The organism is Vibrio sp. YIC-376 (genome assembly GCF_052353105.1).
Lineage (GTDB): Bacteria > Pseudomonadota > Gammaproteobacteria > Enterobacterales > Vibrionaceae > Vibrio.
In genome coordinates this window covers 57,672-115,342 of sequence record NZ_JBBWFK010000010.1, presented here as the reverse complement: position 1 = coordinate 115,342, position 57,671 = coordinate 57,672, and the positions used below count along the sequence as shown (strand labels likewise).

Here is a 57,671-nt window from a genome sequence, read left to right as displayed (position 1 = left end):
CGACTTTTTGGTCACAAGGTACTTGCTTTCACTGGCCACCACCACACCATGTTTGAGGAAGTTTTTACCCAAAATCATGCTGTACTTAAAACGTTCTCGGTCCTGAAGATTAACCTCGATTTTCTTCTCCAGATCACCCAACTTGACGCGCATTTCCACCACAGGTCGGACGTTGATTTTCTCGCCTTTCCTGGCAGTAATGTTCATGATATTCACTACCTCGCGGGTAAACTCTTTCTTTACTCCATGCTCGTTTTCGTAAGTAAAGCTCACCATCTCTTTGCCATCTTTCTGAAATTCCTTGATATCGGTTGCACTTATCGAGCTGACATCAGCTCCGGTATCCAGTTTGACAGGAATTGACATGCCTTCGACTTCCGCCACTTCAATGTGTCCCGCCCGGAATAATGGTTTCGCATCCAATAGATGATCAGCGCGGGTATTCAGCAACACACCACCTTTAGCCATATTATGGCCGAAAACAAAAAATGGCTGGGTTTCGTTGTTCTCCAGAACATCTATTGCAAATTCCAACGTTTTCTCTTGAGTGCCAAAAGAAAAATCACCCTCAACCACAGGGCGTACCATCTCGCCCACTTTTAGTTTCTTCAGCACTGGTTTGGTAATTTTTTCTTCTTTACCCTTTTCATTGGTTAAGTAGTACGTCGCGACTTCCTCTTTGCCTTTTTCACTCAACTCAAAGCCATTAACGCGCAACAACGGGGTTTTGACGGTGAAAGTCGGGTAAGCTGGTAAAACATAACCATCAATACTGACCGTTTCTTCCGGTGAGATAACTAACGGTTTCTTTTTCAATGCGCTTTTGAAGGTCTTTTCTACACCACCGAGCAAATTTTCTTTGTCGGTATCCACCACAAAATGCTGGCTAACGACGTCATTACCTACGTGAAGTTGAGAGCTGAACTGACTGCGATCTCGCAGATAGACTAACCAATGCTGTGTTTCGTTTTCTGCTACTTTCACAGGTAAGTACACCAGCGGTCGCTCACCTTTGGTCGTTTTCAGCATACGAATCAACGGCAATGTCATTGGATGGCGCTTACCGTTATCACCTTCTAAAGTAAACGAAACTTGCTTGGCTTTTTTATCCACTTTGATATCCAGCGCATGCGCGTTGGTGTAACGACTGGTGGTCGAAATGCTGACCTTGTACGGAACATCCTCGACAGTAACCAGCTCGCTTTTGCCAATCATTGTCGCCTTGGGTTGTTGTTGCAGATAGTCGTATCCGGCAAATACCCAAGCATGATTATTCAGATAGGTCTTACCAATCAGAATCGGTGAGGAAAACTGCTTGCGCGCGGTTAAATTCACGATGGTATCCACCGTATGGCCCGCAATCGTCATTGGCATTTTGACGGTTGGGCGCAATATCGGTTTTTTACTGGTGCGGCTACGAATAGCACTGATGCGATCAAGGTCATCGATGACCGTTATCTGTTTGCCTGTGTATGGATGCTGAATTGTGAAGCTCACCTTGACCTGATACGGTTCGAAAGTACCGTCATCCCATTTGGCTTTGGTGCCACCAAGATCATCGATTATCGCCCAAAGTAACTCGTTATCTTTCAGACTGCTGAAGTCTGGGTGAGTACTGGTGACATGAATATTTTCGGCATGCATGGACGTCGTATCCGCACCCGTATCAATCTTGCCCATAAACGGCACATCACTCAGCTCTGGAATCTCACTGTAATACACATTTTCCACCCGGCCTAAAACCAGTTTGTCATCAAGCTGGTAGATGGGTTCTTGCGTGGTTGCAGAAAGAGGTTGCGCCCAGCTAAACGGGGCAACAAGTAAGGCACTCGCGAGCGCCAGAGCCAAAGGCATTTTTTTCATCATGATTATCCCTATGAGCTAAGGTACGTACTTTAGTCGATCTTCGAGGGTATAAGTTCTCAATTTAATTAAAGTTTTGACACAAACCTGACTGATGTCCACCAGCTCTCGGTAAATTTTCGACATCCTAGTTTAAAACATTGCAAATTGATTGAACGACCCCAATGTTTATATGACTAATGAAACTCAACTGAATAAAAAGAGAATACACGGATGAGCCAAGCTATCTGTCGCATGATTGCTCAAGAGCTGAATGTTCGCCCTGAGCAAGTCAACGCTGCTGTCACTCTGATTGATGACGGTAACACGGTCCCCTTTATTGCACGTTACCGTAAAGAGGTGACCGGTGGCCTTGATGATACCCAATTGCGTACGCTGGACAGTCGCCTGTCTTATCTGCGTGAATTGGACGACCGTCGTCAGACCATTCTGAAATCTATCCAGGAACAGGGCAAACTGACCCCAGAACTGGAACGAGAAATCACTCAGGCAGACAGCAAAACTCGTCTTGAAGATCTTTACCTGCCATACAAACCTAAGCGCCGTACCAAAGGCCAGATTGCGATTGAAGCGGGCCTAGAACCGCTCGCCGACGCGCTTTGGAATCATCCGCAAACAGATCCAGAAAGCGAAGCAACCAAATACCTTGATGCAAACAAAGGCATCGCAGACACCAAGGCGGCATTGGATGGTGCACGAGCGATCATCATGGAACGCATCGCCGAAGATGCCAACCTGCTAGAAAAGATTCGTACGCATCTGAACCGTAACGCGGAGCTGGTTGCTCGCGTTGTCGAAGGTAAAGAAAACGAAGGTGAGAAGTTTAAAGATTACTTCAGCCACAACGAACCACTAAACAAAGTGCCATCGCACCGTGCACTGGCGATGTTGCGCGGCCGCAATGAAGGCTTCCTCACGTTGGCAATGAATGCCGACCCTGAGCAGGAAGAAGGCGCACGTCAGTCTTACTGCGAAACTATCATTGCTGACCATTATGGCGTGACGTTAAGCAGCGCCCCTGCGGATACATGGCGTAAGCAAGTAATCAGTTGGGCATGGCGCATCAAAGTATCGATGCACATGGAAACCGAGCTGATGGGCGCGATGAAAGAGCGTGCTGAGATCGAAGCGATCGAAGTGTTCGCCACTAACCTGAAAGACTTGTTAATGGCGGCTCCGGCTGGCCCGCGTGCCACTTTGGGTCTGGATCCGGGTCTGCGTACCGGTTCAAAAATTGCTGTTGTTGATTCCACCGGTAAAGTACTGACGACCGAGACCATCTACCCGCACCCGCCGCAAAACCAATACGATAAGGCAGCTCAGGTTGTGGACCAGTTAGTACGCAAATACAACGTTGATCTGATTGCGATTGGTAACGGCACCGCTTCTCGCGAGACAGACAGTTTTGTGGCAGACGTGATCAAACGTGGCAACCTGAAAGTTCAAAAGATCATGGTTAGCGAAGCCGGAGCTTCAGTTTACTCAGCATCAGAGCTGGCAGCGAAAGAGTTCCCGAATATGGACGTATCACTGCGTGGTGCCGTATCGATTGCACGTCGTCTGCAAGACCCTCTGGCTGAACTGGTGAAAATCGATCCTAAATCAATCGGTGTGGGCCAATACCAGCATGACGTCAGCCAATCTATGCTGGCGAAACGTCTGGACGCGGTGGTTGAAGACTGTGTAAACGCGGTAGGTGTGGACGTAAACACTGCATCAGCGGCACTGCTAACTCGCGTAGCTGGTCTTTCAAGCACCATCGCGCAGAACATTGTCGATTTCCGTGATGAAAACGGCCGCTTTGATGCGCGTACCACACTGAAAAAAGTTCCTCGCCTGGGGCCTAAAGCTTTTGAACAGTGTGCGGGCTTCCTGCGTATTATGGATGGTAAAAACCCACTGGATGCCTCTTCGGTTCACCCGGAAGCGTATCCTGTCGTCAAAACCATTGCCGAGAAAAACAACAAAGACATCAAAGTTCTGATTGGCGACACAGCGTTCCTGAAAGGACTGCATGCCGTTGATTACACTGACGATAACTTTGGTGTCCCAACCGTCACTGACATCATTAAAGAGCTGGATAAACCGGGCCGAGATCCTCGTCCTGAGTTCAAAACCGCAACCTTTGCTGAAGGCGTGAATACCGTAGCCGATCTCGAACCAGGCATGATTCTGGAGGGTGTGGTATCAAACGTGGCGAACTTCGGTGCGTTCGTCGATATCGGTGTTCACCAAGATGGCCTGGTACACATTTCAGCGCTGACTGACCGCTTTATCTCTGACCCGCGTGAAGTGGTGAAGGCGGGCGATATCGTCAAAGTAAAAGTGATGGAAGTGGATGTACAGCGTAAACGTATCGCTCTGTCGATGCGTCTGAACGACGAACCGGGTCAGGATAACCGTAGCCAGCGCTCAGCAACGCCACGTCGCAATGACCAGCAACGTCGTCAGCCACGCCGTGATGATGCTTCATCAAACCATGCAGTAGGAAACAATGCGATGGGTGGTGCTCTTGCGGCGGCTTTTGCCAAAGCGAAGAAGTAACGCTGCTCTAAAGCCCCAAACTTGAAAAGAAAACGCTCCATTCAGAAGCTCTGATTGGAGCGTTTTTATTTGAGTTGTCACAATACTGCTATCACGTCTGACGGTGTATGGGGCGCGACCGAGTGACCATAATGAAATTTGATTACTTTCCTGCGCCTTTCCATCAATCCTTGATTGATCACAGCATCCAGAATGCGCTTTGGTAAGCGAAAGCGTATCGTATAGCCTTTGCCCTGCTCTTCACTGTACGATTTGAGTGCCAACAAACCGAAAAGCCGCTCTAATGTATCGGCGGGCTCTTCGGAGTAATGAGCGTCGACTTCTGGCTCCACGTCATAACCGGGATGCTCTGAAGGATCCCAAGCCGACTGACGCCGCCGTTTGTCATCACCTTTTACTCTACGTTCTGCGTTCGTTTTCACCAATGCTGCCATCGAAGTAACAGGTTCTCGCACTTTGTTGTCTCGAGCCGCTTGCTCCGTTTGCACATTCACGGATGGGGCGATCAGTGGCACACTTACATTGCTTGGTGACACAATCATTGCGAACCCTCCTCAGAGTCGCCCAACACGTCAATCTGGCTAGCGAATAAAGCCTGACTTACACTCTGTATCGCTACATCGCTTTATCGACCACTTTTTAAACAACTTTAGCTTTTTTACTTCACGGCTCGTTAGCGGTAAGCAAATTCTCGCACTTGAGCACAAAACGCATCATGTTCGGTCATGAATGGGGCGTGAGAAGATTGGCTGAAAATAACATGCTCGGTATGCGGCAGCTGTTCGTTCAGATCGTTGGCAACTTTAATCGGTACCAGACCGTCTAGCCGTCCATACAAACGCAGCATCGGCATGGTGAGTGAAGAAAGCGCTTCGCGTAGATCAACTTCCGCCAAAATAGTTAAACCCACCAGCAGTGATTCTGGATTCGGCTGAGGACGAGAGAGCACCGCTTGCTTAAGCAGTTTTACGTCTTTACGTGCTGACGGACTGCCCATCGCTTGCAGAGCCATAAAACGTTCAATCGTAAGTGAGAAATCCTCAAGAAGCTGAGCGGTAAAAGCACTCAGTACCGTCGGCTGGATACCACGCCACGGTTTTTCAGCTGCAAATTTGGGAGAGCTGGCAACGGTGATCAATTTGCTCACCCGCTCCGGAGCGTTAAGTGCAATTTGCGTTGCAACCAAACCACCTAACGACCAGCCAAGCCATACCGCTTTTTCTGGCGCACTTTCAAGCACCATCTGTGCGATGTGGGCTAAATCTTCACCATGATGCTCAGCACTGTGACCATACCCGGGAAGGTCAACCACATGCACCCGAAAACAGGACTGGAGGGACTCGACCGTTTGCTGCCAAACCGCACCATTCATTCCCCAGCCATGCAGCAACACCAAGTCCGGTCCCTGACCAAACGACTGCCAGTGTAAATTCGTGCTCATGCTCTCAATCTCTCCCACTTAACTTAGTCCTTACGGTTTCACTCAAGCGTTAATCTGTGCAAAATCTAACCTTGAATAAGCGGTATGTTATCTCATCACTGGCAAAACATCATGCATCACGTGCTCGGCAGCCAATGCGGTTTGTGTCGACTGCCACTGACTACGCCTTCACAACCCAATGCGCTGCGTTGGTGTAACCATTGTTTTCAGTACCTTACCCCAATAACAAGGTGTCCAAGCTGCGGTTTAGCCATGACGAAAGAAGAAACCAGTCATACCCAGTGCGGCAACTGTTTGGCCGATCCGCCGCCATGGAAACGCCTCTTCACTCTTGGCGATTACGGCTTTCCACTTTCGCACGAAGTGCAGCGTTTTAAAGATCATGGCGAGCTCTGGCACATCGACGCTCTGACTCAATTGCTCGCAGAACGTATTCCGACGCCCGCCCCCCTCATTACCAGCGTTCCATTACATTGGCGGCGTTACTTATCTCGTGGTTTCAACCAAAGCGACCTACTCGCCAGACATTTGGCAACGCATCTGCAAAGCGATTGTGATTGCCAAATATTTCGCCGTGTCAGACATGCCGATTCACAGCGAGGCCATACACGGTCTCATCGGGAGCAAAACTTAAAAGGGGCGTTTGTACTCAATAGAAAGCCGATGTGTAAACACGTTGCGATTGTTGACGATGTGGTCACCACAGGCAGTACGGTACGGCAATTATGCGAATTATTACTTGAAGTTGGTGTAGAAAGCATCGATATTTACTGCATCTGCAGAACACCTGCTCCTAGTTCTCTCTAGATCGCTTCACTATGACTTAGCATCAAAAAAGCTAGACCCATACGTCAACAAGAGTAGAATAGCAGCAGTAACCTACAATTTTACTCGGGTATTCGTCGTGTCAAATATTACTATTACAGAAACTGCGCAAACGCATTTCGCTAATCTTCTCGGCCAACAGCCGGAAGGTACAAACATTCGTATTTTCGTTGTGAACCCAGGTACACAAAACGCTGAGTGTGGTGTGTCTTACTGCCCACCTGAAGCAGTGGAAGGAACTGACACAGAGCTCTCTTACAGCGGCTTTTCAGCATTTATTGATGAGCTAAGCCTGCCATTTCTTGACGATGCTGAAATCGACTTCGTGACCGATAAAATGGGTTCTCAACTAACGCTAAAAGCGCCAAACGCTAAAATGCGTAAAGTGTCAGATGATGCGTCACTTGTTGAGCGTGTTGAATACGCTATCCAAACTCAGGTAAACCCACAACTTGCAGGCCATGGCGGTCACGTAAGCCTGGTTGAAATTACTGAGCAAGGCGTCGCTATCGTTGCATTCGGTGGCGGTTGTAACGGCTGTTCAATGGTCGACGTTACACTTAAAGAAGGCATCGAAAAAGAGCTGCTAAACCAGTTTTCTGGTGAGCTAACAGCGGTTCGTGATGCAACAGAACATGACCGTGGTGATCACTCTTACTATTAAGGTGAGTGCAGTCAATTAAAGTGGGAGGCTCGGGTCTCCCATTTTTGTATCTGGCAGTTACAGCGATAAATTCCAGCTAGAAACTCACGCAGAGTTCTCATATATTAAGAACCTTACTCACACAACATGAGTCAACGACACCAAGGAGCCAGCGCTATGTCGAAAAGGACCCCACCAGAGATTCTCTCTTGCCAGACGGTCGCGAAATCAAAACTGTTTGCAGTGGAAGCCCTCGACCTTCGCTTTTCTAATGGCGAACATCGTACGTATGAACGAATGAAACCAAGTGGTCGAGACGCCGTCATGGTTGTGCCTGTCACCGAACAAGGTGACCTGTTGTTGGTACGTGAATACGCCGCTGGTACCGAGCGCTATGAACTGGGCTTTCCCAAGGGTCTTATCGATCCGGGCGAAACGCCACATCAGGCTGCAAACCGCGAGTTGAAGGAAGAAATTGGCTTTGGTTGCAATCATCTGATCCCACTCAAGCAAGTGATCCTCGCTCCTTCTTACTTTTCGAGCAAAATGACCCTGTTTTTAGGTCAGGCGCTGTATCCGGAAAAGCAAGATGGCGACGAGCCTGAGCCACTGGAAGTAGTACGTTGGCCACTGGCGCAAGCGGAAGAACTATTAACGCACTTGGATTTTAGTGAAGCTCGCAGCATCACCGCCTTGATGTTAGCGCTGAGACATTTACCCAATACCACTCACAACAACCGATAACAACAACATAAGAGCCGAATCTTCGTTGTGAGTAAGGACAATCACTTATGCCTATGACAAAAGATCTATCTCACCTGCTTCCTCAAGTTATCGAGATCGCTCGCAGCGCCGGACAGCTGATCCTCGATATTTATCAAAAAAAACAATACGAAGAATACACCAAAAGTGATGAAACCCCTGTCACCAGCGCTGATATTGCCGCGCACAAACTCATCACTGAACGCTTAAGCGAGCTAACACCAGACATTCCTGTTTTGTCTGAAGAGGCCGCAGACATCAGCCTTGAGAAAAGAGCGCAATGGCAACGTTACTGGCTGGTCGACCCTCTTGATGGTACGCAGGAATTCATCGCACGCAGTGGCGACTTTGCCACTATTATCGCCTTAGTAGATGGTAATAAGCCGACCATGGGTGTGGTGTACGGGCCTGTATCTGGAGTGACATATTACGCGTACAGTGGTAAGGGTGCCTGGAAAATTCCGGATATGTCAGAGAGCGTAAGAATACATACCCACAAACACGAACATCCCGGACAGAACATTGCGATTGCGATCAGTCGCCGTCAGGACATCAACCGTATCACCAACCGTATGAGCAGCGCCTGGAATTACGAACTGATTCCGTTGGGTTCTGCGGCATTGAAGGCTTGTTTAGTGGCCGAGGGGGCTGTGGATTGTTATCTGCGTTTAGGCCCTACCGGCGAATGGGACACTGCCGCAACACAATGCATTGTTGAAGAGGCTGGTGGCCGTATTCTGAGTACTCAGTTAGAACCACTGTCTTACAACGAACGAGAAACTTTGGAAAATCCGAACTTCATCGTACTCGGTGATGAAGGGTTACCTTGGGATGACATTCTTCAGCGGAAAGATTAATTTCACAGCAGTCACCGAACAAAAAATCCATAAGGCCACGAATCCAATTCGTGGCCTTTCTTTTTGTGCCGTACAGCGTTACGGGTATTTGGTCTACTATGATCCAAAAGCTAACCAAGCTGTACAAAAACAAACTAACTTAATACTAATCAATAGGTTAATGTTACAACCTTTAAATGGACAGTTATCTTGTACAGCAATCAAAGGGTTTGGCCTACCATGATCCAAAAACAAAAAGAGCTGCACACTGGCAGCTCTTTTTCTATTTTTGCTTAAGACAGTAGCCTAAAATCGTCCTTTATAGTCGAACTCATATTGGCCTTGTGCGTTTGGCTTACCCAGCCACTGCAGTTGCTCGCTCATGTTTGGAGGAAATTCAGCGCCCGGTTTAAACCACGCTTTAGTGGAATAACGCTGATTTGGCATTAACTCTGCAGAGAAAGCCGCAGAAACCTGCTTGCTGTTTTGCTCACCAGATGCCTTCAACAAGCTGTCTTGGCAATTCAAGTTCGCAACCACTGGACCAAGTTCAAGGTTTCCTAATGGGCTTTTAATACCGCTGGCGCTCCATACCAAAGTACCTTCACCCGTTTCGCACCATGGTTCAGCGTAAGTCGCATGGCTAATGTTGAGCTCTAACTGACCATCAACACCGACTGGAATTGGTAGCCGTGCCTGCTCAACCACTTTGATTGCAGGAAGCGATGCCACCAAGTTCTTCACATAAGCACCGCCAAAACCATAACCGACAAAACCACGCCCTCGGACATCCATATCGCTACCACGACCAAAACGTACTGAGAATTCTGCTTTTCCGGTAAACAGTGCTGACCATTGGAAATCCCAACTTACTTCCCCCAGGTTTTGACTCTGCCAACGAACATTGGATGCCTGACCTTGCCAAACCGTGCCCTGAGCCCCCTGAATATCTAAGCCTCGCACATTTGGGCTTTGCTTGAGAGCCCAGGAAACTGGTAATCCCATCAGTAAACTGACAGAGAAGAAGGCGATAAAGATTACAACGTAAAGTACAACTCGCTTCACTTTATCCTCTCTTAAACTGCAGACGGTTCACATCAATCATGCCCGCTTGATCCGTTCGGTCAATATCCAGGAATTCCACTTCAATACCTTGTTGATCCTTCAAGTAACGTAGCCAATCAACTAACTGATTAAAAGCCAATGGCTGTATCCATACCTGAACGCTCTCATTGCGGGGCTGAACACGTATCAGCTCGACTTGATAACGGCGCGCCGAAGAAGATATCAGTTGGTTGAGCGGCTGATTAGAGTAACTCACACCTCCACTCTTGCGCAGTGCTGTGATCTCATCCGCCTTATCTTGCACCCACGCAAGAAGCTGTATCTCACTTTGAATTCGAGATTGAGCCAATTCCGCTCGTTGGCCGATCGGTTGGAGAATTCCCCAATAGATGAGACCAACTATCGCAATAGCACCACACCCCATCATCATACGCTGTTCACGCTGCGAGATGGCACTCCACCAAGTTTGTACTTGAGCGATTAAATTCTTCATCATCACCTCACAAACGCTTCAGAACAAAACTGCCTATCACAATCTTATCGTTGCGATTAAGCTGTCCTTGCTCAACGTTAAATTTCTCAGCCAGCTTTACGCGTGCCTGTTCAAACGGCTGGAAATCGGAACTGCGGGCTTGAATTCTGACTTCACCACGCTGGCCATCATATTTAAAGCTAGTGATCTCCAAATCTTTGACCTGACCAAGCGTTGAAGGCAGGGCTGCCAGCCACGACAACATAGCTTCATCACTAGAACCACCAGACAAACGACGCTCTTCATCCGTCATCTGACGTTTAAGGTAGCTCACAGTCGGAATGCGATTTCTATCAGGGAATACCTGGCGGAAAATTCGTTCACTTTCATCACGATAGGCCTGAGCTTGTGTCTCGTACTTATGCACCATCAACAATTGCTGAGCCACCACAACCACCAGCAACACAGCCGCAGTAATTGCCGCTTTTTGCCAGATTTTCCAATACTTACCCCAGGATGATTTTGGTTTAAACTCGCCGGTCAATAAGTTTATTTTGCTATCAGCAGCACCTTTAGCTAACAGACCCATAGTCATTTCTTCTGGCTGGGGTACCCAGACTTCACTGACAGCAGACTCAGGCACTGAGCTATAACAGTCCAGTCTCCAGCCTTCATGGTTTTGTAGATAAGAGGAAAGGTAGAGGTCTAACCATGATGCATCGACCACCGCGCCTTCTGTCTGAGAGTGACGAATCAGCCACTGATGGCCAATGACGGCCGCGCTACTGTTTTCATTGACTGGTAATGCCAAGACGTCCGGTAAGATGCGCTTAATGAGCATCCCGTGGCTAGAAAAGCGCTGTAATACAGCCTGAATCCAGGCACGTTCGACCGCACAAACTTGTGCTTTGCCAGGTTGCTTGCTTAAGATTGTAAAGTGAAGATTATCGACATCCTGTGCGACCTCATCTTCCACAAGATAGGGCAGCATGGTATCAAGCCGGCGTTCTGCACCGGCAGGGATATCCACTTGAGTGAGCACCACATCGTTACTCGCCAGTAAAGCAAACACCGGACGCTGGTTGGCATAAGAAACCAACTCATCCAATCGTTCCCACCCGGCAATTTCGCCGCTGGCAATCACTTCCTGCTGCTCTGTCGACCACACCACCCAAGGAATGGTACTTTGTTGTTCGCTACTCAGCCGAACGGTCAGAAACTCGCTCACTGATCCCTCCAAAACGACGGCGTACTACCGTCACCGTATCTCTGTTTTTACTTTGCAAAAGGCTTTGGATACGCACGCGTGAATCATCCACCAGCACTTGTGCATCTAATTCGAAGAAAGCACTATCGACACTTAAATACGCCTTTGCCTCTTTCGTTACCTCTTCGCTCAAGCCAGCTAACTCTGACTCAGCTAAAAATGCTTCAATATTGCTCCATCCATCAAATGGACGTTTTTCAATCAACTGTACCGCATCACTACTGCCTAAGCCCGGAGAGAACATCGCAACTAAAATTGGGGCTTGTTCAACCTCGATGGTATTTACATTTAGACGCCAGTCATCACTTGGAAGCGCACACACTAAAGGTGCTAACTTTTCATAGTACTCGCCACTCACTTGATACACGGAGCGTAATTCCGTTTTATCTGCCATCCAGCTATTTGCCGCAAGGTAACTTGGTTTCATCGCTTCATACGTGCTGTCTTCCACACCTGACATCGTGCGAACCACTGAGTCACTGTCAATGTATTCCCAGGTAGAGTCTGCAATGACTTCGGCCTGATATGACTCAATGTCCAACTCTTCAAGTAAGCGCCGCAAAACCTGAACCAAATAGGGCCGAACGGTTTGATCGCCTGTGGACTCAACGCTGCTCAATACGTTGAGATTAAAGCAAGCTTGTTTGTCCCATATACGCCCGGTTGCCTGCCCATAGTCGAGAGGATAAACTTGATCCTTAATCGCCCAAGGCTGGCTCATGTTAATCGTATCGGTATCCTTAAAACTCTGCTCAATACCGACTATTGCCAGCGCTTCTACCCCTACGCTATACCAATACGCTTGTTGATAATTAATCTGGTTACCACCACGCTGAAACTGGACAAACAGACGCTCCGACATGCTTGCTGCCACTGTCGTCATAATCGCCAACAGCATAAGAACAATAAGTAAAGCGACGCCGCGCTGACGATTAACCATTATCGTCTCCCTCCGACTCACTTAGCGTTCCATCGGGAGTCAGATAAGTTCTGGTGATTTTGCCGTAGTCTTTTAGCGTCAGTACCACAGATACCGCTTTAGGCAAGGAATCACTGCTATCCCAATCACTTTGCCATTGCGAACCGTCGTAAAAGCGTAAATCGAAAGATTCGACTTGAGTCAGCAGTGGAGTGACGATAGCTTCCTGCCCCACAGGCGTGTCTGGATAACGCCACCAGATACGTTGCAAAGCGCCACCTTTTAGGCGGTAACCAACTTTAGTGACCTCTCCGCGAGGAAACTGTTGTTGAGGGTTATGCCACCCCAAACGTGCGAACATCACCCCTTTAGCGTCTGAATCCAACAGATAATCCGACCAAAAAATCAGTTGGTCTGCAGGATCTTCACCTTCAGTTCGTGTACGGCGCAATGCAATTTGGCGAAAATCATTGTCCATCATCACCATCGTGCGCTGAAGTTCATTCAAACGCTCTGTGCGTTCTTGAGACAACTGATTGCTACGCTGTATCTGTGACACCACTTGGTACGCCGCAACACTCAGGCTGGCAAAGATAGCAATCGACACCAGCACTTCGATAAGTGTAAAACCTTTTTGCTTATGCTGCTTGGACACGAACTGCAATCTACTTCGCCACATAGCTTCTTACCGTCACAACTGGACTTGCCTCTTTTTCTGTCGCGACACTCACATCAAATGCTTTCAGCAATGGCTGCGTTGTGGCGATTGGAGACACTTTCCAGTACCAGGTGCGTCCCGCGAGCTCCTCAGTGCCGTTTTTGGCTTTCAGCTCACCAGTATCCAACATCACATTGGCCATCTGATTATCCACAACCATAGCTGCAAACATTTTTTCTTCTAAGTAGCTAACTGTATTGATGTTCTGACTCACAGAACGAATGACACTGATAGCCGCCGTTGCAAATATCGCCAGAGCAACCAGCACCTCAAGTAACGTCATGCCTCTTACACGACGAAGACTTAAATTAGGGCGAGTTTGCTTAAAATCGTGCATTCTCATCCCCTTCAACTTCCTCACCCGGCGCTAACAATAAAATTTGCCCAGATTCTTTACCTACCACGCGCCAGCCATCATTTAAAACATCACCACCCTTAGGAAAGAATGACAGCGTAAACGGTGTCAGCTCTGCACTAGAAAAGACAAAAACTTGCGGGGGCTTAATTCTCTCCTTTGCTTTATGTTCCGCGAACATTTCTTCATCGAACAGAGAACCAGGCTCAAACAAGCGGTCGTCGTCTTCCCAAGCACCGCCCCCCAACTCCAATTGCAAAGCAATACCTTCATCAAGTGAAGTTTTACTTGGTATCTGCCTCATTTTAAGTGGTTTCCAACCTTCGGTAGTTAAACTTAACAACTCATACGACGCGGCAACGTCGTCGACTTGAACACCAAAATCTTTACCACTAAGTACAGCTTCTTCATTAAGCAATTGTAAGCGCTGGAAGAAACTTTGAGCGTATTGTTTTGAAAGGTCTTTTTGACTGGTAGGTAATGTAGAGATCACTGCTACGGCGGTCAGTGATAATAAAACCAGCACCAATAGAATTTCTATTAATGTAAAACCTTTATGTTTTCGCATTCGCTTCATTGGTGCTGGCTTAGGATCAGTTTTATTGGAAATCTTGCATGTTCCAGTTGCCAATATCGGCTGCTGGTCCTTCACCGCCCTCTTGACCATCTGCACCTAGTGTGAAGATATCAATCGTGCCATTGTCACCTGGGCTTAGGTACTGATACTCATAACCCCAAGGATCGTTTGGAAGACGCTTGATGTAACCACCGTCACGGTAGTTACGTGGCTCTGGGTTTGAAGGTTTGTTTACCAATGCATCCAGACCCTGATCCGTAGTTGGATAAACGTTGTTATCTAGCTTGTACATGTCCAGTGCATTTTCCAAAGCAACAATATCTGTGATCGCTTTTTGCTGATCCGCCTTCTCTTTGTTACCAAGTAGGTTTGGCACGACAAAACTTGCCAGAATACCCAAGATAACGACAACCACCATTACTTCTAACAGTGTGAAGCCGTGTTGTTTACTGCGCTTAAATTTCATTTTTTTCTCCGAAAGTTAGATTCAAGGGATACCTTTAGTAGACATCCCTTAACCCGAATATTATCCGCTCATCAAGTTATTCATTTCTAGCATTGGCATCAAGGTCGCCATAACAATAAAGAGCACAAGACCAGCCATCAATGCGATTAAGACTGGAGTAAAAATACCCAGAGCAATGTTGACTGTCGATTCAAAATTTTGGTCTTGGTTATCCGCAGCACGCGTCAGCATGCTTTCCAGCTCACCACTCTGCTCACCACTGGCAATCATATGCAGCATCATTGGCGGAAATAACTGCGTTTGATCAAGAGCTTTACGCAAACTGGAGCCTTCGCGCACGTTTTCCGCAGCCACCAACACTTGCTGTTTCACGTATCGGTTCGACATAACATCAACCGCGACACGCATCCCTTCAAGGATCGGGATAGCACTTGAAGTACATATTGAAAGCGTTCGCGCAAAACGCGCAGTATTCAGACCTTTAGAGATCTTGCCTAATAGCGGCAGCTTAAGGATTTTCTTATCCCATGAAAGTCGAAAGTCGGGCTGTTGCAATGCAAGCTTGAGACCGTAGAAACACACGACCACCACGGCAAAGATAATTAATCCCCACTCTTGCACAAACTCACTGGCAGCAAGAAGGACTCGTGTAGACTGAGGCAGTTCTTGCCCCATCTGTATGATAGGTTCGATAATTTTCGGTACAACGGTCGCCAGCAAAAATGAAACGATAGCAACGGCAAAAACCACCAGAACCACAGGATAAATCATCGCCTGTAGCAGCTTAGAACGCATCTTCTGACGGTTTTCGACGTAGTCTGCCAAACGCTCCAGCACTGAATCTAAATGACCAGACTTTTCACCCGCAGCAACCATTGAACGATACAATTCATCAAACACATGAGGATAATCCCCTAAGCTGTCGGCCAGAGGGTAACCTTCCGTCACTTTTGAACGCACAGAAGCAATCATGGAACGAATCCGCGGCTTGTCCGCTTGTTCAGACACGGCTCTCAAACATTCTTCCAGTGGCATGCCCGATTGCACCAATGTCGAAAGCTGACGGGTGATCAAAGCCAATTCGGCAGTTTTAATTCCTCGCTTGAACCCGACCGACCCAGAAGCTTTGGCTGCTTTTTCTTTGGTTTCAATCACCTCAACAGGGAGCATCCCTTGGTCTTTAAGACGTTGGCGCACCTGACGAGCGTTATCCCCTTCTATGGTGCCTTTCTTTTGTTTACCTTTTGCATCCAGCGCTTTGTAATCAAATGCCGCCATTACGCTTCCTTCGTCACTCGCATCACTTCTTCCAGTGACGTAATACCACGACGTACTTTGCTTAGACCATCACTACGAATGCATGGAGTATGTTTCCGAACCACTCTCTCGATTTCGAGCTCACCCGCTTCTTTATGAATCAACTCTTGGACTTTCTCATCAACCAAAACCAGCTCGTGAATACCAGTTCGACCTCGGTAACCTTTTTGATTACATGATTCACAGCCTTTAGCACGATGCAGAACCAAGGATTCATGCTCAGACATATCAAACAGTTTCTTCTGCTCGGAATCCGCTTCATAAGGCTCTTTACAATCCGGGCAAAGAGTACGCACCAAGCGCTGAGCTAACACACCAAGCAATGAGGATGAAATCAAGAAAGGCTCGATACCCATGTCACGCAGACGGGTGATCGCACCGACGGCAGTGTTGGTGTGGAGAGTCGACATCACTAAGTGACCGGTCAACGACGCCTGAACCGCAATTTGTGCCGTCTCCAGGTCACGGATCTCACCGACCATCACGACATCCGGATCCTGACGCAAAATCGCACGCAAACCACGCGCAAAGGTCATGTCCACTTTGGTATTAACCTGGGTCTGACCAATGCCATCGATATCAAATTCGATCGGATCTTCAACCGTTAGGATATTACGCTCATTACTGTTTATTTCTTGCAGGCCAGCATAGAGGGTCGTCGACTTACCAGAACCAGTCGGGCCAGTAACCAAGATAATTCCGTGTGGACGTTGGATAAGGTGACGGAAGTTATCGTGCACAGAAGAGGTCATCCCCAAGCTGTGTAAGTCAAGACGGGTGGCATTTTTGTCGAGTAGACGCATTACCACACGCTCTCCGTGTGAAGACGGCATTGTCGAGACACGAACATCGACTGCGCGACCACCGATACGTAGGGAAATACGACCATCCTGCGGGACACGTTTTTCCGCAATATCCAGCTTGGCCATGACTTTGACACGGGAGACTAAAAGCGGTGATAGTTTGCGGCTAGGTGTGAGCACTTCACGAAGCACACCATCAACACGGAAACGAATAGAAAGTTTTTTCTCAAACGTTTCAATATGAATATCGGATGCGCCTTCTTTGATCGCCTCACCCAACATCGCATTAATCAGTTTAATGATTGGCGCATCATCTTCTGACTCCAGCAAGTCCTCATCATGAGGCAATTCTTCCGCAAGTGAGAAGAAGTCATCACTGTCTGCACCGATGTCCTCCATCAACTGACGAGCTTCAGAAGAGTCTCGTTGATAGGCTTCCGTCAGCTTTTTATCGAACGATTCTTGATCGATGGACTGCGGCACGAAACTTTGTTTCAGGACACGGCGAACCTCCACAAGAGCCGCCGGGTTCAGCGGCTCAACGTAGTACAGAATAGGAGGGCGTTCTGGATGCTCTGTCTCCAGCACCAGTTTAAAGCGATTGGCAAAACTGAATGGCAGACGACGCATGCTTGGCGTTGTGTCTAACATATCTACCATTAGTTCACACTCATTTGATCAATAAAAGCTTGGATTTCAGCAGGATGCTGACGGTCTTTACCGTACTCTGGCATCAACGGAATCTTATCATCAGACATCAGCTTCAAACCCTGCTCCGCTTTGTACAATTGTTCTGCACGAATGAAATTGTATTTACGCTGAGTAATGCCGTCTGCAGTCATACCATCACGAATGATGGTTGGCTTAATGAACACCATTAGATTACGTTTTTCCGTTTGGGTACTGGTTGACTTAAACAAGTGACCCAAAATTGGAATATCACCCAGAAGCGGAACTTTAGCCTCACTCTCTAAAGCGCGCTCATCCACCAATCCACCCAGCACCAGCATTTGACCATCTTGAATCATCACAGAAGTATTGAGCTGACGCTTAGCAAAGCGAACATCAACCGCGCCATTCGCGCCCAACACGTTCGATACTTCTTGCTCTATAGTCAGCTGCACTGAGTCGCCTTCGTTGATTTGCGGTACGACCTTAAGCTTGATTCCCACTTCTTTACGATCAACCGTCTGGAATGGGTTATCGTTGTTTGACCCCGCTGTCGAGCCTGTAATAACCGGCACTTCCTCACCAACAATGAATGACGCTTCACCGTTATCCATTACCGTGATACTCGGAGAAGAAAGAATGTTTGAGTTAGAGTCCGTCGCCACAGCATTAATTAATGCTGTCCAGTCCCCCAAAATGATACTCACTGCAGCACCGTTGACACCGCTAAGCGCTGACGCGAGTGTTGAATAATCGCCAGAATCAGTCACGTCATACGGAACACGATTACCATCCGAGTTGTAATAATACTCGGTGCTTGTAGTGTTTTTCGCTTCTTCCAGACCGATCATTACTTCGCCGATTTGTGCACCTGATCCGTACTGAATGACAGTACCCGATTCTAGTGAACCCCACTGAACGCCCAGATTAATACCATCGCCTTCAGACATTTCGACAATCAACGCTTCGATCAGAACCTGTGCACGACGAATATCAAGCTGAGCGATGACATCTTGTAACGCTAGCATGATGTCTGGCGGCGCAGTCAGAACAAGCGCATTGGTTGCTGGATGCGCAGCAATCACGACCTCACCACGCTGAGAAGATGCTTTTTGCCCCTGACCGGCTTGCTTTTCCGCTTGCAGGTTGTCAGACACACCTTTAAGCACCTCAACCAAGTCTTCCGCTTTGGCGTATTTCAGGTAAACCACGCGGTTATTGCCTTTACTCGCCATCTCCACATCTAACTGGCGAATGAGACGTTTCAGGCGTGCACGCACTTTTGGATCGCCCGAAATCAGGATCGCGTTGGTACGCTCATCTGCAACGATTTTAGGTTCAAGGAATTCCGGAGTGCTTTTCTGGTTAGTGCTTTTATTTAACGCTTCAACAATACGTACCATCTCTGCCGCAGAAGCATTTCGTAGTTCCACCAGCTCAATATCTTTATCACCAGCCTGGTCAACTCGTTTAATGATTTCAGCCAGACGATTTACTACTGCAGCACGACCAGTGATCAGAATGATGTTAGCCGGATCATAGTGAACCACGTTGCCGGCACCAGCATTATCAATCAACTGGCGCAGCAAAGGAGACAACTCTCGTACTGAAACATTACGAACCGCTACGACTCGGGTGATCACACTATCGCCTTGCGCGCTACTATCACCTAAAACTGGAATTGCAGAAGTCTTCGAGTCTTTCGCTTTAATAACTTTGAGTACGCCATTGTCCATTTCTACGACTGCATAGCCATATACTTCCAGTACGTTAAGGAAAAAGCTGTAATATTGCTCTTCATTCAGCACGTCATAGCTGCGGACGTCGATTTTTCCGCGTACCGAAGGGTCAACTATGATTGTCTTTTCTAAGTTGCGACCAACTATGTTGATAAATTCTTGAATGTCCGTGCCTTTAAAACTGGCACTAAATTCGTTTGCTATCGCACCCGGAGCGCAGAGTAGGCTCCCGGCCAATAACCAAGCACTTTTGCTTAACCAATGTTTCACGTATGTCTCCCTACACTTACGCTGATAGCCTAAGTATTATAATTGGATATAGATCTCGTACTGTTGACCATCACGCTCAACAGTCAAATTCAGCTCTTGCGGATCGCTCATTATTTGCATCACTTCTGCTGAAGATGCCGGATCACTTAAATCGATCCCATTTAGCTGCACTGCGATATCACCAGGCTCTAAGCCCACATCATTAAACAATGCCGCATCACGACCCGGCGCTACTCGATAGCCCACAATGTCATCACCATTTTTCACTGGCGAAATACTGATGTATTTAAAGACGCTCTTCGGATCTTGAGAAATCTCTTCACGAATTTGTTCTAGTTTATCGCTTGGAGCTGATGCCGCAGCTTGCTGAGCAGGCTGAGAACGTCTCGCCTTCGGTGATTCCGATAGCTTGTTATACTCAATCCCCTGCATCATGAGGGTTTCGTCACGGCCTTGGTTCTCGATGATCACTCGATCCACTAACACTGCCTTAAGCGTCGCACGTGTACCTTCGATCTCTTCACCAATGCCATACGTCGCTTGCTTACCACTATTCGCTATCACCGCTAAGCTAGTTTGCGGCTGGTTGCTAGCCACAGCCCCCACGAGAGTTAAGTTTAGTCGAGTTTTCGGCGCGTCTTTAACAACTGGTTTTTCGATGATGACAGGTTTCTGTTCTGTGTACTGACCGAATAAGTGTGCATTCTGAAGGGCATTAAAATCAATGGCGTCATTTTTGTTGCTGGCAATAGCATTGCTTGCTGATGGTTTCCAAGAACTCACATCAGATGTTTGAGGTATCGCTAACCACACTATTTTCGCGAGCACCCACCCAGTTAGCGCAATAAATAAGCAAGTAAACAGCAAACTAAGCTTGGTTTGAATCGCGAGGTTGTTGGATTTCATCTGAGCCAGTAGCGGGCTGCTTGATAATCCAGCACTCAGCTCTATTCGCTTCACTAAATTGATTCCTTTCTTTCGATGTAGGTCGAACCAGCTATAAAAAAAACATCGACTCTATCTTGCTAAAATGACAGTAAAATTACTATTAAACAAATAGCAGTAAACTATACCATAACGAATATTGGTTACCTTTTTTCTTCTTCGGTTTTTGCCAACTCCCTTGAAAAAAATAGACCTTGACTCCATTTGAAGGTGAATAATCCATCACTCATTGCCTTAAAAAGCAGTGGTTAGATAGTGTAGTTCTGTATGAGTTCCCTAAATGAAGCCGTCAGGCTAGATAAATGGCTTTGGGCCGCAAGATTTTATAAAACCCGCTCTATCGCTCGTAACATGGTCGATGGCGGTAAAGTCCACTATAATGGTCAACGAACAAAGCCGAGTAAAATCGTTGAATTGGGCGCTGAAATAAGACTTCGTCAAGGCAACGAAGAAAAAACGGTTATCATCGAGATAATCTCTGATCAGCGTAAAGGCGCACCAATCGCACAGACTCTGTATCGCGAAACTAATGAAAGTATAGCGAAACGTGAGGAACACGCGACACAACGTAAGCTTAATGCCCACAACCCAAGTCCGGAACGCCGCCCAGATAAAAAGCAGCGCCGAGATATCATTAAGTTCAAGAACCAATAAAAGCCGGAAATACTACGAGGAAATCACTCCATGGCAAATAATGTTTTAAACCGCTACCTATTTGAAGATCTTTCAGTTCGTGGCGAGTTGGTACAATTGGATGAAGCGTACCAGCGTATTATCTCCAGCAAGGAATATCCGGCAGCATTACAAAAACTGTTGGGCGAGCTACTCGTATCAACCACACTTTTAACAGCAACGCTTAAGTTCGAAGGCTCTATCACGATCCAACTGCAAGGCAATGGTCCTGTTTCTCTTGCGGTAATTAATGGCGATGACAAGCAGAAAATTCGTGGTGTTGCTCGCTGGGAAGGCGATATCGCCGATGATGCGAACTTGCACGATATGATGGGTAAAGGTCATATGGTAATCACCATCGAACCTAAAATGGGTGAACGTTACCAAGGCGTTGTTGGATTAGAAGGTAACAATCTGGCTGAAGTACTGGAAGGCTATTTCGCGAACTCTGAGCAGCTAAAAACTCGCCTTTGGATCCGTACAGGTGAATTCGAAGGAAAACAGCATGCAGCAGGTATGCTAATTCAGGTTATGCCTGATGGCACTGGTTCTCCTGATGACTTTGAGCACTTAGAGCAGCTGACTGATACAGTAAAAGACGAAGAGTTATTCGGTTTAGAAGCCAATGAGCTACTTTACCGCTTATACAACCAAGATAAAGTGCGCCTGTACGAGCCTCAGCCTGTGTCATTCCAGTGCGGCTGTTCCCGTGAACGCAGCGGTGCAGCAATTGTCACTGTTGAACAAGCGGAAATTTATGACATTTTGGCCGAGGAAGGAGCTGTGTCTTTACACTGTGATTACTGCGGTACCACTTATACGTTTGATGAATCAGAAGTTGCAGAACTCTATATGCAAGCTGCTTCAGGAACTAAAACGCTGCATTAATTTTTACAGCTTACCAAGCACGTAATTTTCCCGTCAAAAGGCCAGCGCATGCTGGCCTTTTTGTGATCCGACCCCCGTAACACCTCGCTTTGAGCGTAATAAAATAACTGCTTAATTTTAAGTAATTAATAATCCTTTTGCCCTAGCGTAATGGATTGCCCGCACGATAAACTATTCCAGCCAATATGTGACGGGTTACCTAAAACCTCATTGAAAATATGGATAATTTTTGAACTATCTCCCTGTTTTCTCCCCACCCCGTTGCTAGCATGGTGAGCAGATAAAAAAATAAAAACATTCTTACAAAATCCCTACAAAAATCCTTATAAGGAGCACCTATGACCGTTATGGAACATAATAAGGCTGCAACACTTGATCTAACCAAGCACGGACTGCACAACGTCGCAGAGGTTATACGTAACCCAAGCTACGAAGTGCTGTTTGAGGAAGAAACGCGTGAAGGACTAACCGGTTACGAGCGCGGCGTGGTTACTGAATTAGGTTCAGTTGCTGTTGATACAGGCATCTTTACTGGTCGCTCACCAAAAGATAAATACATCGTGAAAGATGCAACGACAGAAGAAAACATGTGGTGGACTTCTGACACGGTAAAAAATGACAACAAGCCTATCAGCCAAGAAGTTTGGAATGAGCTAAAAGAGTTAGTGACAAACCAACTTTCGGGCAAACGCCTGTTTGTGATTGACGGTTACTGTGGTGCGAACCCTGATACACGCCTGAGCATTCGTGTTGTTACTGAAGTTGCGTGGCAAGCTCACTTCGTTAAAAACATGTTCATCCGCCCAACAGAAGAAGAGCTCGCCTCGTTTGAGCCAGATTTTGTGGTGATGAACGGTGCGAAATGCACCAACCCGAAATGGGAAGAACAAGGCCTTAACTCTGAAAACTTCACTGTGTTCAACCTGACTGAGCGCATGCAACTTATCGGTGGTACATGGTACGGCGGTGAGATGAAGAAAGGCATGTTCGCAATGATGAACTACTTCCTTCCTCTTCAAGATATCGCATCAATGCACTGTAGTGCGAACATGGGTAAAGATGGCGACGTTGCGATTTTCTTTGGCTTGTCTGGTACGGGCAAAACCACCCTTTCTACCGATCCAAAACGTGAATTGATCGGTGATGATGAGCACGGCTGGGATGATGACGGTGTGTTTAACTTCGAAGGCGGCTGCTACGCGAAGACCATCAAACTGTCAAAAGAAGCTGAACCAGATATCTACAACGCAATCCGTCGCGATGCATTGTTAGAAAATGTCACCATACGTGACGATGGCTCTATCGACTTTGATGACAGCTCTAAGACAGAAAATACCCGTGTGTCTTACCCGCTTTATCACATCGACAACATTGTGAAACCTGTCTCCAAAGGCGGTCATGCCAATAAAGTGATCTTCCTTTCTGCAGATGCGTTTGGCGTACTTCCTCCAGTGTCTAAACTGACTCCGGAGCAAACTAAATACCACTTCCTTTCTGGCTTTACTGCCAAGTTAGCCGGTACAGAGCGTGGTATTACTGAACCAACGCCAACCTTCTCGGCATGTTTTGGTGCAGCGTTCCTTACTCTTCACCCAACTAAGTACGCAGAAGTACTGGTTAAACGTGTGGAAGCGGCTGGTGCCAAGGCTTACTTGGTGAATACTGGCTGGAACGGCACTGGTAAGCGTATCTCGATTCAAGATACGCGTGGCATCATCGATTCGATCCTAGATGGCTCGATTGAAGACGCACCAACTAAGCACATTCCAATCTTCAACCTGGAAGTACCAACTTCATTACCAGGTGTACATTCAGGCATTCTGGATCCGCGTGAAACTTACACTGACCCACTGCAGTGGGAAAGCAAAGCAAAAGATCTAGCAGAACGCTTTATCAAAAACTTTGATAAGTACACAGACAACGCAGAAGGTAAATCTCTGGTTTCTGCTGGTCCACAGCTTGACTAATGCCACGCGAAAGACTGAGTTGAAGGTGACTTAGTTACCAAAATATCCTACAAGCCCCTATTTTTAGGGGCTTTTTATTGAATCCCTCTCCAGATTGATACAAGCTAAAGTCAGGCTTCCATACTTTCACATAGGTTCTGGCAGGAATGAAAACAGCGCTTCGAATTCTAATTCTGTTACTTGTTTTACTGATTGCCATTCCGGCAACCGTTGTTGCGCTGCTCACCACCTCCTACGCCAACCAGACCTGGGCCTTTCTTTCCGAGCATCTGAATCTGCCAATCAAAGCAGAAAAGGTGCGCTACGATTATCCTTATCACATTCAAGTGCAAGGGATCAGCACCGGAAACGAGTACACCACCTACATTGAACAATTCGATTTATGGCTGAATCCAGATATTCGTCGTGACGGAAAATGGATTGTGGACAGCTTACTTATCGATGGAGTGAACTTACAAAACGGGCTGCCTGCGTTGCCCAATCTCGACACTGTTCAGTTCCATCAAATCGCGGTTAAGAACCTCGATTATTCCAATAACCAACTTGTCATCAATGGATTAAGTCTACAAGTCCAGTCACCAAACTGGCACAACACTGAACATGTGCTGCCGTATGGTGAGATACAGCTTTCTGCGACTCAAATATACTGGAATGGTGAGGCGTTTGATGACGTTCTGGTTGATTTGAATTATCGACCAGTAGATAGCACGCTTTATGGCTCATCTTTCAAGTGGCGAGGCGGCCAGGTTTCCGGACAGGGTGAACAATACCCTGAAGGTTGGTCTCTGGTGAATGTCACTATCGACAAGCTAAAAATGAACACTGCACAACTGCAGTCGATATTGGCTAAACCTTGGCAGGAAATCCCATTTAAAATCAGCCATATTAATAGCTTAGATTTGCTCAACGCTGATATCGAGTGGGGTGAATGGCACTGGCAGAACTTAGATCTTTCGGTAGAAAACGCTGACTTTCCTTTCTCGCTTTGGCAGGCAAAAGCGCAGGTTTCTCTACAGGCCGATAGCGTCCGATTCCAACAGCAGACTGCAATAGAGCCACGTTTAAACGCGACATTAACTCCACAACTGATCGAGCTTAAAGAACTCTATCTTGATTGGCAGCAAGGTCGCGTTCAGCTGTCTGGTCAGTTCCAACCAACAAAATGGCAGATAGAAAACGCCTCGGTTCAAGGTTTGAAATGGGCGATGCAGCCAAATGAAAGTACAGATTGGTGGAAGGCAGCGACCAACGAACTTAAAGAAGTGGATATAGCGAAACTTGATATTGAGTACAGCCAAATCATTCAATTAGCCCAAGAGCCGTACTGGCAGCTATCAGGTTTGAGTTTAGAGGGTCGTCAGCTTGAAATACAGCGTTTAGGAGCACTCTGGGCTGTCTGGAATGGTAAACTTGACGCCAGCGTCGTTAACGCCAGTTACAATCAGGTGCTTTCATCGCATGCCGCATTTTCTACTCAAAGCGACAATGGTCTTTGGCAACTGACCCGATTGTTCGCCCCATTAGAACAGGGCTATATCGAAGGCTACGGACAAATAGATGTCAGTACCACCAGCCAACCATGGACGCTCAACTTAAATGCGGATGGCATTCCTCTGCTGTTGTTCCACTCTTATCTGCCTGAGACGCTAGCCGTAGACGGTTTATCTGATCTGAACCTTGAGCTACGAGGTCTGGCCGGAGACCATAATATGTTGGCTTACAGCTTAACAGGGAATGTCGCAGCCAATATGCGTAAAACCACACTACGCTCACAAGCCGACCAGTCTCTTAAATCCATCACGTTGTCCCCACTTCGACTACAAGCAAATCGCGGGGAAGTCACTATTCAGCCAATCATCATTTCAGGCAATGCGATTCAGGGTAAAATATCCGGCGCTTTCGATCTTGCTGACAATCCATTAAGCGGCCTGGAGTATCAACTGCAAGAACGCTGCGGAGTAATCAAAGGTGACCTTTTCAATCAAGATGTGGTGGCTAATGAGTGCATCAAACCAGCAACAAGTGAAACCGAAAACGCAGAAAAAATTCCTGAACAACCAGAGCACACTCAGCAAGAGGCCGAACCTGCAGCCCCTATCTCAGAAATCAACATTGAGCTGCAGGAAGAAGAAACGGTCGAAGATGTGATAGAAGAAGATGAACCAACGGCAGATGATCTTGCTACTAATGAAGAGTTAGCAGCGGAGTAATTTCGAATAATTCGGTAACAACATATAGGTTCCGACAAAATCAACTGCGGGTGTGTCACCACTGTAAATTACGACATGAATAACGATGCGAGCTTTACGCCCTGATGCAAGACGGTCCAAATCGCCACTGATCCCATCAAGCGAAGTACTGGCAACTGGATTTTGCTCCACGGGCTGACGATAACGAATCGTACTGTCAGCAAGAACAATATCGCCATGCAGGCCGCGCTCTTTAAGTAGCAACCAGGTCATCCCCCACCCAGTCAGTGTCGCCAACGTAAAAGCAGAGCCAGCAAACATGGTGTTGTGAGGATTGAGGTTAGGGTTCAGCTGGGCAGAACATTCAAATTGATAGCCAGTATACTGGTTAATTTTAATCCCCATCTTGTCGCTGATTGGGATCTGCTGCTCCCATCGCTTCTGAAGCTCGGTACACCAATCTGGACGACGAAGAACATTCGCCATCGGATCCAAACGCTTGACCATTTGCTGGTGACGCACCGGACCACGCTCATCGGTGAGCTCACCACGACGCTCAAAACCACTTTTCTCATAGAATGAGATCGCATCTTCACGGGCATTACATACCAAACGTTTCGCACCTTCCTGGCGCGCAAGAGACTCCAGAGCCACTAACACTAGCGACCCCATCCCTTTACCACGACGGTTGCTCTTCACCGCCATGTAGCGAATCTGGCCATCGTTATCTGGGGTAATATACAAGCGTCCTATCGCCATTGGTCGGCCTCGGCCATCCACTATCATGCGATGGTGACTCATACCATCATATTCATCGCGTTCTGAACCCATCGGCATTCGCCATGGCTCACGCAACATCTGCCAACGAAACTGATAATACTTATTAAGCTGGTTTTCGGTTTTTGGAGTAATGAGTTTGAACATATCAATCCTTTGAAAGAACAAAACAAACAAATGTCAGAGAAAATAACCCCAAGCTAATTCCATGTGCCTGGAGTTAAAGCTTAGACTATTGCCATTGCGTTACCAGATTAGACCTGTAACCAGAACGTCACTGGTCCATCGTTAACTAATGACACTTTCATATCGGCCGCGAAGCGACCACGCTCTGTTGGTAACACCTGTTCACTTAAGTCAGAGAAGTAATCATAAAGACGTTCTGCATCTGCCGGGTGCGCACCTCGAGAAAATCCCGCACGAGTTCCTTTTTTGGTATCCGCTGGCAGAGTAAATTGAGAAACAACCAATATCTTGCCATCCACCTGTTGAACGTTCAGGTTCATTTTACCTTCTTCGTCTTCAAACACACGGTAAGTGGTCACACGCTCCACCAAACGCTTTGCTTTGGCTTCATCATCGTCCCGCTCGACGCCTAACAGGACAAGCAGACCTCTATCGATTTCCCCAACCACTTCACCATCAACACGGACGGCTGCTTCACTGACTCGTTGAATTAGAGCTATCACTACGCTCACTTCCTTTCGTTGCTAACTGAGATTCTGCGACCGAGTGTATCATGTCCAGGTCTTCACTCCAGTGCTCTCGCTCACCAAGAGCAGCAGTCACCTCAGCACCAATCAGCACTATCATCCAGCACAGATAAACCCAGACAAATAAGATAGGAATCGCGGCCAGTGCACCGTATATCAGCTGATAGGATGGAAACTGGGTGATATAAAGTGCGAAGCCTTTCTTACTCAGTTCGAACAAAATCGCCGCCAGCGCTGCACCGATGGCTCCATGAGCCAGATAGACTTTTTTGTTTGGCACCAAAATGTACAGTCCTAAAAAGGCAGAAAATGACAATAACAAAGGCAACCAGCGCAAAAACAGATTAAATGCACCGGATAAGGTCTCATTCTCTAAGATCTGCAGTGATGTCACATAGGAAGTCGCTGCGATACTGGCGCCAACCAAGATTGGGCCAAGCGTTAACACCATCCAATACATTGAGAAAGAGAAGACGAAGCGACGCTTCTCTGCGACTCGCCAAATGTAATTGAGGTTCTTATCGATATTAGAAATCAACATCAATGCAGCAACGAATAAAAAAGCACCGCCAACCGCACTCATTTTACCAGTATTGGCAACAAACGCTTGCAGCGCGGTATGCACCGCCTCACCAGACGCTGGCACAAAGTTCTCAATGATGTATCCTTGCAATACCCCTCCGACATTCGCAAAAACGGGGAATTTCGACAATATTGACAACAGTACCGTTAACATCGGTACAATTGACAACAAAGTGATATAGGCAAGGTAGCCTGCATTTACATTCACGCGATCGTGCGCCAAGCGCTTGAGAAGATACTTCAAAAAAGCGACGCTACTTGGCAGTAGATTGCTCAATCTCGCCTTGTAACTCTCTGATAACTGGTTCATAGTTCATTCCATAATTAGCATCTAGGACATAAAAATGCCTTATTTATTAGCAATTGTACTATCAATTTTTACTTTAACAGGGTGTCAATCTGCTTATTACTCAGCAATGGAGCAAGTGGGTTACCACAAGCGCGACATCATGGTAGACCGTGTTGAAGATGCCAAAGAGTCTCAACAAGATGCTCAGGAAGAGTTCACCAGCGCTCTGGAAGCCCTATCCGCTCTGACCAATTTTGACGGTGGTGAGCTGGAGAGTGTTTACAACAACATAAACGACAAATATGAAGACAGTGAGAAAGCGGCTCAAGATGTCCGCGATCGTATCGCTGCCATTGAAGATGTCTCTGATGCCCTGTTTGAAGAATGGCAAGACGAGCTTGATCTGTACACCAGTGCAAAACTGCGCCGTTCCAGTGAACAGAAACTACGTGAAACCAAGGCATCTTACAAAACTATGCTCAGCGCCATGAAACGTGCCGAGAAAAAGATGACACCGGTATTGAACACTCTACGCGATAACACCTTGTATTTAAAACACAACCTCAATGCAAGTGCAATTGGGTCGTTGCAGGGTGAGTTCTCGAACTTAGAGAAAGACATTCAGTTTGCAATCAAGCAAATGAATGAAGCGATCGCCGAGTCGGACAAGTTCTTGAATAAGCTCAATCAAAAGTAATTTCACCGACTCAACACCTCCTCCTCATGAGGAGGTGTTAGCTTCTGACCTCGTCATCTAGACAGGTTACTCTGCGAATAAACGCCTCTCTCTCTTTCACCGTTCCCCAAGGCACTTCTACTACCTGATAACCCAGCCCAGCGTAGATATCTACTAGTGTTTGGTGGATTTTTAGTGCTTCTTCAAAACTGTGCGGACGGATTTCATCTTGCACATAAATAGTGGCTTCAGGTCGGCAAGTAAACACCTGACTATGATACCCAGCACTCTGCGAGATGAAAGCGGGCTCAACGTCGCAACCACCTACACGCAAGTAAGCCATAATATCGGGAATCGCGCGATCAACGAACGCCACTTCGTGACTGAGCGCCTGATGTTTTTGCTCACTCATTAACTCAAGGCACAATCTGGCAAACTCAGGTAAGTTGCTCCACGGTAAGATTCCCTCCTCCAGCTGACTTTGCTGCTCTATTAAGGTGCGGGAGCCTTCAGCAAAGATGGCATACCCCAGCTCCCCCAACGCGTTTAACAATGTTGTTTTACCCGCGCCAGGTCCACCCGTGATCACTATCGGATTCATTGTTATTACCTCCTATCTTCCTTAAATACAGAAAGCCCTAAATGCAAAAAGCCCCGAGCATAACCCGGGGCTTATTCTTAATCTAATCCGTTACAGCAAATTACTTCGCTGAACGTGAAGCACGCTTACGATCGCTTTCCGTTAGGAACTTCTTACGGATACGAATGCTTTCAGGTGTAACTTCTACTAGCTCGTCGTCATCGATGAATTCTAGAGCTTGTTCTAGAGTCATGATGATTGGTGGAGTAAGAACCTGCGCGTCATCCGTACCAGATGCACGAACGTTGGTTAGCTGCTTACCTTTCAGTGCGTTTACTGTCAGGTCGTTATCGCGGCTGTGAATACCGATAACCATGCCTTCGTAAACTTCTACACCGTGACCGATAAATAGACGACCACGCTCTTGAAGGTTAAACAGTGCGTTAGTTAGCGCTTTACCTGCTGCGTTTGCGATCAGTACACCGTTAACACGTTGACCGATGTTACCGCCTTTGTGTGGACCGTAATGATCGAACGTATGGTAAAGAAGACCAGAACCAGATGTTAGCGTCATGAACTCAGTTTGGAAGCCGATCAAACCACGAGATGGCATTACGAAATCCATACGCACGCGGCCTTTGCCGTCTGGAGCCATATCTTTTAGCTCACCTTTACGGATACCGATGTTTTCCATGATACCGCCTTGGTGCTCTTCCATCACGTCGATGGTTACCGTTTCAAACGGTTCCATTAGCTGACCATCTTCTTCTTTGATGATTACTTCTGGACGAGATACTGCAAGCTCAAAGCCTTCACGACGCATGTTTTCGATCAGGATAGACAGGTGAAGTTCACCACGGCCTGATACGCGGAATTTATCTGGATCGTCTGTTTGCTCTACACGAAGTGCAACGTTGTGAACCAGTTCCTTCTCCAGACGCTCAAGGATGTTACGTGAAGTCACGAACTTGCCTTCTTTACCTGCGAATGGAGACGTGTTTACCTGGAACGTCATGGTTACTGTTGGTTCATCAACAGACAGTGCTGGTAGCGCTTCAACATTACCTTGAGCACAAATCGTATCAGAGATTTTTAGCTCACCAAGGCCAGTGATTGCGATGATGTCGCCTGCTGTTGCCTGATCTGTCTCGTGGCGCTCAAGGCCAAGGTAGCCCATTACTGTGCCCACTTTACCGTTACGAGTTTTACCATCTGCACCGATTACCGTTACTTGTTGGTTTGCCTTAACGCTACCACGAGTAACACGGCCTACACCGATAACACCAACGTAAGAGCTGTAGTCTAGCTGAGAAATTTGCATCTGAAGTGGACCATCAAGATCAACTTCTGGTGCCGCTACCTGATCAACGATAGTTTGGAATAGCGGTTCCATGTTCTCGCCAGTTTCGCCTTCTTCTAGTGCTGCCCAGCCGTTTAGTGCTGATGCGTAAACCACTTTAAAGTCTAACTGTTCGTCAGTTGCACCTAGGTTGTCGAATAGGTCGAAAACTTGGTCCATAACCCAGTCAGGACGAGCACCAGGACGGTCAATCTTGTTGATTACAACGATTGGCTTAAGACCGTGAGCAAATGCTTTTTGTGTAACGAAACGAGTTTGCGGCATTGGGCCGTCAACTGCATCAACGATAAGTAGTACAGAGTCTACCATCGACATGATACGTTCTACTTCACCACCGAAGTCCGCGTGTCCCGGAGTATCTACGATGTTGATACGGTAATCGTTCCAGTTAATTGCTGTGTTTTTAGCAAGGATAGTAATACCGCGCTCTTTCTCGATGTCGTTCGAGTCCATGACTCGCTCTTCAGCTTCACCGCGAGACTCAAGCGTGCCTGATTGTTGTAGCAGCTTGTCAACCAGAGTAGTTTTACCGTGGTCAACGTGCGCGATAATCGCGATATTTCTTAATTTATCAATCTGTGGAGTAGCCATGGATATTGATTCACTTAGATAAATGAAATGCCCCCAAGCTGAGAACGGATGTTCTCTGGTGACATTTGCTGATTAAAAAAACGGCCATAATGTACCAGATTTTAGCAAAAAGCCTAGAAATATGTGATCTACTCCTTAGCATTTCTACTAATTCTACTCACAAAGCCCCCTTCATTGCTGTTAAGCGATTTCACTAAATACAACTTTATTCTCTGTGACGTTCAATACAAATTGACTATTGCTTAAAAAGTGGGCTGAATAAGCAATGTAGCTGTCACATCGTGGTGCAAGAACAACAAACTTGCACCAACAAAGTGCGGTGTCGGATCATTTTGGTGCAAGGACTTGCACCAAACTAGCATCCAAAAACACAATCCATTGAAATTAATGGAATATTTTTTTTGGCACGGTTTTAGCTTTAGTAAAACTAGCATCGGTTAATGAAAGTTAGTTTGATTAATCGATGCCGAAATTAATGAATAGTTCATAAATCGAGCTTTTACCGCTTATTTAACACTGGAGGTTATCCAAGATGTCAGTAGAAAACGTTTTATCGCTGATCCAAGAAAACGAAGTAAAGTTTGTTGACCTACGCTTCACAGATACAAAAGGTAAAGAGCAGCACATTTCGATTCCTGCTCACCAAATCGACGCAGACTTCTTCGAAGAAGGTAAAATGTTCGATGGTTCATCAGTTGCTGGCTGGAAAGGTATCAACGAATCAGACATGGTGATGATGCCTGACGCATCTTCAGCAGTTCTTGACCCATTCACTGAAGATTCAACACTAAATATCCGTTGTGACATCCTAGAACCTGCAACTATGCAAGGTTACGACCGTGACCCACGTTCTATCGCAAAACGTGCTGAAGACTACATGCGCTCTATCGGTATCGCAGACACTGTTCTTGTTGGTCCAGAGCCAGAGTTCTTCCTATTCGATGACGTGAAATTCTCTACTGACATGTCTGGTTCTTTCTTCAAGATTGACGACGTAGAAGCGGCGTGGAACACAGGTTCTGAAATCGAAGGTGGTAACAAAGGTCACCGTCCAGGCGTTAAAGGCGGTTACTTCCCAGTAGCTCCAGTTGACTCTTCTCAAGACATCCGCTCTGCAATGTGTCTAATCATGGAAGAAATGGGCCTAGTGGTTGAAGCACACCACCACGAAGTAGCAACTGCTGGTCAGAACGAAATCGCAACTCGTTTCAACACGCTAACTTCTAAAGCGGATGAGATCCAAATCTACAAGTACGTTGTACACAACGTTGCTCACGCATTTGGTAAAACTGCAACCTTCATGCCTAAGCCACTTGTAGGTGACAACGGTTCTGGTATGCACGTTCACCAATCTCTAGCGAAAGATGGCGTTAACCTATTCGCAGGTGACAAGTACGGCGGCCTTTCTGAAATGGCAATCTACTACATCGGTGGTATCATCAAGCACGCACGTGCACTGAACGCACTGACTAACCCATCAACTAACTCATACAAGCGTCTAGTTCCACACTACGAAGCGCCAGTTATGCTAGCTTACTCAGCGCGTAACCGTTCTGCGTCTATCCGTATCCCAGTGGTACCAAGCCCTAAAGCGCGTCGTATCGAAGTTCGCTTCCCAGATCCAGCAGCAAACCCATACCTAGCGTTTGCAGCAATGCTGATGGCTGGTCTTGACGGTATCAAGAACAAGATCCACCCAGGCGAAGCAATGGACAAAGACCTTTACGATCTACCAGCTGAAGAAGCGGCAGAGATTCCAAAAGTTGCAGAATCACTAAAACAAGCTCTAGAGTGTCTAGACGCTGACCGTGAATTCCTAACTGCAGGTGGCGTATTCTCTGATGATTTCATCGACTCTTACATCGAACTGAAAACAAAAGATGTAGAGCGTATTAACACTGCAGTTCACCCACTAGAGTTTGAACTTTACTACTCTGTATAAGGTTCATTCTGTGTAAAATGTAAACACAGTGACAAAATTTTAGGCTCGCCTCGCAGGCGGGCCTTTTTTGTATTCGCCCGTCGGGAATAGCCGTTTAACATGAGGGAATAACTAAAATACGCTAAGACTCTTTTTATTTGTTAATCAAAGAGCTAAGCCATCCAAACGTGAATGTATTGGTCAAAAGAAGGTGAGCAATGAAAGTTCAGCTTATTACATCTCTATGTGCCCTTAATTGCGTGCTGATTACCCCTCTCGTAGAAGCACAAGTCGCTTATACTTGGGTCGATAAAAATGGCGTGGTTCACTTTAGTGACACACCTAATCAGGGCGCTAAAACCATCGACCTACCCAATCTGGAGACCGTGGCACCCGCACCTAAAGTGGAGAGTACAGAGTCCCTAACACACCAAGCAAACAAGCTCGAGGAAACAGAGGAATTACCTCAGGCTCAAAGCGAAAAACCACAGCCTTTACAACTCACGCTGCTGAGTCCAAAACATGGCGATACGCTACGGAGTAACCGCGGATTGATTGACGTTCAGCTCGAGATGAACCGTAAACTTGGCATTGGTGAACAATTACAACTTCTGCTCGATGGTAACCCTTATGGTGCACCGCAAAACCATTCAACCTGGCAGTTGAACAATATTGACCGAGGAACTCACACTCTTTCCGTTCATGCTAAGAGAAGCGGCAAGCTTATTGCATCAACTAGCCCTATAACGGTGCATTTACATAGAGCAAGTGTCAAGCCGACCGTAAAAGGGGCAAATTAGAATATTAAGTGAAAAAATAGCAATTAAACGACGCTTTTCACTTTTTCTTCTAAGGATTATTCGCCATACTCAATGTTCTATTGCACCATTATTGTGCGTCGCACAATCATAACGCAAACAAGGACGTAATGTGGATACCAATCTTCCTAGTGCCATTCTCAACAATATGGTCACAGCAACGCTGATTCTCGATGATGGATTGGCAATCCGTTATGCCAATCCAGCAGCGGAGCTGTTGTTTTCACAAAGTGCCAAACGCATAGTCGAGCAGACATTATCCCAACTAATCCAACATGCATCGATGGATTTAGCACTGCTCACCCAGCCTCTGCAAAGTGGCCAAAGTATCACAGACAGCGATGTGACTTTCGTCGTTGATGGTCGTCCTTTGATGCTGGAAGTGACGGTCAGCCCGATCACCTGGGAAAAACAACTCATGCTACTGGTAGAGATGCGTAAAATTGACCAACAGCGTCGACTGACGCAGGAGCTCAACCAACACGCACAACAACAAGCCGCCAAGTTACTGGTGCGCGGTCTGGCGCATGAGATAAAAAATCCATTGGGTGGACTCCGGGGGGCAGCACAGCTACTGGAAAAAATGTTGCCAGATCCATCGTTGACGGAATACACCCATATCATTATCGAACAAGCCGATCGTTTAAGAGCACTGGTCGATCGCTTACTTGGTCCGCAAAAGCCCGGCAAGAAAAGACAAGCCAACCTCCATCAGGTTCTGGAAAAAGTGCGTCAATTAGTCGAATTAGAATCGCAGAACTCAATCATCATTGAACGCGACTACGACCCTAGCTTGCCAGAGATTTTGATGGACGCGGATCAAATAGAGCAAGCCATGTTGAACATCGTTAGCAACGCTGCACAAATTCTATCCCATCAAGAGCACGGCATTATTACTATTCGCACCAGAACGGTGCACCAAGCCAATATTCACGGTAAACGCTGCAAGTTGGCCGCGCGAATTGAGATAACGGATAACGGACCAGGCATTCAACCAGATTTACAGGACACATTGTTTTACCCAATGGTCAGTGGCCGAGAAGGCGGTACCGGACTCGGACTGTCTATTTCACAGAACCTGATCGACCAGCACAACGGAAAAATCGATGTTGAGAGCTGGCCAGGCCACACTAATTTCACAATTTATTTGCCGATATGACCATGCTTAAGCTTTTAGCTATGTGTCAATTTTCCGGTTTTGCTGCAAGGACTAGTAGATGAGTAAAGGATATGTTTGGGTCGTTGATGACGACAGTTCAATTCGCTGGGTGATGGAAAAAACACTTTCTTCAGCCAACATAAAGTGCGAGACCTACGCTGACGCGGAAAGCGTATTAATGGCATTAGAGCGAGAGGTTCCTGACGTTCTGGTTTCTGATATTCGAATGCCAGGTATCGATGGCCTAGAGCTGCTAAAACAAGTTCAACGAGATTATCCGGATCTGCCCGTCATCATTATGACCGCTCACTCCGATCTGGATGCGGCGGTTAATGCGTATCAAAAAGGGGCATTTGAATACCTGCCTAAACCATTTGATATTGATGAGACTCTGACGTTGGTTGAGCGAGCGATAGCGCACAGCCATGAAAACAAGCGCGTGCATTTAGCGCCAGAGGATATCCCAGCTGCAACGCCAGAAATCATTGGTGAAGCACCGGCGATGCAGGAAGTCTTTCGCGCGATCGGTCGTCTGTCTCGCTCTTCAATTTCAGTATTGATCAATGGTGAGTCAGGTACGGGTAAAGAGCTTGTTGCTCATGCCTTGCATCGCCATAGTCCACGAGCCAACAAACCATTTATTGCGCTCAATATGGCTGCGATCCCGAAAGACCTGATTGAATCGGAACTGTTTGGTCATGAGAAAGGCGCATTTACCGGCGCTAATAATGTTCGCCAAGGCCGATTCGAGCAGGCAAATGGCGGTACGCTGTTTTTGGATGAAATCGGTGATATGCCGCTGGATATCCAGACTCGCTTATTGCGCGTTCTCGCAGATGGCCAATTCTACCGTGTAGGCGGTCACTCGCCGATCAGTGTTGATGTACGTATCGTTGCTGCGACTCACCAGAATCTGGAAAAACTGGTTCACGAAGGCGATTTTCGTGAAGACTTGTTCCACCGCTTAAACGTTATTCGAGTGCAGATTCCAGCTCTCCGTGAGCGTAAACAGGATATCGAAAAACTGACTCAGCATTTTCTATTGCGCGCTGCAGATGAACTCGGGGTAGAGACTAAAACACTCCATCCTTCTACTGTTGAAATACTCAATAAATTGGACTGGCCGGGTAACGTACGTCAATTAGAGAACATTTGTCGCTGGCTAACCGTTATGGCCAGCGGTAGTGAAGTCTTGCCTAACGATTTACCTTCTGAACTGCTGCAAGAAAAGAAAACCATCTCGGATTCAACACAAGGTAGCTGGCAAGAACAATTGGCTGATTGGGCTCGTCAATCACTAGCAGCAGGAGATAAAGAACTACTTTCTTACGCTTTGCCAGAATTTGAGCGCATTTTATTGGAAGCAGCATTAGAGCACACTAAAGGTCACAAGCAAGATGCCGCTAAAGTATTAGGCTGGGGACGAAATACACTCACCAGAAAGTTAAAAGAATTATACTGACCATTAGGATAATATTGCAGCTCGACTGTCATTAAATATTAACAGATGTATCAGTATAATGATGGCGCACCACCCTTTATGTGAATAGGCAATGTCTACTGCTACGACTCAGATTACGCTACGTACCGCTGTTCTCATCCCATTTGTGATGATTTTCCTGTTGGCTATCGGTGTAATGGTCTACGTCCAAAAGCAGAGCTATGAAGCGGTGGTGGCCGACATCAGTGATAAGCAGCTGTCGGTTTTAACGAATAGTGTCCACGAACGTCTTAACTGTTTTCTTAATGAGCCCTTTACTGCCGTGACGACGCTCGCTCACAGTGTCAATCATCACAACCTCTTCCACCCTATCGATTCCGACGAGATCCAAACCTACTTACTCAGTACATTTAAAACGCTTTCTGAATCTATCCCGCAGCTGGATGTGATAGCCTTTGGCTCTGCAAATGGTGACTTTACCGGTTTTCGCCACGAGCTTTCCGATGACTACACCTTAATGCTTCAAAACCAGCAAACTGGTGGTGATCTTTTTATCTACGGAACCAGTCGGGTCAGTAACGATATACGCTCTGTCATTACCTCCTATGAACCACGCAACCGCCCTTGGTACCAACCGGTAGCCATAAGCCACAGACCGATGTGGTCAGGCATTTACAGTAACGCCGATGAACGCCAAGACATTACTTTGTCCGCCATGGCCCCAGTGTATCTTAAACAAGAGTTAGCGGGCGTATTAGTCACCGATGTCCGGCTTAATACGTTTAACGAGTTTCTTCGTGAGATAGCAAAAAATACCAAAGCCTCGCTCTTTATCATAGATCAAGAGCATCGTTTGGTCGCGCATTCAGGAGCTGGCAGTGTTGTCTCTTGGGGCTCTCGCTTTTCAGACAAAGGTCAACGCTTGTTTGCCTCAGAAAGCACTGACCCCATCATTCAGGTTAGCGCTGGCCACATCATTACACTTGATCTGATTAACACCGCCCAACCTCATACCTTTGCATTTGACCACGACGGTCAACGTTTTTTTGGCCGACTGACACCTTATACCGATCCAAACGGTATAAACTGGTTCATCGTAACTTCTATCTCTGGGACAGATTTGCTCGGTATGCTGCCAGGTGGCCAAGAAAAAAGCTGGCTGGTTGGCATTATTGTTAGCTTAATTGGCGTTGCGAGCTGCTGGCTAATTTTCAATCGCATCACCCAACCGATAAATTCAACCGCAGCGGCAGCGCTACACCTGGCGAAAGGTGATTGGGAAAGTAACATGCCTAAGCCGGGCTATGTGTATGAGACCACGGTTCTTGTTCAAGCGTTTAATGAAATGGCCGCTAATCTGAAAGCCTCATTTACTGCCTTACATGACCAGTTGGTTTATGACTCACTCACTCGTTTGTACAGCCGCCAGGGGCTAGTAGAAATGTGTGGCAACCAACTCTGCCGCTGCCAGGGAACGCTCTTTTTACTCGGTATCAACAGATTTAGGGATATCAATGACAGTGTTGGGCATCAAAATGGCGATCAACTACTGATCGACATCGCGGGAAGACTTAAACAACAGTTTCAAGATGATACCCTGCTGGCCAGAATCGGCGGAGACGAATTCGCCATTTTCATACATAGCGTACAGAGTAGTGATGATCTACGACTCATAGAACGCCGTTTACAGCAACTGTTTGTGACCCCATTCATTACGGAAGAAGAGGCGGTAGTGATGAAAATCTCACTTGGCATTGTACAAACCAAGCAAGGTGAAGATATGTCACTGTGGCTGCGCAATGCCAGTATTGCTCTGAGTTATGCAAAGCAAAATACCCTGACTGGTGTTTGTCATTACAGCCCGGAGCTCGCAAGCGCTTCAAAATTCCGCACACAGATGGTGACCAAAATTCAAGCCGGATTGGAGAAACAAGAGTTTGTTCCTTATTATCAACCCATCATAGATTTGGCCACTGGCAACATATGTGGAGCTGAAGCACTGGCGCGCTGGCACAGCGAATCCGGCATGATATCGCCATTGGATTTCATTCCAATCGCAGAAGAAAACGGCATGATCAAAGCTATTGGTCAACAAATCATGCTTCAAGCATGCCGTGATACCTACCAAGCTATCGCAAATAAACGGTGGCCGTCAGATTTCCAGTTACATGTGAACATTTCAGTCAATCAGATATCCTGCCCGGATTTTGTCGATAGCGTTACACGCGTGCTGGACGTGACTAAATTACCAGCCAGCAACCTGACACTGGAGATCACGGAGTCACGCATTATTGACAGTGGCCCAACGACGCTAGAGAACATGAAAAAGCTTCGCGATATGGACATAGGTATCGCGATAGATGACTTCGGTACCGGTTACTCGTCGCTCGGCTATCTGCACACCCTGCCCTTTACTTGTCTGAAGATTGACCGTACTTTCATCAGTCAATTAACTAAAGAGAATCTGGATAGGTCCGTTGTCGCCGCGGTAATTAATATCACCGCAGGCCTTAAAACAACGGTTGTCGCCGAAGGCGTAGAAGACAGCACTCAGGCTCAGTTGCTGCGCTCAATAGGCTGCCATCAGGTTCAAGGTTATTATTACAGCCGTCCTCTACCACTGGAAGAATGGTCAACATATTTGGTTAACATGAAGTAGAAAAGAGCGAGAATCGATGATTTCCTGATCATACTCTACTGACAATCTACTAACCTGTTAATTATACTTAGCTGCAATCTTCACCCACTTATTGTCACAGATAATGTTTGGGGCTAGTTCCAGTACATAACGATCCGGATCGACCTAATGATAACTAAGAACCTTCCTCTCACTGATTTGCACCGTCATCTTGACGGTAACATTCGTACTAAGACCATTCTTGAGCTTGGCCAAAAATTTGGTATTGCTTTGCCTGCGTACGATATCGAGTCTCTGACTCCACACGTTCAAATTGTCGAAGCGGAACCTTCTCTTGTTGCTTTCCTTTCTAAGCTTGACTGGGGCGTTGCTGTACTTGGCGATTTAGATGCATGCCGCCGTGTTGCTTACGAAAACGTAGAAGACGCGCTTAACGCTCAAATTGATTACGCCGAATTGCGTTTCTCACCTTACTACATGGCGATGAAGCACAAACTACCAGTTGCTGGTGTCGTAGAAGCCGTCGTGGATGGAGTACAAGCTGGTATGCGTGATTTCGGCGTAAAAGCCAACCTAATCGGCATCATGAGCCGCACGTTCGGTACCGATGCATGCCAACAAGAACTGGACGGAATTCTTAGTCAGAAAGACCACATTGTGGCCGTTGACCTTGCAGGTGACGAGCTGGGCCAGCCGGGTGATCGTTTTGTTTCTCACTTTAAGCAGGTTCGTGATGCAGGACTTAACGTAACGGTTCACGCTGGTGAAGCCGCAGGCGCAGAAAGTATGTGGCAAGCGATCAATAAGTTAGGAGCAACCCGTATCGGTCACGGTGTGAAAGCGATTGAGGATCCAAAACTGATGGATTATCTGGCGGAACACCGTATTGGTATCGAATCTTGCCTGACTTCAAACATTCAGACCAGCACGGTTGATTCACTCGCGAACCACCCGCTAAAGCAGTTCCTTGAACATGGCGTACTTGCGTGTCTGAACACTGATGATCCAGCGGTGGAAGGAATTGAACTGCCTTACGAATATGAAGTAGCCGCTCCAGCAGCAGGGCTTAGCCAAGAGCAGATTCGTCAGGCACAGATCAATGGTCTTGAGCTGGCTTTCTTATCAGACGCCGAAAAATCTGCGCTGAAAGCGAAAGTAAAAGATCGCGTTTAATTTCGTGTAAAATCATCAAAAATGCCAGCATTTGCTGGCATTTTTTGTATCCGGAATAATTAGATAAATCAAATAACTCGGGAGAACTGCTGCTGACGAGCCTTCGCACGTAAGTATTTATCGAAGCACATACAGATGTTACGAATCAGAAGGCGACCACGTAAAGTCACACGAATTTCGTTATCATCCACTTCCACCAGCTCATCATTGATGAAGGTTTGCAGCAATGCTAAGTCTTCTTTGAAGTACTGGTTAAACTTGATTTTAAACTCGGACTCTATCGCCTTTTTATCCAGTTTAAAGTTACAGATCAGTTGTTTAATCACTTCACGACGAAGCAAATCATCGGCATCGAGCGAGACACCTTTCCACAGAGCATGACGCAGCTCATTCACCTGAGCGTAGTATTTCTTCAGCTCTTTTTGGTTCTGTGCGTAAGCATCCCCAATCATAGAAATCGCCGAGACACCAAAACCGACTAAATCGCACTCCCCCTGAGTGGTGTAACCCTGGAAGTTGCGATGCAATACGCCTTCTCGCTGTGCGACCGCAAGCTCGTCATCCGGTTTGGCAAAGTGATCCATGCCGATAAACTGGTAACCCGCATCGGTTAGCGTCGCGATAGTATCTTGTAAAATCGCCATCTTTTCTTCAGCTTGCGGCAAGTCTTCATCTTTAATCTTGCGCTGCGCGGCAAAGAGCTGCGGCATGTGGGCATAGTTAAACACTGACAGACGCCCCGGCTGCATTTCAAGCACTTGTTGTAGCGTCTTAGCAAAAGACTCTTTAGTCTGCTTCGGCAAACCGTAGATCAAGTCCAGATTGGTAGAGCGGAACCCCAGCGCTTTCGCACGTGCAACCATAGCAACAATGAACGCTTCGTCCTGCTCGCGGTTTACCAGTTTCTGTACTTCTTTATTGAAGTCCTGAACACCAATACTCAGACGGTTAAATCCTTCACTACGCAGGTGATCCAGCATGGTGAGTTCAATTTCACGCGGATCGACCTCGATGCTGATCTCAGCATCGTCGCTGAAGAAAAACTCCTGACGCAACAAGTTCATCACGCGCGAAATCTGTTTTTCAGACAAGAACGTTGGTGTACCACCACCAAAATGTAATTGCGTTACTGTGCGGCCAACCAACAAAGAAGCACGCTGACGGATTTCATGCTCAAGAACATCAAGGTACTCGTCGGCTTTGTGCGAATGACGGGTAATAACCTTATTACAACCACAGTAGTAGCAAAGCTTATGACAGAACGGAATGTGGATGTACAACGACAACGGACGATCAGGGTACTGAGCGCAAGCCATATCATAATCAGAGATGGTAAAGGCTTCATGAAACTCTAAAGCTGTCGGGTACGATGTATAGCGAGGACCGGAATAGTTGTACTTATCCAATACTGCTTGATCCCAAACGATTTGCTGTTTCAATTCAGTGTGTTGATTCGACATGGTGGTACTTTCCGTTAAATGCTAGGGCAACGAAAGCCGTCACCCAATATTCAGAGTCGTTATTTTGCCATATGACAACGACAACCGCGGTAATACGTTTTGGCTTTTTAATTATAAAACCAAAGAAGTGCTAGCGTGATCACGATACCCCCGGCTGTCTCAAGGACATAACCAGGGGTAGAACTTACTCAAGCAATCAAGATGTAGGACTTAGAACCTTGCCACCAGAATCAGTTCATGGTGACTTGGTTATCTTAGATCATCCGAATATTGATTTGATTATTCAGTGGCTGGACGTTTTTCTGCAACAATTTGAGTTCTTCAACAATCGTCTCTGTTAAACGGTTCTCCGCTTTTTGACGCGTTAAGTTCTGTTGCATACGTTCTTTCTTGGCAAGTTGCTGGCGATCTTCGCCACGCGCCATATCTTTCACAATATGGTAAAGCTCAGAAATTGCAGGGTACGTTTTATCGAAGTCGATACGCTCTTCACCCTGAACATAGTCCATGATGCAGTAAACACGAATACTGATTTCCGACAAATCGCATTGGCCTTGAATGCCTGCCTGACACAAGGTATGCACGTTCTCAAAAATATTGGCATTACGTTTTTCAATCGCCAATTTTTGATGCTTCAGCTGCAATTCCTTTTGCTTTTTTAATTGAAGCAGAAGGTAACCTGCATAAGAAGCCAGAGCGATAATGATCACCGCCCCTGCAATTGCTAATAAGGTTACGTTCATAGCTTAATTACCCTTTGTAGTCGTCGAAGTTGATGTCGTCGAAGTCCGCAAGCAGATCGTCATCATTACGAGAACCTTTCGCAGCAGGGGCTGTGAAGTCCTCTTCGTCTTCAGGTTCTAGCAGACCAAGTTGATTCATCAACTTCTCGATACGATCCAGCTTCTCATCTACGTATTTCTGTAGACCAGTCCCCAGATTTTCACCCGCTTCGATACGATCCAACAACACGTTTAGTTGCGCGTCATTTTCCAACATCTCCAACTCTTGCTCCGCAGACAGACGACGATCTTGCTTAGTCATCTTCTTCGCTGGCTCAACAATCAGAGGGATTTTCTTTTTACTGCCTAGACGCGGATCACGGTCTTGTGCAGCAGCGTGTTTCTTCTGCTCGTTCGCGTCGGAGTTGCGGTTACCTGTCTTCAAACCTTTGCGCTTTTTCGCGCGTTTGCGTAGGCGGCCTTCCACATCCGATTCAGTACGATTACGAGTAACATAAGGTTCAGGTGCGCCTGCAGCGCCTGGCTTTCTAGATTTCTTTGTACGGCTCATTACTGGGTCTTCCTCAGTAAAATTACATCATTACCAATAAATTCAAGTTCGAGCTTATCCCGCTCAGCTAGGAACTGGAACGTCTCACGGCTAAAGAACACCACATGCGTCGGGTCATTCTTATAGTGCCATGATTGAAATGCCTCTACGTCGATGACCATCTTTGTCATCAGGCCTATCCAGCCCCCTGACTTAACTAAATTCAACCATTGCTTCCACACCATATCTGGGTGGTAGAGGTGTTCAATCACCTCTGTTGCTGTCATGAAGTCATACTGCTTTTCTAACACCGATGTATCAGGATGATAGTAAAGGTCGTACAACGCCATGCTGTGGCCCGCTTCTTCTAGCATCAGAGAAAGTGTCGGGCCCGGACCACAACCAAAGTCGATTCCGTTCGATTGTGGTGAAATTCGCTCTGTAATGGGATCAGCAATCCGCGACAGAAAACGTCGGTATCCCATATCTTCTGGATTGTTCTCATGCAAATCATAGTGAGCTTTTTCGGTATCTGCATCCAAACGTTGGTCTGGATTAACAAACACCAAACGGCACTGCTCACATTGAAGATATTCACGTCGCTTATCTTCAAAATAGTGATGAATGTGCTGATTGTGGCATAAAGGACAGGTATGCATGCTGACTTCCTAAAACAGGGATGCGAAACATACCAGAAACTGGGCTTAGATTGGAGTGTTACTGGGCATTTTTTCAGCAGTTTTTGTTAAAAAACTTTGTTTAAGAGACGACTGGCGTTCGTCATACCGTCACATGGCGAATTCAGACGTAAAAATCACCACAAGACAGAGATAAAAAAAGCGGCAGTTTAGCTGCCGCTTTCTAATGCCACTTTTGTGGCGAAACTGTGTTGCACGCATTTGGTGCACCAAAAATCCTTTTGTTTTTCGAGCTTTCCCTGCCAAAAAGTGTTGTTTTTCATCGTCCTGATGAATTCTGGCTATCCATTCACTTCCTGTCTACTGGGCTACTTCCTGTGCCTGATCCCTTTCGCTGTCTTCACCATCAGACTAGATGACCATCCCTATCCGGCAGGCTCCTTGCCTACCCAAATCCGTTTTGCACTCACCAAGCATCCCTTGCCTGAATCCCTGAGACCGAACCCCTTGGTCTACATTTCCCTTTGCTCACCCCCTGTGAACAATTGCTACTTTACGCCAATCACATCGCCTCACAAGTTGACGGCAGAAAAAATGTATTACGATTTACTCCACTCAAACAAAAGAACAGATAAATCAGAACATTAAAGTCATGACCAAGAAAAAAACAACATCACGAATGGCAAATGTCTTACAAACTGCCGAGCTAGATATCTATCTGGCAGTTCAAATTGAATGTGAGCTATATCACCAACAAAAATGCCCCGACGAAATCGCCGGGGCATTTTTGTAAAAATTTGCTCGAACTATGTAGGGGTATAAATTAGTGCAGACCGCCAACGTATTTCGACAGAACTTCGATATCTTCGTCTGTCATCTTCTTCGCGATGTCGCGCATCATGGCATTCATATCGTTACTACGGTTACCATCACGGAATTTAGTTAGCTGAGCTTTGATGTAGTCAGCATGCTGACCAGAAATTTTAGGGAAACCTGAAAGCTCAGTACCGTTACCACGAGCACCGTGACACGCAATACATGCCGTTAGACCACGTTCAGCATCACCGGCGGTGTAAAGAACTTTACCTTTCGCAACTACATCTTCAGGCGTCGAGTTGTCCGAGATTGGTAGTGAGGAAAAGTATGCAGATAGATCTGCGATGTCTTCATCGCTCAGTGGCATTGCCATACCACTCATTACAGGGTCGTAACGACCTTGTTTACCACCACTTGTCATACCTAACTTAAGCTCTTTTAACTGTTTCTCAAGATACTTAGCATGTTGACCAGCTAGTTTAGGGTACATTGCGATTGCACTGTTGCCATCTGCACCATGACAGGCGACACAGGTTTGTGATTTTGCTTTACCAGCCTCAATATTACCTTGGGCCCATACTGAGCAGCTGGCTAAAACACTCAAAATTAGCGCTAATTTCTTCATGACATTCCATTATAATTATCAAGCTTCCAGTACCACGGAATGTGAACATACCGTGTACACTCATGGTACAATAGGCGACCTTATGCCGAGCACGGTTATTTTACACAATTTCACATAAAAGTAATCAATCGACTACACAAAGTCGAGATGGAGTTAACAGTGAGCGTAAAAATTCATTACCAAAATACGCATTTCATTACCAGCGCACCCGATATTCGTCACTTACCGGAGGACGAGGGTGTCGAAATTGCGTTTGCAGGACGCTCAAACGCTGGTAAATCGAGTGCACTTAACCGTCTGACTAATCAAAAAAGTTTAGCCAAGACATCAAAGACACCTGGTCGTACCCAGTTAATCAACCTTTTCAAAGTAGAAGAAGGTTGTCACATCGTCGATCTACCGGGATACGGTTTTGCTCAAGTCCCAGTGGAGATGAAAAACAAGTGGCAGAAATCTTTAGGTGAATACCTGCAGAAACGCGAGTGTCTAAAAGGCCTTGTGGTTCTGATGGATATTCGTCACCCGATGAAAGATCTCGACCAGCAAATGATTTTCTGGGCCATCGACAGCCGTATTCCAGTACAAGTGCTGCTGACCAAAGCCGATAAACTGAAAAGCGGTGCACGTAAGCAGACTCTGCTGCAAGTACGCAAACAAGTTGAATCTTTCGGTGGTGATGTCGACGTTGATGTATTCTCTTCTCTGAAAGGATTAGGTGTTGATCAGCTACGCGCCAAACTGGATACCTGGTTTGCACCAGCATTTGCACACCTGATTGAAGAAGACGAAGTAGAAACACCAGAAAACAATGAAGAATAATTAACAACTTTTGTTAAAATTTTTCGACACAGCCCTGCCATTTTGGTGGGGCTTTTGTTTATCCGAGGCTAAAGAACAGGAACTTTAGAAAATAAAAATCCCCACCTTCCTGGTAGGGATAACGGGAGAGAAAACGTGGTAATTATTATTATGCTGAGAAGCATTACCGAACTTCCGACTGATTTCAATAGTTCGAAAAGTGCCATATTCTCATCTCAATTCCTCGTCCACCATAAAATTCTGCAAAAAAATAATTAAATTCAAAATCTTAAAGTAACAACTACCAATTTCACGACCAACTTAGTTTCTTTCAAGAAAAAATCATAGTGTGATTGGCATAAATTTACAGAATGGATAACTGGGAAGATAAATAGAAAAAGCGTGGCTAAGCAACAAGTTAGAGCTAGACATGAGTGGCATTAGGGCTAAACACATTTAATTTACTGATATAAAAGAAAGTTTTCTTTCGCCCAATAAAAAACGCCCCAGTCAAAAACTGACTGGGGCGGCTGAATCAGCCTAATCCAATAACGTGAAACAAAAGGTCTGAAAGATAGAACATCTTACCTCTGTACCCTACGAGTATTAATGTACAACAATTGGTCAGAATTGCAAAGAATTTTTGTAGTTTTTTTTCATTATAGTTTTATTAAATGACAATATATCCCAGGACGACATGTCTTTTTTAATCGTAAAAAAAAGCCAGCGTTTGTGCGCTGGCTCATAATAAATTAGCTAAATCGATTTAAAAATGACTAGTGTGCCTGATCCCAGTTATCACCGTGACCTGCTTCTGCAACAAGAGGCACTTTCAGCTCTGCTGCTGATTCCATCAGTTTTTGTACTTTACTTTCAATTTCGAACAATGATGACTCTTCCACTTCAAATACCAGTTCATCGTGTACTTGCATCAGAATCTTAACTCGACCCGTGCCTTCTTCTTGAATCCATTGGTCAACAAGCAGCATCGCTTTCTTGATGATGTCCGCAGCTGTGCCTTGCATTGGCGCATTGATCGCAGCACGCTCTGCCGCTTTACGACGCATACCATTACGCGATTTAATTTCTGGCAGGTGCAAACGACGCCCAAAGATAGTTTCAACATAGCCTTTATCTGCAGCCGCACTACGAGTGTCTTCCATATACTGCATCACGCCAGGATAACGCTCGAAGTACTTATCCATGTAAGTTTGCGCTTCACCACGCGGAATACCCAGCTGTTTCGCTAAGCCAAATGCACTCATGCCATAGATAAGACCGAAGTTAACCGCTTTCGCGCGACGACGCTGTTCGCTAGACACTTGATCAATATTCACACCCATGATTTCCGCCGCAGTGGCTGCGTGAATATCTTTACCATCACGGAACGCATCAAGCAGCGCCTGGTCACCAGACAGGTGCGCCATGATACGCAGTTCGATTTGCGAATAGTCGACTGCTAATATCTTGTATCCGGCAGGTGCAACAAATGCCTGACGAATACGGCGCCCTTCTTCATTGCGAATTGGAATGTTCTGCAGGTTTGGATCAGTTGATGACAAACGGCCCGTTGCCGTTACCGCTTGATGGTAAGAAGTATGTACTCTGCCCGTCGATGGATTGATCATCTTTGGCAGCTTATCGGTATAAGTCGATTTAAGCTTCGCCAAACCACGATATTCCAAAATCAGTTTTGGTAATGGGTAATCTAGTGCCAGCTCTTGCAACACTTCTTCATTGGTCGAAGGCGTGCCAGATGGTGTCTTCTTAACAACTGGTAAGCCCATTTTTTCAAACAGGATCGCCTGCAGTTGCTTTGGTGAGTTCATATTGAACTCTTGCTCAGCGATTTCGTAGGTTTTTTTCTCTAGCTCTTCAAGACGTGCAGCGATTTCTACCGACTGCGCACTCAGCTTCATGTCATCAATCAAAACACCGGTACGTTCAATGCGAGAAAGCACAGGAACAAGCGGCATTTCGATCTCTTCATACACCGACTTGAGCTTTTCGTCTTGCTCAATATTGGCGAACAGACGGTTATGCAAACGAAGAGTCACATCCGCATCTTCCGCAGCGTAAGGAGAAGCCTGCTCTAGATCGATTTGGTTAAAGGTCAACTGGTTCTTACCTTTACCCGCGATTTGTTCGAAGGAGATACAGCTGTGCTGAAGGAAACGCAGAGCCAAGCTGTCCATGTCATGCTTGCCACCTACACTGTTGTAAACATAAGACGCCAGCATGGTGTCGTGCTTGATTCCTTTCATCTCAATGCCGTAGCGTGCTAACACAGAAGCGTCATACTTCAGGTTCTGACCTACTTTGGCTTGTGATTCATCTTCGAGAATAGGTTTTAGCTGTTCTAACACCCAGTCACGATCCAGTTGCTGTGGTGCATCAAGGTAATCGTGAGCAACCGGAACGTAAGCGGCTACACCCTCTTCTGTCGCAAACGACAAACCAACCAGATTTGCCACCATGTAGTCGAGACTGTCCGTTTCGGTATCGAAAGCAAACAGCTCAGCCGCTTTTAGTTTTTCTAGCCAAGCTGTGAAAGAAGCTTCATCTAAAATGGTTTCGTACTTACTGCGATCAATCTTCACCGCAGACGTCTCCATCTCAGGATGAGAAGAAGCAGCAGATGTTGCTTGTGCTGAACCTGCAAGCTCCACCGCTTCGACAGAACCAGATCCGCCTTCTAGCAGTTCATTCAACCACGATTTAAAGGTCAGTTGACCATATAGCTTGATCAGCTCATCTTTGTTTGGTTCTGCTTTTAATAGTGTTTCAGGCGTCTCTTCCAGCTCAACATCCAATTTGATGGTGGCCAGTTCATACGACAACATCGCGTTATCTTTGTTGTCGATAAGCTTCTTCGCCATGGTTTTAGAACCACGGAAACCCAGTGGTGCGATATCATCTAAGTTTTCATAAAGCTTAGTAAGACCACCAATACCTTGTAGCAATGCGGTTGCGGTTTTGTCACCAACACCCGGTACGCCTGGGATGTTATCAACTTTATCACCCATCAACGCTAAGTAATCGATGATCAACTCGGGTGGAATACCGAACTTTTCAATCACACCTTCACGATCCATAACAACGTTAGTCATGGTGTTAATAAGAGTGATATTGTCATCCACCAGTTGCGCCATGTCTTTATCGCCAGTACTGATCAATACAGGCATGCCTTTTTGCGAAGCTTGGTACGCTAAAGTACCGATGACGTCATCAGCTTCTACGCCAGGAACGCAAATTAATGGCAAGCCCATCGCGCGAATCACATTATGTAATGGTTCGATTTGGCAACGAAGATCATCCGGCATTGGCGGACGATGTGCTTTGTATTCTGCAAACATTTCGTCACGGAAGGTTTTACCCTTAGCATCGAAAACCACCGCGATACGATCGGTCGCAAACTGACGCATCATGCTACGTAACATGTTCACTACACCGTAAACGGCATTGGTTGGAATTTCACCATTGCTCATCGTGCCCGGGTAGGCGTGGAAAGCGCGATATAGGTAAGAAGAGCCGTCGATTAAAATCAACGGATTTTCAGGAATACTTGCCATAATTGTCTGTATCCAAATCAGTACTTAATAGATCTGCTTAGAATGCCATGACTACTGATCCGAATCTATCCTGTTCGCTCGATCCAGATCGCGTAAATATTTCGAGTGGATACACTAAAAAACACCACCACCTGTGGATAACTCTGTTTATACAATTTATCCACTGGTTATCCAACGCCAGATAAAGAAAAAAATATCATGTTTAAATAGCTGTTTTTAAATAACTATTTTATACAACCAACAAAAGATCAATGATCTTCAAATGATCATTCAATGTGGAAAAGTTATAGAAAGTGACGTCAAATGAAATCGTAGAAAAGAAAAAAGCGACCCAATTGGGTCGCCTAGCAGAAGTGGTGAAGCACTTTAATCAAGCTGCTTAACCAAGAAGCTATAAATTACACTGGAAGCAATGTGAGCAATGTCGTGTCAAAAAGAGTTCGTGCAAGTTCCCGGAATTTGTTTCATCACCTTCTCAACTTCTGTTAATAAACTTCTGTTAATAAACTTCTGTTAATAAGTCATGCAACGTCCTTGTGAACTTTCCTCATTCCCTAAGACATGATTAATAATAATGATTCTCATTTAACAGTCAATAGTTAAATGAGAAAAAATCTCATTTATTTTCACATCGCTTTAATGAAATGCACCCGAGACTCGCGAAGATTTACTTTTTCTTCAAATTTTTCAATTAGGTATCCATTTCTCAACAAAAGTCTGAGCATGGCAGGGAATTGGTTACGAGACTTCACTTTAAGCGTTTTATAGCCTTGTTCTGCAACCCACTCTTCCTGAGCTTCTAACAGCATCTGTGCCACACCCTCTTTTCGAGCTTGCGGTGCTACACCACCAAACCAACTATAGAAAGTATCTTCATCGAGTTCGTAGCCAATCTTAAAACCTACGATAGTACCGTTCTTTTCCGCTACTAAAATCAAACTATTTTTGTCGCCAAGCCGCTGTGTCATAGACTCCATTGTTTCTCCATTGGCAAACTCTTTCACATGAGTTACCACCTGAAGTGCCTCTTCCAACGTGCCTTCACGAATCAGCATTGTCATTGTTCTCTCTCCAGAAATAAAATACCCAAGCACCTTGGACTGCTGCTATATAAATAAGCCTTGTAAAATCCGCCAGAGGTTACTTGGGTAGATACAGACGAACAACTATTGTCGGTCTGGTTTTTCTCATTGAGCGATAATTACTCTTGTGTCGCTTTCTGAGCCATATTTAGGTACTGAGCTGCCTGTGCGTTTTCTGCCGCTAACCACTCAGCTACGTCTTTAGCAAAGTAAGTCAGAATGCCATCAGCACCCGCACGTTTGAAACAAAGTAGTGATTCCATCACCGTTTCGCGCTCTTTTAACCAACCATTGAGAATAGCCGCTTTATGCATCGCATACTCTCCCGACACTTGATAAGCGAACGTCGGAACTTGAAGCTCAGTTTTCACTCGGCGAACTACATCTAAGTATGGCATACCTGGTTTAACCATCACCATATCCGCGCCTTCATTGATATCCAGTGCAGCTTCGTGAACGGCTTCATCGGTGTTTGCCGGATCCATTTGGTAGTTTTTCTTGTTGCCACCTTTTAGATTAGACGAAGAACCAACCGCATCACGGAATGGACCATAATAGTTGGATGCGTATTTTGCAGAATAAGCCATGATTTGAGTGTGAATGTAGCCAGCTTCTTCAAGCGCTTCACGGATCTTACCGATACGGCCATCCATCATATCTGATGGTGCAATCACGTCGGCACCCGCTTCAGCATGAGACAGCGCCTGCTTAACCAATACTTCAGTGGTTTCGTCATTCAATACATAGCCGTCTTCATCGATGATGCCGTCTTGACCATGAGTCGTAAACGGGTCCAGTGCCACATCGGTAATAACGCCAATTTGAGGGATATGCTCTTTCAGAGCACGCACTGCACGCTGAACCAAACCTTCTGGGTTGTAGGCTTCGGTCGCGCATAAACTTTTCGCATCTTGGTTTACGACAGGGAAAAGCGCGATTGCAGGAACACCCAGGTTTGCTAGGTATTGCGCTTCTTCTAGCATTAAATCAATAGACAAACGCTCTACACCCGGCATGGACTCTACGCTTTCACGACGGTCTTTACCCATCAGAATGAACATTGGGTAAATCAGATCATTAACAGAAAGTTGGTTCTCAGCCACTAAACGACGGCTAAAGTCATGCTTGCGTAAACGACGCATACGGCGCGCAGGGAATGGACCTTGAATTGATACAGACACCATTTTCTCCTTGTCTGGACGGTTATGATGATCAAATCATCTGGTGAGCAAAATCATATCACTCTTGATGAACCTTGCGAGCGACAATCTGGAAAAAGGCGAGGAAAAAAACTGAAAATGACCCAGCACTCACACTCAAGTATACTTCTGACTAGACCGAAGCAATAAAGCACAGAGACTTACCATGATCGATACCCATGCGCACATATACGCCAGCGAATTTGATAATGACCGCGATGAAGTAGTAAAACGCGCCTTAGAACAAGGCATTAACAAAATTTTGCTGCCGAATATCGATCTGGATTCCATCGAGCCGATGTTGCAAACCGAAGCGGCTTACCCTGAAGTTTGTCATTCGATGATGGGTCTTCACCCTTGCTACGTCGATGATAATGTAGAACACACACTAGAGATCATCCGAAGCTGGTTTGAAAAACACAAATTTATTGCTGTGGGTGAGATTGGTATTGATCTGTATTGGGATAAAACCTACCGCGCCGAACAAGAGATGGCGTTTATTACTCAACTGAACTGGGCTAAAGAAATGGATTTGCCGGTTGTGATTCACACCCGAGATTCCATTGAAGAAACATTAACTCTGCTGCGTCAGGAGCAAGATGGTCGCCTGCGTGGCGTGTTCCATTGCTTTGGTGGCAGCTTGGAAGAAGCGCAAGCCATTAACGAATTGGGATTCCATCTGGGCCTGGGTGGTGTATCCACCTTTAAAAACGGTGGCATGGATAAAGTCATTCCTCATCTTGATATGCAATGGGCCATTCTGGAAACAGATTGTCCTTACTTAGCGCCCGTGCCACATCGCGGAAAGCGTAACGAGCCGTCTTATACGTCTCTGGTTGCCCAACGTATCGCTGAGCTACGCGACCTATCGCTTGAAGAGGTTGACGCGCTGACCACACAAAATGCCGAGTCTCTGTTTAATCTACATTGTGGTCAATAAGTTACTTGTTAATTGAATCACAAGGTTTACGCTACCAGTTGCTACACTGATAATCAGTTTGTTCAAAAATCTGCCTTACGTACAAGGAAGTACTTATGGATTTGGAGCGTATTTACTCGGTTATCAGCATTCTCGCAGGTATTGTGTTCTTATATACCTTAGTGGCTAAACGAATCGAAAATTCAGGTATATCTGGCCCGATTGTTTATGTATTACTGGGGCTACTGCTCGGTGGGCAAGGTCTTGGGATAATCGGATTATCAGCCAAAGCCAATGACTTGAGGCTCCTTGCCGATCTCACTCTCGCCTTAATTCTCTTCTCAGATGCCGCTCATTCCAATCTTACCGTGTTAAAACAAAAAGCGGTCTATCCAGTCAGAATGTTGCTGTTTGGTCTGCCGGGCGCCATTGTCCTGGGTACATTAATAGCCGTTGCTCTTTTTGATGTGTTATCCATCATTGAAGCTGCCATATTGGCCACCATGCTCGCAGCAACGGACGCGGCATTGGGCAAAGCGGTCATCTCCAATCCCAATGTTCCAGCGCCAGTGAGCGAAGGACTCAATGTAGAAAGCGGACTTAATGATGGTCTGTGCGTCCCGATACTACTGCTTCTGATTGCGGTGGAAACCAGTACCACACATGCTGACATCACTACTCGCCATGCGTTAATGGTATTTGCTGAAGAGCTTGGCATCGGCATGTTGGTTGGATTGTCGTTGGCCTATATTGGCGCCAAGCTATTGTACTGGAGCGCTAAAAAAGAGTGGCTCAGTGAGGTGTGGGTTCAGCTAACCGTGGGCGCAATTGCACTGACAAGCTTCGGTTTAGCGCAGACTCTGCATGGTAGCGGATACATCGCCGCGTTCACGGGTGGTCTGCTGTTTGGTCACCTGGCTTCTCGCCATACCCATAAACTGGTACTCACAACGGAGAGTATTGCAGAATTATTGGCAATGCTAACCTGGATACTTTTTGGCGCGGCCGTGGTTGGGCAGGTGTTAGGGCTATTCTCTGTCAAGATGATCGTGTATGCCATCATCAGCTTAACGCTGGTGCGCATGCTACCTATCTATCTCTCTTTCTTCGGTACTTCAGTCCCTGGCCGCCATCGTTGGTTTATGGGATGGTTTGGTCCGCGAGGTTTAGCCAGCATCGTTTTCACCATTATCGTCTTGGATGCGGAGTTACCTGGAGGACGCTTCATTGCTCTGACCGTGGCATGTACCGTGATATTGAGCCTTGTATTACACGGTATAACGGCTCGGGCATTATCGGAACGGATTGGGAACGACTAGCGCTGACAGAAAAAACAAAAAAGCGGCTCTCCAGAAAGCCGCTTTTTCATTAACAATTTTGCGAGACAAGATTTACTCTTCGGCTTCATCTTCCTCATCTTTGCGAGTATAGAAACGCGCAAACAGGAGACCCACTTCAAACAGCAAACACATCGGAATTGCCAGCAGTGTTTGAGAGATCATATCTGGCGGCGTCAATACCATGCCGACAACAAATGCTCCAACGATGATGTATGGACGCTTTTGCTTTAAATCTTGTGGTGTCGTTGCTCCCGTCCAGCACAGAAGAATGATGGCAACTGGCACTTCAAAAGCAATACCAAATGCCATAAACAGCGCTAAAACAAAATCCAGATAACTGGAAATATCAGTAGCGAACTCAACACCACCCAGAGAAATTGCCGTGAAGAAACCGAACACCAGTGGGAAGACCACAAAATACGCAAACGCCACACCGCAGTAAAACAACAAAGAGCTAGAAAACAGCAGCGGCATGATCAAACGGCGTTCGTGCTTGTACAAACCTGGCGCTACAAATGCCCACACCTGATATAGGATGAATGGCACAGATATGAATACTGAGGCAATCAACGTCAGCTTCAAAGGTGTAAAAAATGGTGATGCAACATCAGTTGCAATCATGGTCGCCCCTTCAGGAAGGCGCTCAACCAAAGGTGCAGAGATAAACTCGTAAATGTGGTTAGAGAAATAAACTAGCCCGACAAACACCACCAACACTGCCAATATTGAACGCAGTAGTCGGTCGCGAAGCTCCAACAAGTGACTAATTAAAGGTTGTGTCTGCTCGACGGTAGACATGGCAAACCTCTTTGTAAAAAACCAGATCAAAAAGGAGCTACAGCATAGTAGCTCCTCCTAATGAGACTATTCGGCTTTCTTATCTGCCGCTGTAACCTTGATATCTTGCGCTTTTTCAACCGACTCAACGGATGGCTCTGCAGTTGCAGGTTTAGCGTCGGACTCAGTTTTTTCCGCGTAAGGGCGGTTTACAGATTGCGCCGCTTTCTTCAGCTCTTCAACAGAAGACTTCAGCTCAGGGGATAAATCTTTCATCCCCATTTGCTCAGCTTTGCGCAAATTCTCTTGCAGCTCTTGGACTTTCAGCTCGTGTGACAATTCGTCTTTGACGCTATTTGCCATGCTTTTCGCCGCACCAATAAAACGAGATACGCTGCGAATAGCATGAGGTAAACGTTCCGGTCCAAGAACGACCAGACCAACAACAGATATTAATACCAGTTCCCAGAAACCGATATCAAACACGTTTTACGCCTGCTCTTTGTCTTTTTTAGTTTCAGGTGCAGCTTCTTTTTGTTGCTGCGTCTCTAAACTTTTTGGCTCGAAGTCTGCGTCTTTAACGTCTTTTGCGTTTTTCGCAGTATCTTCTTCATCGCTCATTGCTTTTTTGAAGCCCTTAACGGCACCGCCTAGATCACCACCGATACCGCGTAGCTTCTTGGTTCCGAATAGCAATACAACAATTACAGCAATGATTAGAAGTTGCCAAACACTGATACCACCCATTCTCTTTACCTCGGGTCTTTAAACAAAATGTATTTCAAGAGTTTACCGTCTATCGACGATAAGCTCGCCAACTAAACAACCAGAATGTGACACCTGCGATCCCACAAGCGAACGATAGCTGTTCATAAGCGTTATCCACCAATATTGCCGAGCATACGACTAAAGTGGCACCAACACCAAACAAAAACTTTCCAGTCGCCTGCTGTCGCTTACTTTGACGATAGCCGTGATAAAGCTGATCCATACGTTGGTTCATCGCTTTACCTTGTCTGAGGCTATCATAAAGTAGCTCAGGCAACTCAGGTAACTTCTCCGCCCAATACGGAGCCCGATCTTTAATGGCATTCACTAAAGCTTGCGGCCCAACCTGGTTCATCATCCACTCTTCAAGGAATGGCTTCGCGGTTTCCCACAAATCGAGCTGCGGATAAAGTTGTCTGCCAAGCCCTTCAACATACAGCAACGTTTTTTGAAGCAGTACCAGTTGAGGCTGAACCTCCATGTTGAAACGACGTGCCGTATTGAACAAATTCAATAACACGTGACCAAAGGAGATTTCACACAGTGGCTTAGCGAAAATCGGCTCACAGACAATGCGAATCGCAAACTCAAACTCGTCGACATTGGTATCTGCCGGTACCCAACCCGAATCGACATGTAATTCCGCCACTCGGCGATAATCACGATTGAAGAACGCAAGGAAGTTTTCCGCCAGATAACGCTTGTCTTCACTATTAAGTGTACCAACGATCCCACAATCTAACCCAATCCACGTTGGGTTGTCCGGGTGTTCTGGTTTGACGAACACATTACCAGGATGCATATCGGCATGAAAGAAACTATCCCTGAACACTTGAGTGAAGAATACACTCACGCCGCGTTCAGCAAGCAACTTCATATTGGTGCCGTTTGCTTTCAAGCCTTCTATATCAGAAACTTGAATGCCATATATTCGCTCAGAAACCATGACAGTTTTATTACTGAAGTCAGGAAAAACTTCAGGAACGTACAATTCTTCACTGCCTTCGAAATTACGGCGCAGTTGGATCGCGTTCGCAGCCTCTCGACGTAAGTCCAGTTCATCAAGAAGTGTTTTCTCGTACTCACGCACCACTTCGACTGGTTTCAAACGACGTGCTTCAGGCATTGCCCCCGCCACAATACGCGCCATTCGGTGCATCAGTTTTAGATCAGAATCAATAACTGGGCGAATATCCGGGCGGATAACCTTTAATACCACTTCTTGGTTAGTGTCTTTTAAGCGTGCAGTATGCACCTGAGCAATAGACGCTGAAGCAAGTGGTTTAATATCAAACTCAGTAAACCAGTTTTCTAACGGCCCACCTAACGCTTGCTCGATCTGCTGTTGCGCCAGAGCACCATCAAATGGAGCAACCTGATCCTGAAGTAACGCGAGAGGATCGGCGATATGAGGAGGAAACAAGTCACGACGGGTTGACATCATCTGGCCGAACTTAATCCAAACCGGACCCAGT

52 protein-coding genes (2 of these 52 cut by a window edge) are annotated in these 57,671 nt (G+C 46.3%); 19 read left to right on the top strand and 33 right to left on the bottom strand.

What is annotated here, in order from left to right; all coding sequences use genetic code 11:
* Positions 1-1,866, bottom strand: partial view of a putative ATP-dependent zinc protease gene (locus tag WJM94_RS18360; protein WP_444495643.1) — the 5' portion only. It extends 15 nt beyond the left edge of the window; 1,866 of the gene's 1,881 nt are visible here — the first part of the coding sequence; the start codon lies at positions 1,864-1,866; its stop codon lies off the left edge, out of view.
* Positions 1,867-2,076: 210 nt separating this feature from the next.
* On the opposite strand from WJM94_RS18360, the gene WJM94_RS18355 reads away from it, so the two are divergent.
* On the top strand, positions 2,077-4,407 hold the full coding sequence (locus tag WJM94_RS18355; protein WP_444495642.1) for a Tex family protein: 2,331 nt from the start codon (positions 2,077-2,079) through the stop codon (positions 4,405-4,407).
* 77 nt (positions 4,408-4,484) lie between these two features.
* Here WJM94_RS18355 and WJM94_RS18350 read toward each other — a convergent pair whose 3' ends face one another.
* Together WJM94_RS18350 and bioH are read right to left on the bottom strand one after the other, a co-directional pair.
* Positions 4,485-4,949 (bottom strand): ATP-dependent Lon protease, encoded by a 465-nt coding sequence (locus WJM94_RS18350; RefSeq protein ID WP_444495641.1) that lies wholly within the window; start codon positions 4,947-4,949, stop codon positions 4,485-4,487.
* A gap of 131 nt (positions 4,950-5,080) precedes the next feature.
* Positions 5,081-5,848 carry a pimeloyl-ACP methyl ester esterase BioH gene (bioH, locus tag WJM94_RS18345; protein ID WP_444495640.1) on the bottom strand — a complete coding sequence of 256 codons (768 nt, stop codon included), beginning with the start codon at positions 5,846-5,848 and terminating at the stop codon, positions 5,081-5,083.
* Positions 5,849-5,932: 84 nt separating this feature from the next.
* On the opposite strand from bioH, the gene WJM94_RS18340 reads away from it, so the two are divergent.
* The 4 genes from WJM94_RS18340 (at position 5,933) to cysQ (ending at position 8,935) form a co-directional block, all read left to right on the top strand.
* Entirely contained in the window at positions 5,933-6,655 is a 723-nt protein-coding gene (locus WJM94_RS18340) for a ComF family protein (RefSeq protein ID WP_444495639.1), read from the top strand.
* A gap of 97 nt (positions 6,656-6,752) precedes the next feature.
* Complete coding sequence (gene nfuA / locus WJM94_RS18335) at positions 6,753-7,337, top strand: Fe-S biogenesis protein NfuA (RefSeq protein ID WP_444495638.1); 585 nt, start codon at positions 6,753-6,755, stop codon at positions 7,335-7,337.
* 156 nt (positions 7,338-7,493) lie between these two features.
* The gene (gene nudE, locus WJM94_RS18330; protein WP_444495637.1) at positions 7,494-8,060 is read left to right on the top strand and encodes an ADP compounds hydrolase NudE; all 567 of its coding nucleotides are present in this window, start codon (positions 7,494-7,496) and stop codon (positions 8,058-8,060) included.
* 47 nt (positions 8,061-8,107) lie between these two features.
* Entirely contained in the window at positions 8,108-8,935 is an 828-nt protein-coding gene (gene cysQ / locus WJM94_RS18325; protein WP_444495636.1) for a 3'(2'),5'-bisphosphate nucleotidase CysQ, read from the top strand.
* 285 nt (positions 8,936-9,220) lie between these two features.
* Here cysQ and WJM94_RS18320 read toward each other — a convergent pair whose 3' ends face one another.
* Genes WJM94_RS18320 through gspC form a run of 12 tightly spaced genes read right to left on the bottom strand, consistent with a single transcriptional unit; the run spans position 9,221 to position 20,511 of the window.
* Positions 9,221-9,979 carry a type II secretion system protein N gene (locus tag WJM94_RS18320; RefSeq protein WP_444495635.1) on the bottom strand — a complete coding sequence of 253 codons (759 nt, stop codon included), beginning with the start codon at positions 9,977-9,979 and terminating at the stop codon, positions 9,221-9,223.
* 1 nt (position 9,980) lies between these two features.
* A complete protein-coding gene (locus WJM94_RS18315; protein ID WP_444495678.1) occupies positions 9,981-10,472 on the bottom strand; it encodes a type II secretion system protein M in 492 nt (163 codons plus the stop codon).
* A 7-nt stretch (positions 10,473-10,479) separates the two neighbouring features.
* Complete coding sequence (gene gspL, locus WJM94_RS18310) at positions 10,480-11,679, bottom strand: type II secretion system protein GspL (protein WP_444495634.1); 1,200 nt, start codon at positions 11,677-11,679, stop codon at positions 10,480-10,482.
* Entirely contained in the window at positions 11,648-12,658 is a 1,011-nt protein-coding gene (gspK, locus tag WJM94_RS18305) for a type II secretion system minor pseudopilin GspK (protein WP_444495633.1), read from the bottom strand. Before gspK ends, gspL begins: the two co-directional genes overlap by 32 nt.
* Positions 12,651-13,316, bottom strand: a complete 666-nt coding sequence (gspJ, locus tag WJM94_RS18300) for a type II secretion system minor pseudopilin GspJ (RefSeq protein WP_444495632.1) — start codon at positions 13,314-13,316, stop codon at positions 12,651-12,653. The genes gspK and gspJ overlap by 8 nt, the downstream gene beginning before the upstream one ends.
* Positions 13,303-13,692 carry a type II secretion system minor pseudopilin GspI gene (gene gspI / locus WJM94_RS18295; RefSeq protein ID WP_444495631.1) on the bottom strand — a complete coding sequence of 130 codons (390 nt, stop codon included), beginning with the start codon at positions 13,690-13,692 and terminating at the stop codon, positions 13,303-13,305. The genes gspJ and gspI overlap by 14 nt, the downstream gene beginning before the upstream one ends.
* Positions 13,679-14,278 (bottom strand): prepilin-type N-terminal cleavage/methylation domain-containing protein, encoded by a 600-nt coding sequence (locus WJM94_RS18290; RefSeq protein ID WP_444495630.1) that lies wholly within the window; start codon positions 14,276-14,278, stop codon positions 13,679-13,681. Before WJM94_RS18290 ends, gspI begins: the two co-directional genes overlap by 14 nt.
* Before the next feature lie 31 nt (positions 14,279-14,309).
* Positions 14,310-14,753 (bottom strand): type II secretion system major pseudopilin GspG, encoded by a 444-nt coding sequence (gspG, locus tag WJM94_RS18285; RefSeq protein ID WP_444495629.1) that lies wholly within the window; start codon positions 14,751-14,753, stop codon positions 14,310-14,312.
* Positions 14,754-14,813: 60 nt separating this feature from the next.
* Positions 14,814-16,031 carry a type II secretion system inner membrane protein GspF gene (gene gspF / locus WJM94_RS18280; RefSeq protein WP_444495628.1) on the bottom strand — a complete coding sequence of 406 codons (1,218 nt, stop codon included), beginning with the start codon at positions 16,029-16,031 and terminating at the stop codon, positions 14,814-14,816.
* Positions 16,031-17,533 carry a type II secretion system ATPase GspE gene (gspE, locus tag WJM94_RS18275; RefSeq protein WP_444495627.1) on the bottom strand — a complete coding sequence of 501 codons (1,503 nt, stop codon included), beginning with the start codon at positions 17,531-17,533 and terminating at the stop codon, positions 16,031-16,033. Before gspE ends, gspF begins: the two co-directional genes overlap by 1 nt.
* A complete protein-coding gene (gene gspD / locus WJM94_RS18270) occupies positions 17,533-19,551 on the bottom strand; it encodes a type II secretion system secretin GspD (RefSeq protein ID WP_444495626.1) in 2,019 nt (672 codons plus the stop codon). The genes gspE and gspD overlap by 1 nt, the downstream gene beginning before the upstream one ends.
* 36 nt (positions 19,552-19,587) lie before the next feature.
* Positions 19,588-20,511: a type II secretion system protein GspC gene (gspC, locus tag WJM94_RS18265; protein ID WP_444495625.1), complete on the bottom strand. Its 924-nt coding sequence runs from the start codon at positions 20,509-20,511 to the stop codon at positions 19,588-19,590.
* Between the two features lie 252 nt (positions 20,512-20,763).
* Here gspC and hslR point away from each other — a divergent pair, with 252 nt between their 5' ends.
* From hslR to WJM94_RS18245, 4 genes are all read left to right on the top strand, one after another.
* Positions 20,764-21,150, top strand: coding sequence for a ribosome-associated heat shock protein Hsp15 (gene hslR, locus WJM94_RS18260; protein WP_444495624.1), 387 nt, complete (start codon positions 20,764-20,766; stop codon positions 21,148-21,150).
* Between the two features lie 30 nt (positions 21,151-21,180).
* The gene (gene hslO / locus WJM94_RS18255) at positions 21,181-22,056 is read left to right on the top strand and encodes an Hsp33 family molecular chaperone HslO (protein WP_444495623.1); all 876 of its coding nucleotides are present in this window, start codon (positions 21,181-21,183) and stop codon (positions 22,054-22,056) included.
* Positions 22,057-22,394: 338 nt separating this feature from the next.
* Complete coding sequence (gene pckA, locus WJM94_RS18250; protein ID WP_444495622.1) at positions 22,395-24,023, top strand: phosphoenolpyruvate carboxykinase (ATP); 1,629 nt, start codon at positions 22,395-22,397, stop codon at positions 24,021-24,023.
* A 146-nt stretch (positions 24,024-24,169) separates the two neighbouring features.
* Positions 24,170-26,233 (top strand): AsmA family protein, encoded by a 2,064-nt coding sequence (locus WJM94_RS18245; protein WP_444495621.1) that lies wholly within the window; start codon positions 24,170-24,172, stop codon positions 26,231-26,233.
* Here WJM94_RS18245 and WJM94_RS18240 read toward each other — a convergent pair.
* The 3 genes from WJM94_RS18240 to WJM94_RS18230 all read right to left on the bottom strand — a co-directional run bounded on the left by WJM94_RS18240 (position 26,219) and on the right by WJM94_RS18230 (position 28,594).
* Positions 26,219-27,136, bottom strand: coding sequence for a bifunctional GNAT family N-acetyltransferase/hotdog fold thioesterase (locus tag WJM94_RS18240; RefSeq protein WP_444495620.1), 918 nt, complete (start codon positions 27,134-27,136; stop codon positions 26,219-26,221). The genes WJM94_RS18245 and WJM94_RS18240 overlap by 15 nt on opposite strands.
* A 107-nt stretch (positions 27,137-27,243) precedes the next feature.
* A complete protein-coding gene (gene dtd / locus WJM94_RS18235; RefSeq protein WP_444495619.1) occupies positions 27,244-27,678 on the bottom strand; it encodes a D-aminoacyl-tRNA deacylase in 435 nt (144 codons plus the stop codon).
* Complete coding sequence (locus tag WJM94_RS18230; protein WP_444495618.1) at positions 27,650-28,594, bottom strand: virulence factor BrkB family protein; 945 nt, start codon at positions 28,592-28,594, stop codon at positions 27,650-27,652. Before WJM94_RS18230 ends, dtd begins: the two co-directional genes overlap by 29 nt.
* 34 nt (positions 28,595-28,628) lie before the next feature.
* Here WJM94_RS18230 and WJM94_RS18225 point away from each other — a divergent pair, with 34 nt between their 5' ends.
* Positions 28,629-29,270, top strand: a complete 642-nt coding sequence (locus tag WJM94_RS18225; protein WP_444495617.1) for a DUF2959 domain-containing protein — start codon at positions 28,629-28,631, stop codon at positions 29,268-29,270.
* Positions 29,271-29,307: 37 nt separating this feature from the next.
* Here WJM94_RS18225 and WJM94_RS18220 read toward each other — a convergent pair whose 3' ends face one another.
* Together WJM94_RS18220 and typA are read right to left on the bottom strand one after the other, a co-directional pair.
* The gene (locus tag WJM94_RS18220; RefSeq protein WP_444495616.1) at positions 29,308-29,850 is read right to left on the bottom strand and encodes an AAA family ATPase; all 543 of its coding nucleotides are present in this window, start codon (positions 29,848-29,850) and stop codon (positions 29,308-29,310) included.
* A 100-nt stretch (positions 29,851-29,950) separates the two neighbouring features.
* Positions 29,951-31,780: a translational GTPase TypA gene (gene typA, locus WJM94_RS18215; protein ID WP_444495615.1), complete on the bottom strand. Its 1,830-nt coding sequence runs from the start codon at positions 31,778-31,780 to the stop codon at positions 29,951-29,953.
* Between the two features lie 532 nt (positions 31,781-32,312).
* Here typA and glnA point away from each other — a divergent pair.
* From glnA to add, 6 genes are all read left to right on the top strand, one after another.
* Positions 32,313-33,722 (top strand): glutamate--ammonia ligase, encoded by a 1,410-nt coding sequence (glnA, locus tag WJM94_RS18210; RefSeq protein WP_444495614.1) that lies wholly within the window; start codon positions 32,313-32,315, stop codon positions 33,720-33,722.
* A 197-nt stretch (positions 33,723-33,919) separates the two neighbouring features.
* Positions 33,920-34,501, top strand: a complete 582-nt coding sequence (locus tag WJM94_RS18205) for a DUF4124 domain-containing protein (RefSeq protein WP_444495613.1) — start codon at positions 33,920-33,922, stop codon at positions 34,499-34,501.
* Positions 34,502-34,631: 130 nt separating this feature from the next.
* Positions 34,632-35,678, top strand: coding sequence for a nitrogen regulation protein NR(II) (gene glnL, locus WJM94_RS18200; protein ID WP_444495612.1), 1,047 nt, complete (start codon positions 34,632-34,634; stop codon positions 35,676-35,678).
* A gap of 58 nt (positions 35,679-35,736) precedes the next feature.
* A complete protein-coding gene (gene glnG, locus WJM94_RS18195) occupies positions 35,737-37,140 on the top strand; it encodes a nitrogen regulation protein NR(I) (protein WP_444495611.1) in 1,404 nt (467 codons plus the stop codon).
* A gap of 91 nt (positions 37,141-37,231) precedes the next feature.
* The gene (locus WJM94_RS18190; protein ID WP_444495610.1) at positions 37,232-39,778 is read left to right on the top strand and encodes a bifunctional diguanylate cyclase/phosphodiesterase; all 2,547 of its coding nucleotides are present in this window, start codon (positions 37,232-37,234) and stop codon (positions 39,776-39,778) included.
* Positions 39,779-39,925: 147 nt separating this feature from the next.
* Positions 39,926-40,930, top strand: coding sequence for an adenosine deaminase (add, locus tag WJM94_RS18185; protein ID WP_444495609.1), 1,005 nt, complete (start codon positions 39,926-39,928; stop codon positions 40,928-40,930).
* Between the two features lie 68 nt (positions 40,931-40,998).
* Here the strand turns inward: add and hemN are convergent, their stop codons facing one another.
* The 5 genes from hemN to WJM94_RS18160 form a co-directional block, all read right to left on the bottom strand.
* Entirely contained in the window at positions 40,999-42,390 is a 1,392-nt protein-coding gene (gene hemN, locus WJM94_RS18180; RefSeq protein ID WP_444495608.1) for an oxygen-independent coproporphyrinogen III oxidase, read from the bottom strand.
* A gap of 254 nt (positions 42,391-42,644) precedes the next feature.
* Positions 42,645-43,133 (bottom strand): DUF2489 domain-containing protein, encoded by a 489-nt coding sequence (locus WJM94_RS18175; RefSeq protein WP_444495607.1) that lies wholly within the window; start codon positions 43,131-43,133, stop codon positions 42,645-42,647.
* 7 nt (positions 43,134-43,140) lie between these two features.
* Positions 43,141-43,683, bottom strand: coding sequence for a Der GTPase-activating protein YihI (gene yihI / locus WJM94_RS18170; RefSeq protein ID WP_444495606.1), 543 nt, complete (start codon positions 43,681-43,683; stop codon positions 43,141-43,143).
* Complete coding sequence (locus WJM94_RS18165) at positions 43,683-44,321, bottom strand: class I SAM-dependent methyltransferase (RefSeq protein ID WP_444495605.1); 639 nt, start codon at positions 44,319-44,321, stop codon at positions 43,683-43,685. Before WJM94_RS18165 ends, yihI begins: the two co-directional genes overlap by 1 nt.
* Positions 44,322-45,123: 802 nt before the next feature.
* Positions 45,124-45,741, bottom strand: a complete 618-nt coding sequence (locus WJM94_RS18160) for a c-type cytochrome (protein WP_444495604.1) — start codon at positions 45,739-45,741, stop codon at positions 45,124-45,126.
* A gap of 159 nt (positions 45,742-45,900) precedes the next feature.
* Here WJM94_RS18160 and yihA point away from each other — a divergent pair, with 159 nt between their 5' ends.
* Positions 45,901-46,560 (top strand): ribosome biogenesis GTP-binding protein YihA/YsxC, encoded by a 660-nt coding sequence (yihA, locus tag WJM94_RS18155; RefSeq protein WP_444495603.1) that lies wholly within the window; start codon positions 45,901-45,903, stop codon positions 46,558-46,560.
* Between the two features lie 514 nt (positions 46,561-47,074).
* Here yihA and WJM94_RS18150 read toward each other — a convergent pair.
* From WJM94_RS18150 to hemB, 4 genes are all read right to left on the bottom strand, one after another.
* Positions 47,075-47,122 (bottom strand): hypothetical protein, encoded by a 48-nt coding sequence (locus tag WJM94_RS18150; RefSeq protein ID WP_438356636.1) that lies wholly within the window; start codon positions 47,120-47,122, stop codon positions 47,075-47,077.
* Positions 47,123-47,315: 193 nt separating this feature from the next.
* Complete coding sequence (gene polA / locus WJM94_RS18145; RefSeq protein WP_444495602.1) at positions 47,316-50,111, bottom strand: DNA polymerase I; 2,796 nt, start codon at positions 50,109-50,111, stop codon at positions 47,316-47,318.
* Between the two features lie 626 nt (positions 50,112-50,737).
* On the bottom strand, positions 50,738-51,172 hold the full coding sequence (locus tag WJM94_RS18140; RefSeq protein ID WP_444495601.1) for a GNAT family N-acetyltransferase: 435 nt from the start codon (positions 51,170-51,172) through the stop codon (positions 50,738-50,740).
* Between the two features lie 140 nt (positions 51,173-51,312).
* On the bottom strand, positions 51,313-52,374 hold the full coding sequence (gene hemB / locus WJM94_RS18135) for a porphobilinogen synthase (RefSeq protein ID WP_444495600.1): 1,062 nt from the start codon (positions 52,372-52,374) through the stop codon (positions 51,313-51,315).
* A gap of 184 nt (positions 52,375-52,558) precedes the next feature.
* On the opposite strand from hemB, the gene WJM94_RS18130 reads away from it, so the two are divergent.
* Complete coding sequence (locus WJM94_RS18130) at positions 52,559-53,332, top strand: TatD family hydrolase (RefSeq protein WP_444495599.1); 774 nt, start codon at positions 52,559-52,561, stop codon at positions 53,330-53,332.
* 95 nt (positions 53,333-53,427) lie between these two features.
* Complete coding sequence (locus WJM94_RS18125; RefSeq protein WP_444495598.1) at positions 53,428-54,630, top strand: cation:proton antiporter; 1,203 nt, start codon at positions 53,428-53,430, stop codon at positions 54,628-54,630.
* A 72-nt stretch (positions 54,631-54,702) separates the two neighbouring features.
* Here the strand turns inward: WJM94_RS18125 and tatC are convergent, their stop codons facing one another.
* The 4 genes from tatC to ubiB all read right to left on the bottom strand — a co-directional run.
* Positions 54,703-55,449: a Sec-independent protein translocase subunit TatC gene (gene tatC / locus WJM94_RS18120; protein ID WP_444495597.1), complete on the bottom strand. Its 747-nt coding sequence runs from the start codon at positions 55,447-55,449 to the stop codon at positions 54,703-54,705.
* A gap of 66 nt (positions 55,450-55,515) precedes the next feature.
* On the bottom strand, positions 55,516-55,914 hold the full coding sequence (gene tatB / locus WJM94_RS18115; RefSeq protein WP_444495596.1) for a Sec-independent protein translocase protein TatB: 399 nt from the start codon (positions 55,912-55,914) through the stop codon (positions 55,516-55,518).
* A gap of 3 nt (positions 55,915-55,917) precedes the next feature.
* Positions 55,918-56,175: a Sec-independent protein translocase subunit TatA gene (gene tatA / locus WJM94_RS18110; RefSeq protein ID WP_444495595.1), complete on the bottom strand. Its 258-nt coding sequence runs from the start codon at positions 56,173-56,175 to the stop codon at positions 55,918-55,920.
* Between the two features lie 49 nt (positions 56,176-56,224).
* Positions 56,225-57,671 carry the 3' portion of a ubiquinone biosynthesis regulatory protein kinase UbiB gene (gene ubiB / locus WJM94_RS18105; protein WP_444495594.1) on the bottom strand. It continues 188 nt past the right edge of the window, so 1,447 of the gene's 1,635 nt are visible here — the last part of the coding sequence; the start codon falls outside the window, past its right edge — the gene reads right to left on this strand; it ends in the stop codon at positions 56,225-56,227.

Bases quoted from the DNA above. Each gene is read 5' to 3' on its own strand.
- WJM94_RS18355 (WP_444495642.1), top strand. From the start codon at position 2,077: ATGAGCCAAGCTATCTGTCGCATGATTGCTCAAGAGCTGAATGTTCGC.
- WJM94_RS18350 (WP_444495641.1), bottom strand. From the start codon at position 4,949: ATGATTGTGTCACCAAGCAATGTAAGTGTGCCACTGATCGCCCCATCC.
- bioH (WP_444495640.1), bottom strand. From the start codon at position 5,848: ATGAGCACGAATTTACACTGGCAGTCGTTTGGTCAGGGACCGGACTTG.
- WJM94_RS18340 (WP_444495639.1), top strand. From the start codon at position 5,933: ATGTTATCTCATCACTGGCAAAACATCATGCATCACGTGCTCGGCAGC.
- nudE (WP_444495637.1), top strand. From the start codon at position 7,494: ATGTCGAAAAGGACCCCACCAGAGATTCTCTCTTGCCAGACGGTCGCG.
- cysQ (WP_444495636.1), top strand. From the start codon at position 8,108: ATGCCTATGACAAAAGATCTATCTCACCTGCTTCCTCAAGTTATCGAG.
- WJM94_RS18315 (WP_444495678.1), bottom strand. From the start codon at position 10,472: ATGAAGAATTTAATCGCTCAAGTACAAACTTGGTGGAGTGCCATCTCG.
- gspK (WP_444495633.1), bottom strand. From the start codon at position 12,658: ATGGTTAATCGTCAGCGCGGCGTCGCTTTACTTATTGTTCTTATGCTG.
- gspJ (WP_444495632.1), bottom strand. From the start codon at position 13,316: ATGTGGCGAAGTAGATTGCAGTTCGTGTCCAAGCAGCATAAGCAAAAA.
- gspI (WP_444495631.1), bottom strand. From the start codon at position 13,692: ATGCACGATTTTAAGCAAACTCGCCCTAATTTAAGTCTTCGTCGTGTA.
- WJM94_RS18290 (WP_444495630.1), bottom strand. From the start codon at position 14,278: ATGCGAAAACATAAAGGTTTTACATTAATAGAAATTCTATTGGTGCTG.
- gspG (WP_444495629.1), bottom strand. From the start codon at position 14,753: ATGAAATTTAAGCGCAGTAAACAACACGGCTTCACACTGTTAGAAGTA.
- gspF (WP_444495628.1), bottom strand. From the start codon at position 16,031: ATGGCGGCATTTGATTACAAAGCGCTGGATGCAAAAGGTAAACAAAAG.
- gspE (WP_444495627.1), bottom strand. From the start codon at position 17,533: ATGGTAGATATGTTAGACACAACGCCAAGCATGCGTCGTCTGCCATTC.
- hslR (WP_444495624.1), top strand. From the start codon at position 20,764: ATGAGTTCCCTAAATGAAGCCGTCAGGCTAGATAAATGGCTTTGGGCC.
- hslO (WP_444495623.1), top strand. From the start codon at position 21,181: ATGGCAAATAATGTTTTAAACCGCTACCTATTTGAAGATCTTTCAGTT.
- pckA (WP_444495622.1), top strand. From the start codon at position 22,395: ATGACCGTTATGGAACATAATAAGGCTGCAACACTTGATCTAACCAAG.
- WJM94_RS18245 (WP_444495621.1), top strand. From the start codon at position 24,170: ATGAAAACAGCGCTTCGAATTCTAATTCTGTTACTTGTTTTACTGATT.
- WJM94_RS18240 (WP_444495620.1), bottom strand. From the start codon at position 27,136: ATGTTCAAACTCATTACTCCAAAAACCGAAAACCAGCTTAATAAGTAT.
- WJM94_RS18230 (WP_444495618.1), bottom strand. From the start codon at position 28,594: ATGAACCAGTTATCAGAGAGTTACAAGGCGAGATTGAGCAATCTACTG.
- WJM94_RS18225 (WP_444495617.1), top strand. From the start codon at position 28,629: ATGCCTTATTTATTAGCAATTGTACTATCAATTTTTACTTTAACAGGG.
- WJM94_RS18220 (WP_444495616.1), bottom strand. From the start codon at position 29,850: ATGAATCCGATAGTGATCACGGGTGGACCTGGCGCGGGTAAAACAACA.
- typA (WP_444495615.1), bottom strand. From the start codon at position 31,780: ATGGCTACTCCACAGATTGATAAATTAAGAAATATCGCGATTATCGCG.
- glnA (WP_444495614.1), top strand. From the start codon at position 32,313: ATGTCAGTAGAAAACGTTTTATCGCTGATCCAAGAAAACGAAGTAAAG.
- WJM94_RS18205 (WP_444495613.1), top strand. From the start codon at position 33,920: ATGAAAGTTCAGCTTATTACATCTCTATGTGCCCTTAATTGCGTGCTG.
- glnG (WP_444495611.1), top strand. From the start codon at position 35,737: ATGAGTAAAGGATATGTTTGGGTCGTTGATGACGACAGTTCAATTCGC.
- WJM94_RS18190 (WP_444495610.1), top strand. From the start codon at position 37,232: ATGTCTACTGCTACGACTCAGATTACGCTACGTACCGCTGTTCTCATC.
- add (WP_444495609.1), top strand. From the start codon at position 39,926: ATGATAACTAAGAACCTTCCTCTCACTGATTTGCACCGTCATCTTGAC.
- hemN (WP_444495608.1), bottom strand. From the start codon at position 42,390: ATGTCGAATCAACACACTGAATTGAAACAGCAAATCGTTTGGGATCAA.
- WJM94_RS18175 (WP_444495607.1), bottom strand. From the start codon at position 43,133: ATGAACGTAACCTTATTAGCAATTGCAGGGGCGGTGATCATTATCGCT.
- yihI (WP_444495606.1), bottom strand. From the start codon at position 43,683: ATGAGCCGTACAAAGAAATCTAGAAAGCCAGGCGCTGCAGGCGCACCT.
- WJM94_RS18165 (WP_444495605.1), bottom strand. From the start codon at position 44,321: ATGCATACCTGTCCTTTATGCCACAATCAGCACATTCATCACTATTTT.
- WJM94_RS18160 (WP_444495604.1), bottom strand. From the start codon at position 45,741: ATGAAGAAATTAGCGCTAATTTTGAGTGTTTTAGCCAGCTGCTCAGTA.
- polA (WP_444495602.1), bottom strand. From the start codon at position 50,111: ATGGCAAGTATTCCTGAAAATCCGTTGATTTTAATCGACGGCTCTTCT.
- WJM94_RS18140 (WP_444495601.1), bottom strand. From the start codon at position 51,172: ATGACAATGCTGATTCGTGAAGGCACGTTGGAAGAGGCACTTCAGGTG.
- WJM94_RS18130 (WP_444495599.1), top strand. From the start codon at position 52,559: ATGATCGATACCCATGCGCACATATACGCCAGCGAATTTGATAATGAC.
- WJM94_RS18125 (WP_444495598.1), top strand. From the start codon at position 53,428: ATGGATTTGGAGCGTATTTACTCGGTTATCAGCATTCTCGCAGGTATT.
- tatC (WP_444495597.1), bottom strand. From the start codon at position 55,449: ATGTCTACCGTCGAGCAGACACAACCTTTAATTAGTCACTTGTTGGAG.
- tatA (WP_444495595.1), bottom strand. From the start codon at position 56,175: ATGGGTGGTATCAGTGTTTGGCAACTTCTAATCATTGCTGTAATTGTT.